Source organism: Cetobacterium sp. ZOR0034 (genome assembly GCF_000799075.1).
Taxonomy (GTDB): domain Bacteria; phylum Fusobacteriota; class Fusobacteriia; order Fusobacteriales; family Fusobacteriaceae; genus Cetobacterium_A.
Map to the genome: position 1 here is coordinate 1 of NZ_JTLI01000016.1, position 42,874 is coordinate 42,874.

The window sequence follows — 42,874 nt, forward strand, 5'->3', positions numbered from 1 at the left end:
ATACTTAATCGTATCTCCTGATTGAACTATCATACCTTCCTTATCCGATATCTTCGATACCACAACTTCTGGTTTAAGTATTGTTACTGTAGCTTGACTCTCGCTCGTTACTTCTTTATTTGGAATCGTTCCTACTATCGTGTTTTTTATTTGATCTGTATCTCCACTAAATGAGTATAATTTTATAGCTAAATTGTATTCTATCTCCAGACGCTCCCCTACATCTAACCTAGGAAGTTGATTCAAATCAGAAGATAGTTTAAATTCTCCAGAAGAATCATATATTAACTCTGTCGGGAATCCCTGGATAGAAGTTCCTATCCCCTCAGTTAATTGATTAAATTTTTTAGCTATAACATTCGTTGCTACATTATTTACTTTTGATAAATCTATTTTATCTGAAATCGTATATTTTGAGATATTATCTATTCCTAAAGGGTAACTACCTGAATTTTTTATAACTAATCTATAGCTCACCTCTTCCCCTTGAGAAAATATTTTTTCTCCATTTTCGCCTACAGTTCCGTTTAAAATATCCTTTCCTACCGCTAAATCTGGAATTAATTGTAAATAATTTCTAGCACCATCACCACTACTTGTTTGATTATCCAATGTTGTGAAATGTGTAGATACTGGATTAGAGGCTGTCAAATCTACTTTATATATTTTGTTTGTTCCCGATGGATTATAAAACATATTTGTTCCCGCCATGAAAATCGCAACTACAGTTCCTTGATCTGTTGCCAATCCTGTTGTCACTAAAGTAGGTTCTGTTAAAATAGTTCCACTTTTTTCATAATATTTTAAACTCCCATCATTTAAAATATAATAAAATCTTTCCTTTCCATCAATCTCCGTATAGCCCCAATCTGCAAATCGATTACTCTCTCTACTTCCAATAGGAGTAGCTATCCCCGTTCCGTTATCCAATATCGCTATTTTATATATGTTATTATCACCCGTAACATACATGTTTCCTTCTTTGTCAAAATCCCCTACAAATATAGATTCTCTTGAATTTATTCCTGTAATTGCTTCAACAGAAAATCCTACAGTAGTTCCTTCTCTTCCTATTTTTACTAATTTATACTCATGATTACTTCCAAAAGGTTTATTTATTCTTTGAATCCCATAAATATAATCATCTTTTGGATTATAACCAAAAGCATTGTTTGCATTTCCTCCAACCGTTAATGTTTTAGGTTCTATACTATTACTTCCTGTTACCAAATTTTTCTTATTAACTATAATATTTCCGGAATTAGACCCACTATCTTGAATTATAAAACCATCTGCCTCATTTGGATCGAAGCTACTTATTATAGCTCTAGTTTTATTAACCGCTGGTAAAATATTTATTTCAGAATCATTCAACTTTATTCCTTCAGGTATTGCAAAATTTAAAATACTTATTGTTACAAATAATATAAAAAATATGAACTGTTTTATAACTAACTTATGCTTTATTATCATACTTTTTGCCTCCCTCTTTAGAATTTACCTATAATGTTAATGAACCAACCTTTGGCATTATAATCTAAATCACTTAAATCATCATCAAACTTGGTAAAGTTGTATCCTGCTCCCACTTTTAAGTTTTGTTGTACTTCTTTATAAACACCCAAAATTGCTCCATGCTCATATGCCTCCTCTTCAATATCCCTTAATAAATGATATTCTGCAAAAGCATACCAACTTTTAATAACTTCATAGTTTAATCTAACTGCATACAGATCAAGTTTTGAATTATACCAATCTCCCTCTCCTCTTCCAGCACGAAATTCCTCTGTCCGAAACGCATATTTTCCACCAATATCAAGTTTTTGAGTTAATTCATATATACCTTCCAAAGACAAAATATGAGCTTTCGTATCATTCGTTGAATTAAACTGATTATTTATCCCTATATTTTCAACATATTCATATTTTCCTATCAAATTCAGCTTATCATTCCAAACAGGTCTATATCCAAGCCCTAATCCTGTTTCTATCGATCTATCATCTTTATTTTCTTTAGCATCTCTGTATAGATAATTAAATTCTCCAAATAAAGTATACTCATCATTTAATATCCATTTTCCTCTATTTATTGTGGCCCATCTATCAGCAGATATTCCAGCTCCTCTATCTTTTCCAAATTCTAATTTATTTCTCAACATCATGTCTCTAACATAATATCTGCTGTATATACTTAAAGATGTTCTAGACAAATTCCCACTATAAGTATCTATATCTCCATGTTGAATTAGAGTTCCCACTGTAATATCTTGTGAATATGTATAATCTATCCCATATGACTGTAAAAAACCTGTTCCAATACTATCTTTTAAAAATTGATTTTCATGATACATCGACGTTTTAGAATCATATAGATATTTTTGACCCAAAGTCAAAGTGTGCTCTTTTCCACTACTAGAACCAAACTCATTATTATTATCTAAAGCATATCCTGTATATAAACTGTAATTCTCTGTAAAATCATAAGTTCCTAAAATTTCCACACCATTCCCTTTATTTCCTGTGCTTGCTTCAGTATTCAAACGAAACTTATCTGTTAATCTCAATTTTGTCCCTAAAGTATATAGATTATTTACACCATACCCTTCGCTCCAGATATCAGTTTGAGCTATTCCGTATACACTTTTATTTGGTTCAAATTCATAGTCAGCTCTAACTCCTATAAGTAAAGCTTTCTCTATTAAATCATTTCCCGAAATAGTTCTATCTTTTTCTTGATTTTTTATATACTCTAACTCTGTAGATAATTTAAGTTTTTCATTATACTGATAAGAAGTAATCATGCTAGCTCTATCTTCTTCTGTCTCAATAAAACTTCTTGTTAAATAACTCGTATCCTTTTCTTTAAATTTACTTGCTCCAAATCCTGCTACCCATTTATTTGTTAATTGAAAACTACTTTCAAATCCGTAATCATCATGATTGCTGCTATTTGAAAACCCTGCAGATGAAAACCCTGCTTCTTTTTTGTGATACCAGAATGTTAATCCATCTCTTGGGTCAAATCTCATATCAATATCTTTAAGTGCAACTTCTCCAGATATTGAATATGCGTCTCCGGATATATTATTAAAATATTTCGTTGGATTACTTATAATCTCTTCATATTTCTCTCTATCTAAAAACGAATCATATCCTCCATTGTAAGAAAAATTATTTATAAGAGTTTGTGTTCCTTTTGAATGGGCATACTCAAATCTTATAAAAGTATTATCTGTTTTTCTTAATGTTAGATCAACTCCTTCTAATTCATAATCTTGAATTTCATCTCCTCTTGTCTCTGAAACCAATGTTCCTCCAATAGCTAAATTATCAGTTATCCATGTTTTCCCTCTTAATCCATAAGTAGATTTTGCAAAATCTGTATTACTTGAATAGAATTCATACTCTACAACCAAATTTATACTATCTCCAGAATACGGCAAATCTTTTATAATTCCATTCTCTGTGCTAGAAGCTATTGTTGGTAATGGATTTTTCAAAATAATTCTTCCTTGAAGATCATTCATACTATAATCTCTGCCTTCTTCTAAAACTATCTCTCTTAAAACTCTTCCTGTTCTTCCATCAGTCACTTGAACTTTTACTTTTGCACTTCCCGTAACTATATCTTGAAAACTTAAATAGTAAACACTTCCTCCTGTCCCTCTAAATTCATCTCTCGTATAAAGTGTCTCTGGTTCGCTTACAAAAATATTTCCAATTGTTCTAGAATCACCAAACTTTGTAGAGTCAAGACTATTATAAATACCTTGAGCTCCATATAGACTTCTATTGTAATCAGTATAATAATTGCCTGTAAAGCCAGTATTATAACTCCCCCATAAAAGACTAGATTGTTGTTTTTCTAATTTTATGTAAAACTTTCCTGTGCTATCTGTATCACTATAATAAGTTGATTCATCACCTAAATTAAATTCTATATCATCTCTTTCTAACTTTTCAAATAGATCCCTCGGTCTTCTTTTAGAAAAATCTTTAAAAATATACTTTGTCTCTTGTTCCCAAGTGTCTGCTTGAGCTGTTAATCTATAATCATCCCACACTTTTTTATAATAAAAGGCCAATCTTCCAGAAGAAAAAATATTTTCATCATATTTATAACTATCTTGAAGTATTGTATCACTTCCAGACACATAGTTTTGACCAACAAACAAGTCTGCCATTCCTACTGCAAATGTGTAATTATTAGGTAAATATATCTGCATGTCATAAATATATTGATTCTCTTTATTATCTGATAATAAAACCGGTATTGTTGCCTCTCCTGTATTTTTTGTATAATATTCAAATAAAAAATCACCCTTTGAATCTAAATTCACAACTTGATTATTTACAGAAATCTCTTTAACTCCTTGAATATCCTTTCCATAAACTCTAACCTTTGAACCTTTTAAATGAATATTTTTTATGGCTGTATTATCTTTTCCGTAAATACTATTAGCAACATCTATATTTTTATTAGAATCAATCGCTTTTACAAATTGAATTTCTTGTATTTCAGTTTGATTAAAACGCTCTCCTTCATCAAAAACTTTTAGTGTATAAAAATAGCGTTCCCCCTCTTTTATAGTTTCTTTTTTATAACTGAACAGTATTGGTTCATTTAACTTTATTTCTGTTCCTTCTATTTTTCCAATTGGATCTAAACGATATAAATCATCTTCTTCATATATCAATATCTCCCACCTTTTTATCTCTTCTTCATAATTTGTGTATATAAAAAAATCTATTTTTCCTAACTCTATATCTTGTTTATGATTTGCTTTTATTGATAGTTTTGAATCTACTGGAATTGGATCGATTATAGAATATATATACCCCCCATTATTTTTTAAAACCATTCTTCCTGGTGTAATCAATTCCTGCTCTTCATATTGTGATTCTAAGTCAAAATTCAGACTTTCATCTGTTGATATTTGATCTAAAACTATTATATTTTCTATTTTATTTTCTTGAGTGTAAGTATTTTGTATAACAGTCATAATTGCAAATAAAAAAAGTGTTTTTTCTAGATGTTTTTGATATCTCATACTATCATCCCCTTTTTTATTATTTATTTTCTATATATTCTTTTATTTATAGGCTATTCTCTGCACACATTTCCAATCTAAAAAATTTTAACTTCAAAAATAAAGAAACAAAAAATAAGTTTTTTATTTAAGATTAATTCAACTTTATTTCTGTCTAACTACTTGCATAAAAACTTCTGTAGTATTTCATTTTTTTCTGATATAATAAGCTTAAGGTCTTTTTTGGGGAGGAATTTCATGTTATTAAAACTATTTTTTAGTTTTATATTTATATATTTAAATATATTCGCTATTCAGTTTTCTACTGAAGAGATTAATTGGATTAAAAAAAATTATGACAAAACATTTAATGTCTATGTATATAATCCAAAACATATCTATCTTTATGAAAATGAAGATGGAAACTTAAGGGGAGTTTATATAAATTTTTTTGAAAATATTACAAATCAAACTGGTTTAAATTTTAATTTTAAATCTCTAGAAAAATCGGAAATGCAAGATATTTTAAACAATGGCAAGGGAGATGTCATATTCAATGCTAGCAAATCTAAAGAGCGAGAAAAGCATTACTCTTTTTTACCAACTCTGAATTCATACACCTTAGGATTATACTCTAAAAGCGATACTATAATTGATTTTCAGAATCTTGATAAATATAAAGTTGGTCTTATTCCCACAACGTCCGACTTTATCCTTCTAGACAAATTTTATCCAGATTTAAAAAATAAAGCTATATCTATTAACGATAAAGAAAACTTCGGATTTTGGGCTCTTGAAAGTGGCTTAGTTGATGCTGTTGTCGGAAAAAGTAGTAACGATATTTTAAAAAATTATCGTTTTACACCATTTGAAAATATTCCTTCAACCCACCTTTGGATGGCAATCAATAAAAATGAACCAATTTTAGAATCTATTATCTCTAAATTTAAAGTAGAATTTACCACTAAGTATGTTGCTAATGTATTAAAAAATGAAAGACCTATTTTCTATAAACAACTATTATCTAAAGAACTTATAATCAAAAGAGTACAAAGACGCTATTCTAGTTTAAAAGTTTTTATTCCAGAAGCAAAAGGAATGCTACCTCTTTTTTATAAAACAAAATCTGGATATAAAGGATATGTGATTGACAGACTAGAAGAACTCTCGAAACTCACTGAACTTCCTATAGTTTATACTCAAAATCCAAATGATGACTATGATATAAAAGCAATCGATTCAAAATTATTTGAAAATAATAGCAATGCTTACTTTATTCCATACTATAAAGTTCAAGTTGCTGCATTTTCTAATCGTAATCAAAATTTTCTTGATACTTATCAAAGTGCTGAAAATAAAAAGGTTGGTATTATCTCTTTTGAGAAAATAAATCCATATTTTTTAAATTTTCTTCCGAATTTTAAATTTTATAAAATATATCCTGATACTGATTCAGCTCTAGATGCTATTTTAAAAAATGAAATTGATTATGTTTATGCTGATTTTAAAATTATGTCTATGGCCATCGGAAATAGATATTTAGATGATAAAGTTCAAGTTGCTGGTTTTTTAGGAAATAGTCCTAAAATTGGATTTGGTATCAAAAAAGATCCTGATTTAGCTAAATTAGTTGATAAAATTTTCCCAAATCATCTAGCTGAGATTCAGATTCTCCAAACTGAACTAACAGTTCCTAAAAGATTATCACCAAATTATCAGTATCTACTTTTTGTTTTTAGTAGTATGAGTCTACTTATTGCAACTCTTTTCTATCTTTTAAGAAAAGCTACTATAGCTTCAAAAAAAGAAAAACGTATCACTAAAGCTCTTGTTGAAAGTTTTGAAGCTGCAAATGAGCTCAATGATGAAGATACAGGAAACCATATTTTAAGAGTCAACCTATACTCAAAATTTTTAGCTGAAAAGCTAAAATGTTCAAATAAATTTATTAAAGAGATTGGAGAATACGCATCTTTACATGATGTTGGAAAAATAGCAATCTCTGATATGATATTAAAAAAACCTGCTAAATTGACAGAAGAAGAGTTCAACGAGATGAAAAAACATGTTATCTTTGGAAAAGAACTTGTTCAAAAGATGCAACTTGGACCTATTGCTGAAAATATAGCTCTTTACCATCATGAAAAATGGAATGGAAAAGGCTATTGGTTTGGATTAAGTGGGGATGCTATCCCTTTAGAAGCTAGAATTGTTGCTTTAGCTGATGTATATGATGCTCTTCGCCAAAAAAGAGTGTATAAAGATGGATTCACTCATGATGTTGCTGTTGAAATAATAAAAAAAGAACGTGGTGAACATTTCGACCCCGCTCTTGTTGATATTTTCTTAATTCATCATAAAGAGTTTGATAAAATCTTTATCTCTCATTAAGTTTTTGAAAAACTATACTCCAACCTACACTATCTTCTTTTAAATTGTAAGGTTGAAAACCAAAATTCTGATAGATTTTTATAGCTACATAGCTACAAGTTTGTGTGGAGAGGTATAATCCCTCTCCCATTTTTTTATCTTTAAATATACTTAACAACTTTGATACAAGAGCTTTTGCTAACCCTTTTCCACCATGCTTTGGATCGATAGCTATCCAGTGTAAACGATACTCTCTTTTTTTATCATTTTGAAAATGTTTTCCTTCCCAGATAGCTCCAGTTCCTACAATTTCACCATTAGGACTCTCTATAAAAATCATTAACTCTTCTAACAACTTTTCTTTTTTTAAAAAGACATCCTCAAAATAGTTTTCTCCCTCTTCTCTTTCTAGAATATGACCTGAATTTAACTGAATATCTACCCATTTATCTTTTAAACCAGAACTATATGCTACAAATTTATATCCCTCTAAAAGCTCAATCTCTTTAAATTCTAAATTATCTTTTACCATCAAAAGATGGATATTTTCAACACTTCTATCCATTTTTTTCTCCTTTTTTCAAGAAATACAACATAAATATTGTTGAAGCAACACCTATGAAAAGAGCACTTAAAAATCCTATCTTATTGTCTATCAGAGGAAGTATAATCATTCCTCCATGGGGTACCATCGACTCAACTTTTAAAACTGTCGCTGCTGCAGCTCCTATAGCAGCTCCTATTACTGTAGTTGGAAGAACAGCTATATCTCTTGTCAAAAATAGCAAGGCACCCTCTGTAATTCCAAGTATTCCTAAAAGTATCGAAATCAATCCAGCTTCTCTTTCTGTTTTAGAAAATCTATTTTTTAATACAAATTGTGATATTCCAAGAGCTAAAGGTGGGGTTGATATTGCGACTGCTATGGCTCCCATTGCATCTCCCCTACCATATTCCAAGGTGTTTGTAGCATAGACATATGCAACTTTATTAATTGGTCCTCCTAAGTCTACACCAATCAATCCTCCTAAAACAAAATTTAAAAATATATTATTTTTATCATCTAAACTATTTAGGTATTGTGCTAAGCCATCTAATATATGCTTCATCGGTTCTTGAAAAATATAATGTAGTCCCAATCCAACAAATAAAGTTGATAAAATCGGAATAATAACAATATACATTATCGAAGACATCTCAATTGAAGTCTCTATCTTTTTCAATCCATTTATAAAATACCCTAAAAGTATTCCTACAAAAATTCCCCCAAACATTCCAAGACCAATAGTTCCTGATAGATATCCCAATATCATCCCAGGTATAAAGCCGACGCTTCCAGAGATCTCCTTTGCTATACTTCCACCTAAAAGTGGTGGCACCATAAGAAAGCTATAATCACTGAGTTGCTTTATAAATTGATTATTGCTATAAAGTGAAATAACTGACAATATCCCACCTATTATAAATATAGGAATAATCTGAATAATACTTTTTAACACTCTTTTTCTCATAAAAAACTCCCACGTACTTTTTCTTAAATAGTATCATGGGAGCTAGATTTCATCAATATTTTGTTAATTTACTTTTTTATTTTTTTAAGAATATTTACCATTATCGCACTAACAAGTGATCCTACAACTATTGCAACTATAAACATAAGTTTATTCTCAACCACTGGTAATACGATTGGTCCTCCATGAGGTGCATGATCTGCTACTTTTCCTATTGCAGCTATAACTGCTCCAACTCCACTTCCAACCATTATTGATGGAATAACTCTAAACGGATCTGCTGCTGCAAACGGAATAGCTCCCTCTGTAATTCCAATAAGTCCCATTGCAAATGCTGCTTTTCCAGCTTCTCTCTCTCCACTCTCATAATTTTTTGGAGCCATCATTGTAGCTATTCCCATACTTATTGGTGGAATACAGATTGCAACTGCTATTGGTCCCATAACTGTTGGTACACCTTGAGTTATCATAGCTGATCCAAATAGGAAAGCAACTTTATTTATCGGTCCACCCATATCAAACGAAATCATACATCCTAAAATCAGTGCTAAGAAAATAGAACCTGATTCCATACCCTTTAATACATCTGTTAACATATTCATAAATCCACTTATAGGTGCACCTATAAAGTACATAATAACTCCAACTAAAGATGTTGAAACCAATGGTATAACAAATATAGGCATAATCGGTTTTAATCCCTCTGGAACATTCCAAGATTTAACCCACTTAGCTATATAACCTGCAGCAAAACCGGCAACCATACCACCTAAGAATCCTGCACCAACACTATTTGCTAACGCACCTCCAACTAAACCTGGAGCAAGTCCTGGTCTATCGGCTATACTCATAGCTATGTATCCTGCAAGAATTGGAATCATAAGTCCAAATGCTGCTGCTCCTAAATCCAACATAGATTTAAAGAACGGATTACTTACATCTGCACCTGACCCAGCTTTAATTCCTGATAATGCTATTGAAAGAGCTATTAAAACTCCACCACATACAACCAAAGGAAGCATATGAGAAACACCATTCATAAGATGTTTATAAATTCCAGTTTTTTCCTTTTTATCTCCCTGCTTATCTTTATTTGAATTTGAAGAAGCCACATAGATATCTCCCTCTCCATTTAAAGTTTTCTCAATTAACTCTTTTGGAACTCTTATAGCTTGCTTTACAGGAACTTGTATTACTCTTTTTCCAGCAAATCTATCCATATCTATAGTTTTATCCGCTGCTACGATAACTCCAGTTGCTCTTTTTATATCCTCAGCTGTAAGTTCATTTTTAACTCCTACGCTTCCATTTGTTTCAACCTTTATCTCTACACCAAGCTCTTTCCCTTTATTTACTAAAGAATCTGCTGCCATATATGTATGAGCTATTCCTACTGGACAAGCTGTAACTGCTACTACAAATCCAGCTCTTTTATCCACTACTTTTTCCTCTACCTTTTTCTCCTCATTTAAAATAGCTAATACCTCATCCTCCGTTTTAGCTAACTCTAATCTTTCTCTTAACTCATCATCCAATAATTTATTTGTAAGTTTAGATAGTGTTTCTATATGAGAATCTGTTGCATCCTCTGGTGCTGCAATCATAAAGAATAGTTTTGATGGTTCTCCATCTAACGAATCAAAGTCAACACCCTCTGATCTTCCAAAAGCTACTGCTGGTTTTCTAACAGCTTTAGTTTTCCCATGTGGAATAGCTATTCCCTCTTCCAATCCAGTTGATGATGTTGCCTCTCTTTGTTTTACAACTTTTAGAAACTCATCTTTATTTTCTAATGCTCCACCTTCATTTAGAACCTCTACAAGTTCTGATAATATTTCATCTTTTGTCTTACCAGTTAGCTTTAATTTCATATACTTTTTTTCTAACATCTCTCTCACTCCCTCTGGTTTTTATCTTATGCTCTAACTATACTTTAAACCTTTTTTTCTGTCAAATTTGCTATTTTTGCTTTTTTGTTTCGTCTATTTCATATTTTTATATTTTTTATTATCTATTTTTATAATTTTGTTTCGTCTATTTCTATGATAAAATATAAAAAAATAATTAAAAAAAATTCTATTGAGGTGAAAAAATATGAGCTCTCAAATTTTAAATCAGGATATAACTATAGATAAACGTACTTCTAAACTTGAAAACAGTATCTTTCTAACAATTTTAAAAAAAATAGAGCAATTAAAAAAAGATGATGTTGAACTTAAAACCGATTTTCTTTTAACTGCTGATGACTTTAAAAAATTAAGCGATGATGATATTCAAATCGGATTAAAAGGGTTGATGGAAAAATATATAGGCTACTCTTACTGTGATGCCGAGAACAGATACACTCGTGTATTTTTCCCCTATGTAAGCTTTTTCTCTGAAACTAATGGTAAATTCAATATCACTGTTCCACCAATGATTATAAATGCTTTTAAAAAAAACAGTGTTGAGTGTTCAATCTCTTTAAGAACTTTTTTCTACTTCAGAAAAAGATCTTCTCATAATTTTTTTAATCTTGTTTTGAAGAATAACTCTGAAAACATTAGTTTAACTCTGACGATTGAGGAGTTAAAAGAACTCTTCAATATAAAAGATGAAGCTTATGATCGTTTTTTTGATTTTGAGAAAGCTCTTTTAAAGCCATTACTTCAAAGCATCAATAGTCACTCTAACTACACCCTAATCTATAATAAAATCAAGAAAGGGGATGCTAAAAACAACAAAGTTACAGCTATAGAGTTTCTCTTAAAAAATAATGCTCTTATTCAAAAGAGTGCTGAGACAAACTACTTGATTCAGCTTGTCAAAAATAATATTGAGGATTATAAAAACGTTTGGGAATCTATAAATAGTTGTATAAATGATATCGGATTTATTCAATGTAAAAGAGCTATTTTATTTTTAAAGGAGAATAATTTGACTCTTTCAGATGCCGAGCTTATAAACTACCTAAAAAGAAAAGGTGAAAATATCGAAGAGATTCTTCAACTTAATAATCACACTCTTATTAAAGAAAAAATCTCACTATATAAAGATATCTCTACTTTTACAAAAACTATATACAATATAATGATTGGATATAATTTTTATTACTCACTTAATTTTAAGTTTCTAAAGGATATAAAAGAGTTTCAAGAGGGCGATACATTCTTCTATAGAGATGAGAACTACATTGTTTTTGGAACCTATCTTGAAAATCGTGGAAGCTTTAAAATTTTCCAACCACAATAAAAAAAGCGTATCAGATTTCATCTATCTCTGATACGCTTCATACCTTTTAAAGAATTGAGAATATGCTATCTAATGAAGATATCCCTTCATACCCCATAACTAGAACAATAATAACACCAAATATCGTCAAAACTCTTGAGTGCCTATAATTCCCTACTATCTCCTTTTTCCTAGAAGCAAGTAGTGTAATACCTAAAGTTATTGGCAGAATAAGTCCATTCAATGCACCTGCTAAAACTAGAAGTGATACTGGCTTTCCAATTCCTGCCATAACAATTGTTGAAAGCAGAATAAACCCTATTATAAATCTCTTTTCATATTTTAAAACAAAGGGAAAAAGAGTTTTCAAAAATGAGATTGATGTATAAGCCGCACCTACAATTGTTCCTAAAGATGAAGCTAAAATCACAACTCCAAATATCTTATAGCCGATATAACCCGCTCCCTGCATAAAAGCTGAAGCTGGAGGATTATCTGGATTAAGTTTTGCACCAGAAGATACAACTCCTAAAACCGCCAAGAAAAGTGCTATTCTTATAATCGAAGCTATACTTACACCTATAAATAAACTTTTATTTATATTTTTCAAGTTTTCTTCACCTTTAATATTCGCATCTAAAAGTCTATGTCCTCCAGCAAATATTATATAACCTCCTATTGTTCCTCCAAGAAGTGTCAGCAGTGAGAAACTCAAATCACTATAACTCTCTGGAAATATTGCACTATAAGCGGCCTCTGTAACAGGTGGTTTACTCTCTAAAGCCACATACGATATCACCAAAATCATCAAAACCCCAAGTACCTTTGTAAATTTATCAATAAACTTTCCTGCGTCCTTAGAGATAAAAATCATAGCTCCTATCCCTCCAGCAAGCAGAGCTGAATATGTTAAATCAAATCCAAATAATACATTTAAACCTAATGCTGCTCCTCCAACATTTCCTATATTGAAAGCAAATCCACCAAGAGCAACTAAAACAGCAATCAAATACCCTAACCCTGGAACAATTTTATTTGCTAAATCCTGCCCTCTCATCCCTGATACTCCAATAACTCTTGAGATATTTAGTTGAACCACCAGTGTTATCAAAATAGATAATAAAATAGAGAATGCAAAATTAGCTTTAAATTGCTCTGTAAAAATTGATGCTTGAGTCAAAAAGCCAGGTCCTACCGCAGATGTCGCCATTAAAAAAGCGGCACCTAAGACAGCACCACCACTCTTTGAACTCATATTGTTTTTCATAAAAAAAATCCCTCCGTTGTACTTATAAAATAAATAATGCTCAGACATTATATACCTTTATTAGTACTTTTACTAGAGGGAATTTTATTTTTTTATTACAAAATATTTTACATATATCTAAGCTTTAGATATATACCAGCAATTACAAGAGTTTGTACAGCTATAAGTGCTCCAAATTTTAAGAATTGTACGAAATCTATTTTACAACCAGATTTCCCTGCTACTCCTACAGCTACAACGTTTGTTGCTGAACCTAGTATCGAGATGTTTCCACCTAAACATGATCCAAATGATAGTGCCCACCAAAGAGCATCAGTATGAACACCATTAAATGTAGGTGCCATAACATCTATAATCTTTGAAACTGTCGCTGCATTTGCTACGTTACCTATAATTGATGTAAATAGTGCTGATAGAGTCATTATAGAGTAAGTTGCAAATTGGAAGTTTCCTTTTGTAAGTTTTATCATCTCTTCACCAATCACATCTATAACATGGATTTTTTCTATTCCAAGAACCATCATAAATAGTCCTATGAAGAAGAACAGTGTATCCCACTCAACATGTTTAAATACATCTGCAGGTTTTCTCTTAGCTATTGTTACAAGAAGTATTGCTCCACTTAAAGAGATTATTGCAAGCCCTTTATTTATAAAGTTGTTTAATACAAATCCAAGAATAACCAACGAGAATATAATCCCAGCTTCTTTTAATAACTTTTTATCTTTTAAAGTTCTGCTTGGATTCATCTCCATGATTCTAGCTTTTAGCTCTGTTGAAACATGGAAATCTTTTCCGTAGATAAAGTATACATTCACTAGTAAAACTACCATAGATATTATAGCTACTGGTGATGTATTGAATAGAAACTCATTGAACCCAAGACCACTCTCATGCCCGATGATCAGTTGAGTTGGATCTCCAATCAGTGTTGCATTTCCACCTATATTCGCAGCCATAATCTCTGTTATTACAAATGGGAATGGATTTAATTTTAACTCTCCCGCAAGTAAAATCGATATAGGCGCCATTAACAATATCGTTGTAACGTTATCTAAAAACGCCGAACATATAGCTGTTACTATCGCTAAAAATACTATCAGAAGGAATGGTTCCCCTCTAACAAATTTAGCTAACGTAATTGCAAACCATTGGAAAACACCAGTTTCTGATATCAAATGAACTATAATCATCATACCTATCAATAGGAATAAAATCTCTAATCTACTTGCTATTGCATGTAGTGCTTCCTCTTCATTAAATAAACCAACCATAGACATAGCTAAACCACCAATCATAGTTGCCCATGCCCCTGGGACTTTCTCTGTTATTATACAGTAGAACACTGCAATAAATATAGAGAGTCCTAATACTAAGCTTAACATAAACTCACTTCCTTTTATATATGTAATATTTTTCTTATAATATCCGACCTTAGAATAATTCCAAGATACCTTCCATTTTCAATAACATATATTCTAGTAACTCCACGATTCATAAATAGATATGAAACCTCCATTAAAGATGCTTCTTTATCTACTGTTACAACTCCATCTTGTCTATAAAGTTCTTCTATCGTAGTTGTTTTCTCATTTATTAGGTAGTTCTCAAAAGGTTCTCCAACAGTCATAAAGTTTAAATCATTTAAAATTGTTGTATACTTTGGCATTCCAAAGGCGATAAGCTCTCTTTCAGTTATCTCTCCTAAGAACTTGTTATTTTTATCCACAACAGGAATTCCACTTACCTTTTCCATAACTATTCTCTTTGCTATATCCTCTAGTGTATTAGTTACACTTGCAGGTCCTGGAGTATTTGTCATCAAATCTTCAGCTGTTATGTTGTGATCTATCTCTATATTTTCAGCTTTTAATATCTTTATTGTTTGAACAGGATCTTTTCCTGCTATTATTTTATCTAAAACATCTCTATTTTTTATAGCTAATTTAGAGATTCCTGACATTATTTTTAATATTTTTTTACTTTTTAATACATCAGCAAGTACAAGGATAACTATTTTTAATTCCTCTTCTTTATTATCTAAAGTTTTTACTTTAATAGGTTTTTCTGGGAAACCAATTGCTACTAATATATCATCATAGTGCTCTAACCTCGCGTGTGGGATAGCTACTCCATACCCTAAGTATGTTGATGCTTCTTCCTCTCTCTTCAAAACAGCCTTTTTCATAATCTCTTTTTCAAGTTTTAACACTTTGTTGTTTTCAACTAATTGATTCAACATATTCTCTACCAACTCGTTTATATTACTCCCTTTTATGTTGGGAATAATTACCTTTTCTGATAGATAGCTAGACAGCTTCATTTGAACACCTCCGTTATTTTTACACTACTTTGTTTTTTGTTCATTTTTAGTATAGCACATTTTTACAAAAAGTAAAGTCTTTTTGAACCGCGAGTCAAATTTGTAGATAAAAACTAAAAAACCTTCTTCAGATTAATCTAAAGAAGGTTTGTCTACAAATATATACCTTATATATTTTAATTTCCTTTTAAATTTTTATTATAATTTTTCTTCAAATTCATCCTTTGTTATAGGTTTACTAAATATATAACCCTGTCCTATCCTTACATTAGAACTAGCTAGGAATAGTAATTGTGCTTCAGTTTCAATTCCCTCTGCAACAATCATAACATTTAAATCCTTCACAAGACCTATAAGTGCACTATAGATATTAGAAGCTACTAAGTTATCCTTTGTTCCTATGGCATCTAGTATACCTTTATCAAATTTTACAACTTCAAGTGGTAAAAGTGGAAGTAAACTAACTGTGGAATGCCCTGCTGTGAAATCATCCATAGCGAGAGATAATCCGAGTCTTTTTAATTCATCTATCTTCAATAGTGTAGTTTTTAAATTTGTTGAGAAAATCGATTCTGTTATTTCAACTTCTAACCATTTTCCTAAAACATCATTTTTTTCTAACAGCTCTTTTATCTTTTGAACAACATCGTCTCTTTCTAAAGTATTCATAGAAAGATTGAATGACAACTTAAACTCATCATCAACTAACTCATTCTCTTTTAAATCCCTAATAAACTTTATAGTCTCATCAGCTATTTTATAATCCACTAAATGAATCAGATTTATCTCCTCAGCTATTGGAATAAACTCAGCTGGTGATATAAATCCTAGCTCTTTATCAGACCATCTAGCTAAGCTTTCTCCACCAATAACTCTCTTTGTTTTTATATCAAACTTTGGTTGATACACAGCATAAAGTCCTGATAAATCTTTATTTCTTAAAAGAGATTTTATCGAATACTCTCTCTTCTTTATTTTTAAAAGCTCCTCTGTTGCTTCTAAATAATAAGTTCCATTTCTTTTCTTTGCTTCCTCCATAGCCATATAAGCATGTTTAAAAGCATTTTCTAAATCCTCTGTTCCACTCTTTTTATAGTAACCTATACTCAAATCTAATTGATATGCTAACTTCAAAGCTTTCAATTCCTCTTTTAAAGAGTTTAATCTCTCTATTAAAAACTCCTCTTGAACAAATACATCAAACTCATCTCCAGAAACTCTATAGATATACTGCTCTGGGAATATTTTTTTTAAACACTGTCCTACAGCTTTTAAAAGATAATCTCCAGATGCTTGACCATATTTGTCATTTATCTCTTTAAAGTTATCAATATCCATAGTTATTGCATATCCTTTTAAAATTTTTCTCTTTGAAATAAAATTCAAAAACTCCGTTCTATTTGGCAGTCCTGTAATTAAATCTTTTTTTAACTCTCTTGTCACTTTATAGTTTGAAAGAATCTTATAGATAGAAGCCATTCCAAGTAAGCATGAGATTCCTAGCAAAATATACAATATTTTGTTTGTCATTTGAAACTTCTGATATTCATTAAAAGCTTCCTGCTTTTTTATTATATTCGCTTCCTCTTCTAATTTTTTTAGATTTAATCCATTCTTTATCCCCTTATTTAAAATGTTTGTTAACATCGCATCCTCTTCATGAAGAGCTAAGGAGATTGGTATTTTTACAAATTCATCAACTCTGAACTTGCTCGTATCCATTTTATTTATATCAAATTGTAGCGCTGTGTTTATCTCATGTCTATTTAAAGCTTTTTCTAATTGATCATAATTTCCATACAGCTTTATATCCCCATTTGAATAGAAATCCCTTGCAAACGTCTCTTCTACAGATCCTTTTACAACGCCTACTTTAGTATTATGAGTATAAAAGCTCGATATTTTATACAAAGTTGGAGTATATATCGCCTTTGTAAATATTAATTTCTTATTCCACTCTTTATTCTCTGGAAGAGGAACAATTCTTATTTTTTTATTTAAAAAATCTGCATAAGTATTGTTCCAATTATTATTTTTGTCATTTATTATTTTAAATTTTATACCTGTTCTTTTTGATAAGTTTTCAATAAAGAATGGTATAACACCAATAAATTTATTCAAACCTTTAGAGTAATAGCTCAAAGTATGATTTGAATCTAAAGCTATTGAGATTTGTGATAATCCTTGAAGATAAACCTTCTCCTCATCTGTCAAAGAGGACATAAATTTATTTTGATATGTTATATGTGTTCTTCTTTCTAAATGTCTATTTATTTTACCTTGGTACTTTTCTAAAAGAGCATTATTTATAATCTCTATTAAATCTCCTAGCTCTTTTTTGAGTGCTATTGACACATCTGGAAGATAACCAACTTTTATGCTTTCATCCCAACTCAAGACATTATATTTAGATGTTAAAAAAATCTTATCTTTTCTTTCGTAACTATCTTTAACTTCTATAATCTTTGCATCTATATCATTATATTTTAAAAATTTTTCTAAATACTCAATATAAAGAGAGCTTTCTGTTGCATATATCTCTTTTCCATTTAAAGATTCTAAATTATTTGGATCAAATTTCCCCTTACTTGAAGATGAAATATATATTAAATCGTCATATATAGGTAAACTGAAAACAGAACTTTCTTTTCTCTGCTCGTTTTGAGTCATTGTTCCCATGATATCAATCTCTTTATTTTTATAAAGTGTGATTACCTCATTCCAATCGCTCTTTATTACTCTGATATTCAAATTTAGATAATCTACTAACATCTCTTCAATTATACTATTCAAAGACTCTCCATCAATCATAGTATTATCAAAATCTGATGATTTTAATCCTAAAACCAACTGACGCCCTTTATAACTCTCTAATATCTTTTCCTCTTTAGTATTTTTTGGTATGTAGTTAGCAGAAAATATAATCTGAGTTAATAAAAGAAAATACAATACAAAAACCTTTCGCATTCATCCTCCCGCTCTTTTTATAATGACTTATATTATATCAAATTTTATACGGCCGGTCAAATTAATACTACTGTTTTTGTATGTTTCTTTCACTACCAGCTTCCGCCTCCGCCTCCACCAGCTCCACCACCAGAAGAGCCTCCACCCATAGATGAACCTCCCCCTCCAAAGTTAGTCGGTGCCTTCGGTGAAGATAACATACTTTCATTCAAAGCTCCCATAGAGTTATTTATTCCTCTCATGAACGCTGTCATAACAAATACATTTCCAACACTATTTCCTCCATACCACTGTGGTGGTGGAACTTGTAAATCCTTGAATTTATCAGCCCATACATCACTCACACCTAAAACTATTGTATAGGGAAGTATGTTGTAGAAATATCCAGGATTTTCATCTATAAGCATCTCTAATTTTCTTTTTTCAGCTGTTTCTAAGAATCTTTTAAACCCTTGAACACGTCCTAAAATCTCTCTACCATACTCCGTTCTCTTTTTTATCTTCGCACTGATTCCAACTGTTACTAGAATTGATATCCCAGCTAGAATCACTGTCATTCCCAACTCTAATATATCTCTAATATTGAAGTAGTTAACATATATAATAGTAGCAACAATAACTAAAAGTATTGACGCTCTGACGCTATCCCCAATCCTTAAAGACTTTGAATCATATAAAGTTTTTTTATTCATAATCAAATCAATCTCTAAAACTTCACTCGCTTTCTCCATATGCTTATAAAATCTATTTTTCAAACTTGATATTTTAACTTTTCCATCTAAATTTTTAAAGCTTTCTAAAGCTCTAAACATATAGTTTTCAAACTCTTTTGAAATATCATTTCCAGATTTTAAAAACTCTATTTCGAAATCATCTTTTGAGAAAAGTCCACTGCTTTTTATCTCATTTAATTTTAGATAACCCTTATCAGCCCAATAGAAAATTAAACTTGTTAAATCTTTGCTATGAACTACACCATCTATATAATATCCTACCTCTGTTGGAGTAAGATTATCCGGTGGATAAAACTCCACAGTTGGAATAACCTGCTTTTCATCTCTAAACTTCTTCCAAACTATAAAAGCTATTGCTGGAATAGCTATATAAACTATATACAGCAAAGTTTTTAAAAGATAGTATATACTTTTCTCTGCACTAAAATCAAAGTATCCCTCTGGAAGCGGTAAAGCTATGGTTACACTCTCTTTCGGTCCTAAAGGTTGAACTGTATACCCCGAGATTGTATTTCCCGTCACGCTCCATTTTACGCCTTCATTGTTCGTACTACCACGAACACCTGAAGTGAAGTTAATTTTACTTTTATCAAATGATTTTGGAAGTGTTATCGTAAACTCTAATTTTTCTATAGTAGTATCCCAATCGTTTCCAATTAGATTATAATAAACCTCATCATATGAGCTCTCTCTATCCCATCCTAAATCATGATTGAATTTGATGAGATAATTTTTTATTCCTGTCACATAAAGATTTGGATTTCCCATTCTCAAATATATGTAATCTCCCTCATCTTTAGCTGAAGTTTGAACATTCGTCTGAACATTCCTAACTTTTATATCTCGACCATTAAACACCTCAGGAATAACTCTATATATCCCTCTTCGTGGCTCTTTAAAATCTACAGTTATATTTTCTGAAACCTGATATATATTTTTCTCATCTATAGTTATATCTACTCGATAGTTATCTATAACATATCCTGAATCTGCAAATATGTTACTAGCTAAAGAAACTAAGAGTAGAAATAAACTAAAACTGTACCTTAACATTTTGTCTTTCCTCTTCATTTTCAACTTTGAAGAATGGATATTTTTTGAATCCAAAGTTATTTGCAACTATTAAGCTTGGGAAAGTCTCACACATAGTATTATAAACTCTTACACTTCCATTGTAATATTTTCTAGCTTGAAGAATATCCTCTTCAATTTTTACAAGTTCATCTTGGAGTTTCATAAAGTTTTGATTTGCTTTTAACTCTGGATATGCCTCAGTTATAGAGAATAATCTACCTAAAGCTCCCGTAATCATATTTTCATTTTCTATTTTCTCCTCTGTTGTCGTTGCACTCATATATCTATTTCTAGCTGCTATAATTCTTTCTAAAGCTCCACCTTCATAATCTTTATAACCTTTTACTGTCTCAACTAAGTTTGGAATCAGATCATATCTTTTCTTCAAATACGCATCGATTGTTGAAAACGCCTCATCCACAAAGTTTCTCTCTTTAACAAGCTTATTGTAGATTCCTACACCATAAGCTACTAATAATGCTAGTAACACTAAAACAACTATTAAAATCATATAAATCCTCCTCTAAATCTTTATTTACTTCTTTGTCTATTATACAATATCTTGGTTAAAAATCCTCAAAAAAAAGAGGCAAAGATATCTCTTTTCCTCTCATTTTTATAGATATATATAGATTTATTTTTCTAATTGCTTTTTCACATAGTTTGGCAGTGCGAATGCCGCTCTTTGGATATCTGTGTTATAGTAGTTTGTCTCTAATCCTAAAGCGTTCCATGCACTCTCATTACAATCTGACACTGGGTCATACTTTTTAGAAGCAAATCCAAATAGCCAATGCCCCGAAGCGTAAGTTGGTTGATGGAATTGGTATACCTTTGCAATTGGGAAGATATTTTTTATCTTCTCATGAGCTTTTTTCATCTCAGTAGCATATCTTTCATAGTATGGTGATTCGTGTTGATTTACTAAAATCCCATCCTCTTTTAAAACTCTAAAACAGTTCTTGTAGAACTCAGTTGTAAACAATCCCTCTCCTACTGAGATAGGGTCTGTTGAGTCAACCAAAATAAGATCGTAAGCCTCACTCTCACACTCCTCAACGAACTTTAATCCATCGTCAAAAATAAGAGTTACTCTCTCATCCTCTAATCTATCCGAAGTAAACGGTAGATACTTTTGAGACAGTCTCACAACTCTCTCATCAATCTCGACCATATCGATTTTTTCAATAGAGTTGTATCTTGTAAGTTCTCTTACAGTTCCTCCATCTCCTCCACCGATAACTAAAACTCTCTTTATATTTAAATTCGTACACATAGGAACGTGAGCTATCATCTCGTGATATATAAACTCATCTTTCTCTGTTATCATAATCATTCCATCTAATGTAAAGAATCTTCCATACTCATCTGATGTAAAGAAATCTATCTTTTGAAAAGGTGTCTCTTCTGAATATAGATGCTCTTTAACCTTTATAGAAAACTTTGTATTTTCTGACCACTTCTCTGTAAACCATAAATCTAACATCTTTTTACTCCTCCTCAGGTTTGAAGGTAATTTTTCCTAACTCTTTTGTCGAATAGTTTCTGATTTTATCTACCATTCCTCTAGGTACCTCTATCGATTCACTTCTATCTGATTTAAATACATCCTCTAAGAATTTAAAGGCTGTCCATGGATCTATTTTATCCCCACATGTAAACACATCTACTGCTGCATATCCATACTCTGGCCATGTGTGTATCGCAAGGTGTGATTCCGATATTATTACCGCTCCTGATACTCCATATGGATTAAAGTGATGAAATACTGACTCTACTATAGTGGCATTAGCTATTCTTGCCGCCTCATTCATGTGCTTATCCACAAGAACTGGATCCTTTAGTATCTCCTCATCACAGTTGTAAAATTCAATTAATATGTGTCTTCCAAGTGTTTCTAATTTCAATTTTTCCTCCCCGATTTCAGTTTTTTAACAAACTTTTTACATTATTTTAACAAAAAATTAAATTCAATTCTTAAAATATTAAACTTTTGTTTAAAAAAATATATTTGAAATTTAATATTTTTAACTTTTACAATATAATATTAAATTTTTAGATTTTTGTCAATTGATTTTTTCTAGAAAAGAGAATATACTATAATTATCGATAATTTAAGGAGAGATTTAGATGGAAATCGGAAAAAAATTAAAAAGACTAAGACAGGAGAAATACCTTACTCAGGATGAATTAGCTAGCCGTTGCGAACTTTCAAAAGGTTTTATATCTCAAGTAGAAAGAGACCTTACATCTCCATCTATCGCAAATTTAGGAGATATCCTTGAGGGTCTTGGAACAAATTTAAAAGATTTCTTTAGTGATGACGGTGAAGAAAAAATCGTCTTTGATGAAAATGACGCTTTTGAAGTCATCGATTCAAAATTAAAGTACAAAGTTGAGTGGATTATTCCGAATGCTCAAAAAAATCAGATGGAACCTATTCTTTTAACTATTGAAGAGGGTGGGAGATATAAAGAGGAGATTGCTCACGATGGACAGGAGTTTGGATATATTCTAGAGGGAGAGATAAATATCCATTTAGGCGATAAAATTTTTAAAGCTAAAAAAGGAGAATCTTTTTATTATAGCTCTGGAAAAAACCACTACCTTTCTAACTGTGGAAAAGGAATCGCTAAAGTTCTGTGGGTTTCAAATCCACCATCATTTTAAAAGATATAGAGTCAATCTGTATCTTTTTTTATTTCTAAATATGAACTTTTTTACCCATTTTTTTTCATTCATCATGAAATTTTTCGTATTTTCTAGTTGTCTCTTTTATGCTACTATACTAACAGTATTAGTATTACTAAAAAGGGGGCGGGAATACTATGAATTCTACAAATGTAAATATTTTAAAACTTTTATCTCAAGGGAGTTTTTCTCCAGAATCATTGGCTTTATATGTCAATGTTGAAAAAAACTCTATTCAAAAAAATATTGTACAGATCAATGAATTTCTAAAAGACAACTCTTTTGACTGTATTAAAGTAAAGGATTCTGAATTTTCTTTAACATTGAGTATTAAACAGTGGGAAAATATATTTTCAAGAAAGGATTTTATCACTTCTAATGAGATTTCAGATTATCTTTTTATTAAATTTATACACAATAAATTTATAAACTTAGAGGTTGAAAAAGAGATTTTAGATCTTTCTAGAAGCTCTATTGTTAGATACTTCAAAGATATCAAAAAGATATTAGATTCGACTGGTACTACATATACATACCAAAGCGGTAAAGGAGTTAGAATCACTCACGTTTCAGAGGAGTGCAAGTATGTTTTCTGCAAGAAGCTTGTAAAATTCTTCATCAACGGAGATTTTACCCTAAAAAAAGATTCGCTTTTAGCTTCAGTTTTAGTTGAATATAACTTTATGAAACTTTTTGAAAAATTATATACTACATTAAAAAAAGCTGAGATTTCTAGCACTAATTTTATAATTTCATTCCTTTCAACACTTTTTGTGTTGAACAAAACTCTTGGTGGCTTTGATTTAAAAGTACCTAATTTAGATTATTCAAAATATAAAGATTTGAAAGATTTTATATCTCTAACAATGAAAGAGTATGATAAAAGTTTTCAAGAACAAACCTTCATTTTTATGGTCAATATAAAAAACAATCTCTCTTTCTTCGAAAAAGAGATTGGAAATAAAGGAGATATTCTTATATCGAAAATAAAAGAAAGATTAAATTTTTCAAAATTAGATTCAGATTTAGAAACAATTCTTCTAAGAAAAATCTGTATCTCATTTTTTAAATATGAAAACAAAATACTTAAAGTAAAAAATATTCCTATTGACCAGTCAGATGAGAAATTAATCGATATTTTAGATGATATTTTAAAAGAATTAAATTTCAAACTATTTTTCCATGATAAAATCTCAATTGTGAGCATTTTAAAAAAGATTATAATTGAACATAATAAAGAGTTAGTAAAGGATGTCCTTTTACTATTTAATGAGATTACAATATCCGATGATCACTACTTAAAAGATAATTTAAAAGTAAAAGCTCCTGATATAAATTTTCATATCGAGCCTGCATTCCTCTATAAATTGAATACAACTTTGTATAACCATAAGTATAATCTGGTTTTAAGTGATGAAAGTTATATCTACCAAAATATTAAACTTTTAGATTCATATAACTATCTAAATATACTTAATCTTGTTAACAACCATATCTTAGAGGAAGTTTTAAAAGGTCTTAACTTATAATTAAGACCTTTTTTTGATTTATTCCTTTTTTCATGTTATAATATTGCCCAATGAAATAATAATTTTAAGGAGCAGTTTGCTATGAAAATAAATATTAATACAAACCACATAAGAATCTGTAAATTATTAGAATATACGTCATACAAAACGACAGATTTTATCGCAGAGTTTTTGAAAATGGATAAACAAAATGTTAATCTTTATATAAAACAAATCTACTCCTTCACAGATTCAGAAGAGTCCAAACCTACAATCCAATCTATGATTAACTGTATTTGTAAAAATACAACTCTTCTAGGTGATTTGAAAAAGGAGCAACGTTTTACAAAAGAGAATAGAGTTCTTTATATAATTTTAATTCTTTTAAGAGATAGATACATAAATTTAAATAGTCTTTCTAGCTTGTTAGAGGTTTCAAGAAGGGTTATCGGAACTGACTTGGCTTTCGCTAAAGAAGCTCTTAGCATCTATGATTTAGATATCAATAGCTCAAATGCGAAGGGGATATCTATTTCGGGAAGTGAAAAAAACTTAAAGCTTGCTAGTTTATCATATCTTTATAAACTATTTGTTGAGTTTGAAGAACTTCCAACTATAATTACAAAAGATTATCTTGATTTTTTTGATGAACAATTTCATATGAAATTGAATAAAGATGTCGATACCTTTATAAATGAGTATAGCTTTGATTATTTTTCACAAAACAAAAATCTTCTAAAAGCTTTCTTTATAATCTATGGTAATTTAGCGGATCCAGATGAACCTACAATAGACTCTTTGAGTTTCAATGAGTTCAAAATATATTTTAAAGATTTTATAGGAAATCAGAAACTGAAATCTTGCTATAGTTTTTTTAAAATCTCTTTTATGGGCAAGATACTTTTAAAAAACTTAAACATATTTTTAGATACTTTAAAATTCTGTGATGGTGGTTTATACGAAAGGAGAAATTCACTTTCAAAAGAGATTAACACTGTAAAAGCGATGGTTTTTAAAAATCTATCTCTACTGATAACAAAAACAAACTTCTTGGAGAAATTTGTCAACAAAGTGAGCTTAGCTCATGACAAAAGTATTCCTTTAAAAATATGTGACTTAGAGTTTTTACGATTCAATCTACCTGAAGAGGATAGATTAAAATGTCTTCAACTTTTCTTTACTCTAAGAAAAATCTATCAAAATATACAATTTTCAAATGTTATCTTTTTATATATGTGGAGTTCCCACGAGGAAAGTTTAAGTAGCGTTAAAAATACACTTGTTGTTTTTGACCGTATTCCAACATTCCTCTTCCCAATTATAAAAAATAGATTTCTTCTAAAAGAAAATATGAATATTTTGAATTTTATAAAAGCAGATGAATTAGAAAACTATCTTTCTAACTCTGATATAAACTGTGTTATAACTTTTGAAAAACTGAATTCCGATAAAGAGTATCCTTTTATCAAAGCGTATACTCTTCCAATTTTATAAAATAAAAAACTCCTTTATTTTTGAAGGAGTTTTTATATTTTTACAATTTTTATAAATTTAATTTTACTGTATAAATCTTTTCCTATCTTTGTAGGATGAATTTTGAATACTCTTTTGTCATCAAAAGTTCCAAACTTTTGTATAAGTTTTTCCTCTTCTAACTTCTTTAAACATAATGACACAGATCCTTTTGATAACTGCATTCTTTTTGTCAACTCACATAATGTAATTCCTGGAGTTTCGTTTATCGTAAATAGTATCTCCTCTTGAGTATAATTGATATGATACTTCTTTAATTCATTTTTAATCTCCATCTTTTTACACATAGTAACACCCCTAATATTAAAAGTTTTTGACTCTATAAAACAGTTGTATTTTTATAAAAAAAAATACACCTATATTATGAGTTGTTCATAACTAAGTGCAACTGGCTGCCATTTTAAAGGCCCTATAGCTTTGCGTCATAGAGTTTCCTCTACTTTGCCGTATTTATCTTTCGGTATTATTATAACTCATTTAGGATATTTTTGCAACAATATTTCACCCTAAATACAGACAGGATGGATATTAACCACCCTGTCTACTGTATATATTATTAGGATTAGGCAACTTTTTTACAAACATCTTCATAAATTTTATAAATCTATTTGGACATCAAAATTAATGTTTTACATTGAATTATAATAACATATTTATATAGTTAATTATATAATCCATTTTTTATTTTTTTGAATGCAAATTTGACATGTTGAATGTCTTTTATTTTCCTGTAAAAATACAAAAAAGACGATTCTAAATCGAATCGCCTTTCCTCTTTTGAACTATATTATTTTATTAATCCCATTAATCTTGGTAATGCAGTTGAAAGTTCTGGAATATAAACTACTAGTAGTAATACAAATATTATTACCGCATAATATTTTATCATCTCTTTCATAACATCTTCCATCTTTAATTTTGCTACCTTTACCCCTACGAACAGTGTATTTCCTACTGGTGGAGTTATATTTCCTATACAAAGGTTAAATACTATTATGATACCGAATTGAACTGGTGTCATTCCAAACGTTTTAACTATTGGAAGGAATATAGGCGTGAATATAAGTATTGCTGGAGTTACATCCATAAATGTCCCTACGAATAGAAGTAATACATTCATAAGTAGAAGAATTATATATTTATTGTCTGTAATTCCTAAAATTAGATTAGAGATTGCTTGAGGTACTCCTGTGAAAGCCATTACCCATGACATAATTGTTGAAACTCCGATTAGGAAAACAATTATTCCTGTCATCTTTGCACTCTCTTCAAATATAGTCACTAACTGCTTTAAATTGATACTTCTATAGAAGAACATAGATAACAGTAAACTATATACAACTGCAACTATCGATCCCTCTGTAGGAGTGAATATACCTTGAATAATTCCACCTATAACAATAACTATTAAAGCTAATGATGGAATTGCATCTATAAACGTCGCTAAAACTACTGCTAGCTTTGTTGATGACTTACCTTTCATTCCTCTTCCCTTAGCTAAGAAGAACGTTAAAATCATACAACCAAGACCCCATAGAACACCTGGAATATATCCAGCCATAAATAGAGCTGCAACCGAAGTTCCTCCACTTACTAAAGAGTAAACTATCAGTGAGTTTGAAGGCGGTATTAATAACCCTGTAGGAGCTGTAGCTATATTTACTGTAGCACCTAATTTAGGATCATATCCCTCTTCCTCTTCCATAGGTAGTAAGATTCCACCCATAGCAGCACAAGCTGCAACTGAAGATCCAGAGATAGCTCCAAACATCATATTTGCAAGTATATTTGTTTGCATAAGTGATCCTGGAACTCTTCCAGTTAATGACTGTGCAAACGCAACTAGTTTCTTAGCTATTCCACCTTGATTCATAATGTTTCCAGCTAAGATAAAGAAAGGAATCGCTATCAATGTAAAGTTAGATATTCCAGAAAATATTCTCTGTGCTCCTGTAATAAGTGTATTATCAAAAGCTAGTGATGGTAAAATAGCAAGTATAGATGAGATACCTATACTTATAGCTATTGGGAATCCTAAAATTAGTGTAACTATCAGAACACTAAACATAATTAGAGCTGTTGTTAAAACCATTCTACTTTTCCTCCTTTAAATGTTCTAAGATATCTTTTATATTTAGTAGAGAATACATACAAATAATCAATCCACAAATTGGAAGAACAGCGTATATATATCCCATAGATATTCTTAGAGCTGGAGTTGTTTGAGTCATAGTAAGAGATGTTATTGAAGACCCTCCTCTTACTAAAACTCCTAATGAGAATAGAAATATTGCAGCTTCACTGAAAACTCCAAGTAACCCTTGAGTTTTGTGAGTCAATCTATCTATAAAGAAAACCATTCTCATATGATCTCTTTTTCCAAAGATATACGACGCTGCTAGCATCGCCATCCATGCGAAAGAGTATGATATAAGTTCCTCTGAAACTGTACTTGGTGATCTAAAAATATATCTCGATGAAATTTGATAAGTTCCTATCACTGTCATAAACATAAATAGTGCTACACAAGCTCCTAAGATAACTCTATCTAAAATTTTTCTAGTATTATTCATTCTCTTTTCCTCCTATCATAGACTTTCCAATCTCTTGAATTTGATTGTATATAGGTTCTAATTTAGGACTAGATTTTAACACCTCTTGATGAAGTGGTAAAACTCTCTCTTGGAATGCTAATACATCAGGATGGAAGAACTGTACGTTCATCTCCTTTGCTCCTTCGATAGATTTCTCTACATATGCTCCCCAAGCTTCTCTTTGAACTTGAGATATGATTTGGAATCCTTTATCAAAAATCTCTCTCTCCTCTTTTGAAAGAGAACTTAAAAACTTTTCATTTCCTATAACAATATCTGGTACCATTTGGTGCATGTTATAAGAGTAATATTTTGCTACCTCTCCATGCTTATTACTTGTTAAAGCTGGCTCATTGTTTTCTGCTCCATCAATAACACTTTGCTGAAGAGCTGTATAAACTTCTCCAAACCCCATTGGAGTTGCTGATCCACCAAATAGTTGCATCATTCTAATATTAGAAGCACTTTGTTGAACTCTAATTTTCATACCTTTTAAATCATCAGGTGTAAGAATAGGCTTCTTCACCGTGTAGAAGTTTCTTGTTCCTGCATCTAGCCAAGCTACCGCTTCAAATCCAGATTTCTTTGTAGATTTAAATATAGGTTCTATAATATCTTTATTGTCCATAACAGCGTGGTAATGTTCTGTACTGCTGAAAAGATATGGTAAGTTAAAGATTTGATATATATCATCAAAACTCTCTAATATAGCATTACTTGCAACTGTAAAATTAATAGCCCCTGTCTGAGTTAGCTCAACTGTATTTACCTGTGAACCTAACAGTTCATTTGGAAATATTTGAACATCATACTTATCACCTAAGTGCTCTTCAATATATTTCTCAAAAGCAAGTAGTCCTGTATTTGTTGGATAATCTGCAGCTTGGTTGTGGGAAATTCTTATGATCTCTTTTCCATCTCCTTGATTACAAGATGTGAAAAGAGCTGCCATAGCAAGCACCATAGTTCCCGTTAAAACCTTTTTCATTACTTTCATCTTTCTAAACTCCCTTTACTTTAAATTACTTTGATTATAGATACTTGTGTAAAGTGTTTCTAACTGCATCCTCCCCAGATAACATTTCCACAAAGTAATTCTCTATTAATTCTGAAAGACCAACCTCTTCTAAATTTACTCCAAATATTCTTTCATTTGTAAGTACATTTTTCAGTTGTCCAGTATAAGTTTCTGGTTTTCCAAACTCGATTCCACTTAATTCATTTTTAAGCATCTCTAACATTGGATCGCTACTAATTGATCTTTCTAATCCTTTATCATCTACCCCTAAAAGATATCTAAACCATCCAGCTAAAACTAGCGGGATATATTTTAATGATTTAACATCTAAAGTTTCGTCAGCCATATATGACTTTATAGTCTCTCCAAATCTGATAGCTATCTTTTGAGAAGTATCTGTAGCTATTCTTTCTGGTTGATCTGGAATATATGGGTTTAAGAATCTTTCGTTTATAACCTCATCTATGAAGGCTTTTGGATCGATTATTCCTGGGCTTTCAACAACTGCTAAAGCTTCGTTATAACCAACCTCTTTTATTAATCTGTTTAAATCCTCATCACTTGCAGTATCGTAGATTGATTTCTTATTTAGAATACATCCGAATATTGCTAGTGTTGTATGTAGTGGGTTTAAACAAGTTGTAACTTTCATTTTCTCTGTCTTTTCAACAGTTTCTCTATCTGTTAAGAACACTCCTGCTTCTTCTAGCTTTGGTCTTCCATTAGGGAACTTATCCTCAACTATGAAGTACTCAGGAATCTCAGCATTAACAAAAGGAGCTACGAAACTATTTCTATTTGTGATAACTGGTGACATATCTTCAAACCCTAGGTTCTCAAGAGCTACTTTTACCTCTTCAGCTGGTCTTGGAGTTATCTTATCTATCATAGTTACAGGATAAGCAACCTTAGATTCATCTTTTAAGTAAGTTAAGAACTCAGTCTCAATTCCACCGTTAGTGTTCCAAGCTGTAGCTATCTCTAAAACAGCTTCTCTTATCTTGTCTCCGTTTCCAGAGCAGTTATCCATACTAACTAAACTTATTGGAGCTCCATTAGTTTTGAATCTTGAATAAAGTAATCTTGTAATTAAAGTCATCACATGTTTTGGAGAGTGGAATCCATTTTTGAAATCTTCTAAAATAACACCGAAGTAGTTTCCTGCTGGGTCCTTTAAGTTATATCCTTTTTCAGTTATTGTGAAACTTACCATTTGTAATGATGGATTGTTTACAATAGCCTCTAAAGCTGCGAAGTTTTGAGTTGTAGCTTCTATTGACTCTACAATACTTCCTAAAATCTCATTTTTGAAATCTCCATTTTTGTTTAACGTCGTTAAGATAGTTAAGTTATCAAATGGTGTATAAGCTTTCTCGATAATCTCTGTATCGAAACTTTCTGCTACAATAATCCCTGTATTCTCTAGATTTTTTTCAATTAAAACTTGTGCTACTTTCCCCATGTATGCTCTAAAGATGTTTCCAGCACCAAAGTGTAACCACTTTGGAGTTTTTAATGTGTCCTCTTTTACTTTTTCAATATCATATTTTGGTACGATTACCCCTAATGAACCATCTATGTTTTTTATATCCTTTAAGTTTAATTTCATGTCATATCTCCTTTTGTTAATAAATGTTACTTTAACTTAGAAAGAGTTTCCCAGATTCCAGTGATATAACTTGCTCCAAGAGCTCTGTCATATAATCCGTATCCTGGTTTTCCTGTTTCTCCCCAAATCATTCTTCCGTGATCTGGTCTTAAATATCCTGTGAAGTTGTTCTTATGAAGTGCTTTCATAATATCAACGATGTCTAATGATCCACATCCTGAGTAGTGAGCTGACTCTTCGAAGCTTACACCATCTTCAAGAAGCTTTACGTTTCTTACATGCATGAAGTGAATTCTTCCCATTGCACTGTACTTATCTACTAATTTCTCCATGTTGTTGAAGTTAGCACATCCTAAAGACCCTGTACAAAGAGTTAATCCGTTGTTTTTGCTATCTACGATGTTTAATAATCTATCGATGCTCTCCTCAGAAGTTATGATTCTTGGAAGACCGAAGATTGGCCAAGGTGGATCGTCCGGGTGGATACCCATATCAACATCCGCTTCCTCAGCAACTGGAATGATCTCTTTTAAGAAGTACTCTAGGTTAGCCCATAACCCTTCTGTTCCGATACTCTTATATCCAGCGAATAGCTCAGCTAATTGCTCTTTTGTGTAACTTGAATCCCATCCAGGTAAAGATAGGTTGCTGTTTAATGGATCTAATGCATCAACTTGGTCCTTGTAATAAACAAGAGTTGTTGATCCATCCTCTAACTCTTTATCTAACTGTGATCTAGTCCAGTCAAATACTGGCATAAAGTTGTAGCATATAACTTTAACTCCAGCAGCTCCTAAGTTTCTTATGTTTTGCTTATAGTTTTCGATTAACTCATCTCTTCTTCCGATACCTAATTTGATATCCTCATGAACAGGAACGCTCTCTATAACATCAAACTTTAATCCAGCTTTCTCAACTGTTTCCTTTAAAGCTAATATTTTCTCCATTGGCCAAACCTCTCCAACTGGAACGTCGTATATAGCTGTTACGATGCTATCCATTGTAGGGATTTGCTTTATATATTCCAGTTTAACTGGATCGTTTTCTCCATACCATCTAAATGATAATTTCACTTTTGCCTCCTTAAAATATCTATATATTAATTAAATTTCTAACTTAAAATAGTTCTTTGCATTGATGAAGCATATCTCTTCTATCATAGCTTTTAAAATCTCCTCATCATATGGAACCTCTCCATCCTCTACCCAAGTTCCTACAAGGTTACAAAGTATTCTTCTGAAATACTCATGTCTTGTATAAGATAGGAAACTTCTTGAGTCTGTTAGCATTCCTACAAATCTTCTTAAAAGTCCAAGTTGAGATAGAGCTGTCATTTGACGAATCATTCCATCCTTTTGGTCATTAAACCACCATCCAGATCCGAATTGAATCTTTCCTGGAGTATCACTATTTTGGAAGTTTCCAATCATCGTTCCAAGAACTTCATTATCCTTTGGATTTAAACAGTAAAGAATTGTCTTTGGAAGCTCTCCATTTACATCTAAGCTGTTTAATAACTTTGATAGTACCTCTCCATAGTTATTATCTGCTATTGAATCAAACCCTACGTCTGCTCCTAATCTCTTGAACATTCTTTCGTTGTTGTTTCTAAGAGCACCCATATGTAGTTGCATTCCTAAATCATTTTTGTAGTAGATTTTTCCAAGTGCTAGGAATATCTCAGTTTTATAGATATCCGCTTCCTCTTTAGTTAGCTTTTCATCAGCTAATCTCTTCTTGAAAATCTCTTCGATTTTATTTTCTGTATCTCTAGTGAAGAATGGTGCTTCTAAGCTGTGGTCTGTTACTAGACATCCATTAGCCTTAAAGTATTCTACTCTAGTTTCTAACACTGCTACTAATTTTTTGAAAGAGTCTATCTTTTCATTTGATACACTCTCTAATTTGCTAAGCCAAATTAGGTAATCCTCTTTCTCTAGGTAGATAGCCTTATCAGGTCTAAACGTTGGAAGAACTTTAACTTTGAAGTTCTCATCTTTTAAAATCTCTTGGTGGTACTCTAATGTATCGATTGGATCATCAGTTGTACAAAGAGCTTTTACGTTTGATCTTTCAATCAATTTTTTTGCTCTGAACTCCTCTGTTTTTAAAAGTTCATTTGCTTTGTTCCAGATAATCTCTGCTGTCTTTCTATTTAAAACTTCCTCTATTCCGAAGTATCTTTTTAACTCTAGGTGTGACCAGTGGAAAAGTGGATTTCCATAAGCATACTCCATCGTCTCTGCAAAAGCTAAGAACTTCTCAAAGTCAGTTGCATCTCCTGTTATATACTTTTCATCTATTCCATTACTTCTCATAGCTCTCCACTTGTAGTGGTCTCCATATAACCAGATCTGTGTTATATTTTCATAGCTTTTATTTTCTGCTATCTCCTTTGGATTAAGGTGACAGTGATAATCAAATATTGGCATTTTCTCTGCGTATTCATATAACTTTTTACTAACATCGCTTTTTAATAAAAAGTCTGAGTCCATAAATTTTCTCATCCGCAACTCCTTTTAAACTTTTGTATTAGTTGTATGCAAGTATGATAACTAGTTTTTTTTATTTTGTCAACAAAAACTTTTGTTCTAATTCCAAACTTTACTGTTCGTTTTAAAATAAAAGACACCTAAAAACTCAGATTTTTCAATCAAATTTCAGGTGTCTTTAATTATTTATTTTTTTTATTTTTTACTTATCACAAAAATATTCTGGATATTTTTGCTCATATTTTTTTATCATATCTTTATAGTTTAAAAGATGTTTCTCAACTGAGCACTCTATCTTCTCTATATTTTTTGATTTGATTAACTCTACAATATCTATATGCTGGTCTAAAGTTGCTTTAATGTTTGTCTTCTCTAAAGCATCTAAAAGTCTAAGTCTATCATAGTGTGTCGAAAGTCTCTTTATGGCTTTCCAACTATTCTTTTTATTGTAGTGGTCAAACAGAATATAATGAAACTCATTATCTAATGTAAAGAACTCATGAAGATCCTCATTAAAATTTAGAACTATCTTTTGATACTCTATATTTTTCTCTAACTTACTTATCAATTCATCTACATTTTTATCTTGGCAAGCCATTTTCAAAATTCTACTCTCACATGTCTCTCTTACAAATATCGCTTCGCCAACCAAATTCAGATTGATCTTTGATACGAACGATCCCTTCTGTGGGAAAACCTCTAAAAGCTTCTCCTCTATCAATTGAACTATCGCTTCTCTAAGGGGTGTTCTACTAACATTTAAAACCTTACTTAACTCTATCTCTCCTATAGACTCTCCAGGTTTTAAGTTTAAATTCATTATGTTCTCTCTAAGGACTCTATATATATACTGCCTAGTATTCTCCTTTGATTTTTTTATAACTCCTTCTAATGCCATTTTCTCTTTCTCCCGTCATCTATATTTTCATAATATTATAACAGGAATCTTTGATGTATGCTAGTCATATAATAAAATATAATTAACCTTGTGAAAAAATTAATTCCACAGATGAAATAATTTTTTTGACTTACTACGATTCTAAAGTTATAATGTTAAGAGAAGTATATTGAAGAGGTGATGCTTAATGAATAACACAGCTGCTAATATTTTAAAGATTCTATCTCAGAGCGAGATGTCAATAGAAGATATGCACCTGTATTTAAGAGTAGAAAAAAGTTCAATTTTGAAAACGATTACGCAAATTAACGATTTTTTAGTTTCACTTAACTTACCCATAATAGAGAAAGAGGATACAACTTTTACACTCCCTTTATCTAAAGATCAGTGGCGAACTCTCTTTAAAAATTTTAATATTTTAACGTCTGAAGAGAAAATCGATTACCTTTATATCAAATTTATCGCTTACGGTTTTCTTAACTTAGAGAAAGAAGCAGAGTTTCTAGATATCTCTAGAAGTACTATTCTTAGATGTTTTCAAACTGTAAAAGAGGAGTTCTCTAAAAATGGATCTAACTATGAATACCTACATGGAAAAGGTCTATCATTGACAGAGTTAAGTAATCTAGATAAACATCTTTTTTATAAAAAGGTCATGAAGCTATTTATTGAAGAGGATATTCTCGTTCCTCCTCTTAAAACTTTACTAAAAAGTATAAAAAAATTCGATACTAAAGTTAGATTGAGTCAACTTTATCCTATACTTAAACACGTAAAAATATCTATCAACTATTTTTTACTATCATTTATTTGCTCTTTAGAAGTTTGCACAGACCTATTCGATGGTTTAAACTTCCAAAAAGATAGATATAGAGGAACAAAAGAGTTTAAAGAACTGACTGCACTAATCAACAAGTATGGAAAAGATTTTACTCCTAAGTACAAAGAGGAACTAGCCTTTTTCCTAAGTGCTTTAAATAACAACGATAATATTTTAGAAGACAATCTAAGAGATAAAACTCTAGACTTTATGAGTGATTTAAAAGAGCAATTTGGAATTAAATTCTTAAATCCTGATTTAGAAAAAATGCTTTTTAGCAAACTTTATCTTTCTTTCTTTAAATTTGAAAACAAAATCTTAAAACTTAAAAGTGTGAGATTTGACAAAACACAAAAAATTATTTTACATAAATTAGAAACTATACTTTCTGAGCACTCTTGTGATTTATATCTAATAGATAAGTTTGCAATTATTTTTGTTCTTCGAAGAGCATTGATAGAGGAAAATTTTACAAATATAAAAAATGTACTACTTCTTTTTAATGAAGTAAGTGCTAGCGATCACAACGTGTTCAAAAAAACATTAGCAAAATTAGTTCCTCATGTCAATTTTGAACTAGAAGCAACTTTTTTCCATAAAAAAAATATTATAGCAAAGTATGAGAAATACGACCTTATTATCAGTGATGAAAAGATTAACTCTGATGTTATAGTTATTGATTTTTACAACAGTTCTAAGGTTCATGACATCATAGAAAAAAAAGCTTTCGAAATAGGAGTTAATAAACTCAATGCTATTAATACAGCTACAAAATATTTATAAATAAAAAACTCCTTAAAAATCTAAGGAGTTTTTTCTAATTTACTTCAATAACTCTATCTCTTCTATACTTAATCCTGTTATACCTGATATTATTTCAAAGCTCAATCCATTTTTAAGAGCTGTTTTAGCTATTTCTAATTTCGCCACCTTCTCTCCTTCGGCTCTACCTCTAACTACGCCTTTATCTTCGGCTTCTAAAAGAGCATTCATTCTTTCACTCATAGCATTTTGACGCAGTCTATAATACTCCGCTTCTTTCGGGTCTCTACTCATTCTTGCTAATTCTATTTTAGCTTCGTGAAGCTCTACTACCCTACTCTCTAACTCTATTATTTTTTCATCATTTGGATCATTTATAAATCCTGTCCAAACACTCAAAAGATCGTCTGGATCTATCTCTTTCATTTTAGGTAACTCTATAAAATGAAGCTCTATAACATCTGTTAACACATCATTATTTTTATCATTTTTCAAAACATACTTATTATGGTAATTTTCTTCTGCCAGTAAATTAAAATCCAACACATTTACACACACTGTTCTTGGAAGTTCACTGTATCTACTCTTTCCACCGTACTCTCCTGAAAAAGCTTTTGACCAATAGTAAAGACTACGTTTTATCATATTTTTTTCATCAGCTCTTTGCATCTCAATGTTTATTATCTCACCTTTATCTGTTTTAGCTAAAATATCCAACCTTGAAAAACTATCCTCTATATACTCTTTTGTCAATTCACTATTTTTTATTTGAGCACTCACTATTGGACTCTCTGGTTTAATGCAAGCATTCAAAAAAGATATCAATATTTTGGGATGCTTCTCTGATCCAAACAAATTCTTAAATATATAATCTACCTTCGGTTTGAATAAAACTGTACACATACTATCACATCCTTTTTTTAATATATTATACCATATTCTAAAGATCTCATCAAAAAAGAGATGATCTAAAATTCTATATTTATAAGTAAAAAATAACAAAAATGAGAGTCATTATCTGGCTCTCATTTTTCATTTTTCACTCTAATTTACATTATATTTCTTTTTCAGGTTCTCAATCGTTCCATCTTTTATAAGCTCTAAAAGAGCTGCATTTATTTTGTCATAATCCTTATCATCTTTTGATAGAGCAATAGCTTTTGGTTCCCCCTCCAAAACACCAACTAAAGATAGTTCTGAGTTATTTTTTACATACTCATAAGCCACGCTTTCATCTAAAACAATCCCATCGATCTGATTATTTTTTAGTGCTAATAGTGCCGATGTATTATTTTGATATGGAACTACTGTTGTTCCTGCTATCGATTTTGCTGTAGCCTCTTTTGTTGTTCCTAACTCTGCTCCATACTTTTTATTTTCTAAGTCGTCCATACCCTTGATTGGAGCAGTCTTATTTGTTATAATTGCCACATTTGATGTCAAATAGGGATCTGTGAAATGAACCATCTTAGCTCTTTCTGGAGTTATACTCATTCCAGCTATAACGACATCTATCTTTCCAGTTTGAAGTGCTGATATAAGTCCACCAAACTCCATGTTTGCCCACTTATATTGATAACCCAACTTCTGAAATATAGCTTCTATTATATCTGGGTCTAATCCCACAATTTTCCCGTTTTCTAAATACTCAAACGGAGGATATTCAGCATTCGTTCCTATAACGAAAACTCTCTCAGTCTTTGCTGTTTCTTTTTTTCCTCCACAACTAAACATAATAAGTCCAATCAATACTAAAAAAATCCCCTTCATAACCTTTTTCATTTTTAAAATTTTCATAGTGACCTCCTAAAGAATTTAAAATAGCGGTATAATTCCACCTTGATACTTTTCTAATATGAACGTTCTAACCCTGTCACTCCTTAGAACTTTCATTAGAATTGCTATCTCCTCTTTATTTTCGTCACCCTTTCTAACCGCTACCACATTCCCGTAAGCACTCTCCGTTCCCTCTACGATAAGAGAGTCCTCTTGAGGTGAAAGCCCTGCATCTAAAGCGTAGTTGCAATTGATGATAGCTAAATCTACATCATCTAAAGCTCTTGGTAGCTGAGCTGCTTGCAGCGAAACAATCTTTAATTTTTTTGGATTTTCTACAATATCAAACTCAGTAGCCATTAAATCCGTCGGATCAGATAACTTGATCACTCCTTTGTTATGAAGTAAAATCAGTGCTCTTCCTCCATTTGTTGGATCATTTGGTATAGCTACTTTATCCCCTGTTTTCAGTTCTTCTACTGATTTGTACTTTTTCGAATACCCTCCTAGTGGTGGTACATAGATATCCTCTAAAGGTACTAAATCCAATTTTTTCTCTTTCATAAAGTTAGCTAAATAGGGTTTGTGTTGGAAGAAGTTAGCGTCTAAAGATCCATCTGCCAAGGCTAAATTTGGCATTATATAATCCGTAAACTCTACAATCTCTATATCTAATCCCTCTTTTGCTAAATCCCCCTTTATTTCATTTAGTATCTCCCCCGCTGGAATTGGAGTAGCTCCAATTTTAAACACATCTTTTCCCAAAGCTAAATTTGAAACTAAACAAAATAGTAATAGTGCTCTTTTCATGAAACCGCCCCCTCAATCAATGTTTAGAAAATGATAATCATTTTCTGCTCTTTTGTCAATCTTTTTTTCATTTTATTTTTTAAAAAAAATATTTTTTTATTTTTTCTTTTACATATGCCAAGTTTTGTGATATAACTATCTAAATTTTATTTTTATTTTTTGGGGAGGTAATAGTTATGATTTTAACAGATGTATATATGGAAAGTTCTATTTGGAAGAGCCTTGCTGAAGAGATTAAAGATTATAAAAACATCTTAGTTATCCACGGTACTAAATCTTTAGAAGCTGTAAAACAAGATTTATTCAAAATTTTATCAAACAAAGATTTTAGCTTTTTTCATTATGGCGATGAGTGCTCTTACTCTTTTCTAGACTATAATTTACATGATCTAGAAAAGAACAACTACGACCTTATCATTGGAATCGGAGGTGGAAAGGCTATCGATCTTTCAAAACTTTTGATGGATAAGCTAGATATTCCTCTTTTCACAGTTCCAACAATCGCTTCTACTTGTGCTGCAGTATCATATATCTCTGTGATGTATCATGAGAATCACGTTTTCCAAGAGTTATATTTCTTGAAAAGACCACCTCACAAAACATTTATAAATCTTGAAACTATTTTAAATGCGCCAAAGAGATATCTATGGGCAGGGATTGGAGACACTCTTGCCAAGTACTACGAGATGAATATGAAGGCCGAGGGACAAAGACTTAACTTCAATACAACTATGGGTGAAAAACTCTCTCTTCTTTGTAAAGAATCTATGCTCAATTACGGTGCCTCTGCTCTTTTAGCCACAGAGGTCACTCAGGATTTTGAAGAGGTCGCTGGAGTTATTCTAGTTACAACAGGTATAGTTTCAAACCTTATCGATTTTAAATACAATGGAGCTTTGGCTCACTCTATATTTGATTCTCTCACTCAGATTAAAAGAGTCGAAGAGGAACATCTTCACGGTGAGGTTGTAGCCTTTGGAATTTTGGTTCAATTGGAACTAGAAAAAAAATTCGACGAATTGGAAAGATTAAAAACATTCTATAAAAATATAAAACTTCCAACTGATTTAAATGAAGTTGTTATCAGAGAGGAGTATTTAGAGAAAAAAGAGCTTGTCATTGGAAAAATCTTAGATTCAGCTGCTTACTCTGATATCCCTTTAAATTTCACTAGAGATGAGTTTATTGCTATTTTAGAAAAAAATATATAAGGAGAAAACATATGAGTGGAGATAAATTTTTAGCAAAGAGATTTCAAAATAAACAGGAAACAACTTTCAAATCTATCGACGGACCTGAAAAAGCAAAAATTATCAATTTAGGAATTGGTGACTTAGATGTGCATACTCATGAAATTGTTATAAATGCAGCTTTTAAAGATACTCTAAACGGTCATACTCACTACACAGACCCACTTGGAGATTTAGAGCTTCGAAATGAGATTATAAAATATCATAGAGATGAATTCACTAACTACAACATAGCTCAGGATGAGATTATCGTTTTATCTGGAGCTTGCCACGGAATGTATCTAGCTCTTCAAGCCACTTTAAATCCTGAGGATGAAGTTATCATCTTAGCTCCTTTCTTCCCTGTATATATGGATCAGATTGAAGAGGCAAAAGGGATTCCTGTGATTGTTCACACAACTATTGAGAATAGCTATCAAATTGTTAAATCAGATTTAGAAAAAGCTATAACACCTAAAACAAAAGGAATTATTATAAATACGCCCTCAAATCCAACTGGCGTTTGTTACTCAAAAGAGAGCTTAGAGATTGTTGCTAATCTTGCAAAAAAATATGACCTTTTAATCTATGCAGATGATATCTATGATTTTTATGATTATTCAAACTCATTCCTTCCTATAGCTAGTTTAGATGGGATGAGTGAAAGAACAATTTCAATCTGTAGCTTCTCTAAGAACTTTGCTATGACTGGTTGGAGAGTTGGTTACAATATAGGACCGAGTGCTATCATAGATACAATTAGAAAACTAAATGAGGTTATTGTCTATAGCGCATCCTCTGTTTCTCAAAGAGCTGCCCTTGCCGCTCTTCAAAATAGAGACCTTATTAAAGAGAGTGTTGTTCCTCTATATAGAGATAGAGTTCAATACTCACTAGATAGAATCAATAACATAAAAGGATTAAAGGCCTTCCCACCAGAGGGTGGAATCTACATCTTTGTGGATATAAGTGAAACTAATATGAACTCAATCGAGTACTCTAACTACCTTTTCGAAAATCTAGGAATCAAAGTTATCCCTGGAAAACCATTTGGTGATGATAAAGCAGTTAGAATAGCTTGTTCAAACCCTTTAGAGACTTTAAAAGAGGCGTTTGATCGAATAGAGTCCATCTCTTAATCTATTTGAAAAACAATACCTTTTTCTCTAAATTTTTTATAGATGCTTTTGACTTTTTGAAAAAGATAATGTATAATTTGTACATAAACGAATATAAGCTAATGTTGATTTAAACATTGTAGGAAGAGTTGGAAGTCGGAAACCAACTCTTTTCTATTTTTTGGAATTATGATATAATTTTACTTGTGGTTACTTACCTCTGAAAGGGGGTGTTTAAATCAAATGTTAAAACTTATATTCGTATGGATACTTTTTCTTTTACTAGTTGAAAAAGTGTACTAAGTAACCACTGAACCAAGTGCCGACTCACTTGGTTTTTTATTTTATTAAATAATCTATTTGAAAAACGATACCTTTTTTTCGTAATAAATTTCAATGTGCTGATTATCACTTTATATGGTATAATTTCACCGTAAAATTATACAATCAGGAGGGAAAAATTATGAAAAAAGTTATTCTTGGTATTTTAGCTCTTTCTTTATCTTCTATGGCTATAGCTAACGATAAAGTTGGAGTTGGATTAGGTGCTGGAGTTTCTAATAGCATCTTTAAGGGAGCTGACGACAAAGCTTACCCTGTACCACTTTTAGATATCAACTACGGTAACTTCTATGCAAAGGGTATCACAGTTGGGTACACTTTCTTTAGAGGAGAGGACCTATCATTATCAGCTTACTTAGATCCTATGGCTGGATTTGCCATTGAAGCTGAGGATATGGGTGCTGGATACAGAAATATCGACGATAGAGATACTCAAGCTATGGTTGGATTAAGAGCTGACCTTAACACTGGAATCGCTGGTATCAGAACTGGAGCAACTGTTCAATTTGGTGAGCACGGTTCAGAAGCTAAAATCAGTGCATTCAAAGCATACCCAATGGGAGAGAAGTTAGTTTTAGTTCCAAGTATCCATATGAAAGGATTCTCTGGAGACTATGCTGATTACTACTTCGGTGTTACATCTGAAGAGGCTGGAAGAAATAGATTCGATGGTTTAAGAGAGTACAAAGCTGATACAGCTTTCTCTTACGGAGCTACTTTAACAGCTGAATACAAGATGAGCGAAAAGCTTTCTCTTATCGGTATCGTAGGAGTTGAAAAGTTCTCTGATGAGATTACTGACTCTCCAATCGTTAATGACGAAGCAATTGTTTTAGCAAGTATTGGAGCTAAATACTTCTTCTAATTCAATTTAAAAAATGATAAAAGGGTGTCACAACTAAAGTGTGACACCCTTTTCTATTAATCCTTATATTTTGGTTTTACTTTATTTAGAATACTCCTCTAAGTATCCTAAAATTTTCTTTTTCACCCTTTGAATAGCATTATCTATTTTTTTAGGTGGCTCATTTAAAAGCTCTGCAATCTCAATATACTTATATTGCTTATATATATAGTAAAACACCTTTTTCTCTAAAGGAGTTAGATTTTGATTTAGAAAATCTCCAAGTAGATTTACTAGCTCTTTTCCTATCAGTATCTCCTCAGGTGAATAGTAGTTTAATGATG

General features: G+C 31.2%; 34 protein-coding genes and 1 riboswitch. Of the genes, 9 read left to right on the plus strand and 25 right to left on the minus strand.

Annotated features, from left to right (window positions below):
* Both L992_RS04865 and L992_RS04870 read right to left on the minus strand, forming a co-directional pair.
* Positions 1 to 1,473 (minus strand): hypothetical protein (locus L992_RS04865; RefSeq protein WP_047394679.1); only part of this gene is annotated, 1,473 nt, incomplete at its 3' end.
* 17 nt (positions 1,474 to 1,490) lie between these two features.
* Positions 1,491 to 5,051: a hypothetical protein gene (locus L992_RS04870; RefSeq protein ID WP_047394681.1), complete on the minus strand. Its 3,561-nt coding sequence runs from the start codon at positions 5,049 to 5,051 to the stop codon at positions 1,491 to 1,493.
* A 237-nt stretch (positions 5,052 to 5,288) separates the two neighbouring features.
* On the opposite strand from L992_RS04870, the gene L992_RS04875 reads away from it, so the two are divergent.
* On the plus strand, positions 5,289 to 7,421 hold the full coding sequence (locus tag L992_RS04875) for an HD domain-containing phosphohydrolase (protein ID WP_047394684.1): 2,133 nt from the start codon (positions 5,289 to 5,291) through the stop codon (positions 7,419 to 7,421).
* Here L992_RS04875 and L992_RS04880 read toward each other — a convergent pair.
* From L992_RS04880 to L992_RS04890, 3 genes are all read right to left on the minus strand, one after another.
* Positions 7,408 to 7,965, minus strand: a complete 558-nt coding sequence (locus L992_RS04880) for an N-acetyltransferase (protein ID WP_047394687.1) — start codon at positions 7,963 to 7,965, stop codon at positions 7,408 to 7,410. The genes L992_RS04875 and L992_RS04880 overlap by 14 nt on opposite strands.
* Complete coding sequence (locus L992_RS04885; protein ID WP_047394689.1) at positions 7,958 to 8,911, minus strand: PTS fructose transporter subunit IIC; 954 nt, start codon at positions 8,909 to 8,911, stop codon at positions 7,958 to 7,960. The genes L992_RS04880 and L992_RS04885 overlap by 8 nt, the downstream gene beginning before the upstream one ends.
* 68 nt (positions 8,912 to 8,979) lie before the next feature.
* Complete coding sequence (locus tag L992_RS04890) at positions 8,980 to 10,800, minus strand: fructose-specific PTS transporter subunit EIIC (RefSeq protein ID WP_047394692.1); 1,821 nt, start codon at positions 10,798 to 10,800, stop codon at positions 8,980 to 8,982.
* Positions 10,801 to 11,005: 205 nt separating this feature from the next.
* On the opposite strand from L992_RS04890, the gene L992_RS04895 reads away from it, so the two are divergent.
* A complete protein-coding gene (locus L992_RS04895; protein ID WP_047394695.1) occupies positions 11,006 to 12,142 on the plus strand; it encodes a replication initiation protein in 1,137 nt (378 codons plus the stop codon).
* 46 nt (positions 12,143 to 12,188) lie between these two features.
* Here L992_RS04895 and L992_RS04900 read toward each other — a convergent pair whose 3' ends face one another.
* The 8 genes from L992_RS04900 to speD form a co-directional block, all read right to left on the minus strand.
* Entirely contained in the window at positions 12,189 to 13,388 is a 1,200-nt protein-coding gene (locus L992_RS04900; RefSeq protein ID WP_231549758.1) for an NRAMP family divalent metal transporter, read from the minus strand.
* A 107-nt stretch (positions 13,389 to 13,495) separates the two neighbouring features.
* On the minus strand, positions 13,496 to 14,773 hold the full coding sequence (locus L992_RS04905; RefSeq protein ID WP_047394697.1) for an ArsB/NhaD family transporter: 1,278 nt from the start codon (positions 14,771 to 14,773) through the stop codon (positions 13,496 to 13,498).
* Positions 14,774 to 14,787: 14 nt separating this feature from the next.
* Complete coding sequence (locus L992_RS04910) at positions 14,788 to 15,711, minus strand: PTS sugar transporter subunit IIA (protein ID WP_047384890.1); 924 nt, start codon at positions 15,709 to 15,711, stop codon at positions 14,788 to 14,790.
* Positions 15,712 to 15,909: 198 nt separating this feature from the next.
* Positions 15,910 to 18,678, minus strand: a complete 2,769-nt coding sequence (locus L992_RS04915) for an EAL domain-containing protein (protein WP_047394700.1) — start codon at positions 18,676 to 18,678, stop codon at positions 15,910 to 15,912.
* A 92-nt stretch (positions 18,679 to 18,770) separates the two neighbouring features.
* Positions 18,771 to 20,465, minus strand: a complete 1,695-nt coding sequence (locus L992_RS04920; RefSeq protein ID WP_047394704.1) for a DUF2207 domain-containing protein — start codon at positions 20,463 to 20,465, stop codon at positions 18,771 to 18,773.
* Entirely contained in the window at positions 20,446 to 20,997 is a 552-nt protein-coding gene (locus tag L992_RS04925) for a LemA family protein (RefSeq protein ID WP_047384885.1), read from the minus strand. The genes L992_RS04920 and L992_RS04925 overlap by 20 nt, the downstream gene beginning before the upstream one ends.
* A gap of 123 nt (positions 20,998 to 21,120) precedes the next feature.
* The gene (gene speE / locus L992_RS04930; RefSeq protein WP_047394707.1) at positions 21,121 to 21,972 is read right to left on the minus strand and encodes a polyamine aminopropyltransferase; all 852 of its coding nucleotides are present in this window, start codon (positions 21,970 to 21,972) and stop codon (positions 21,121 to 21,123) included.
* 4 nt (positions 21,973 to 21,976) lie between these two features.
* Entirely contained in the window at positions 21,977 to 22,393 is a 417-nt protein-coding gene (speD, locus tag L992_RS04935; RefSeq protein WP_047384882.1) for an adenosylmethionine decarboxylase, read from the minus strand.
* A gap of 223 nt (positions 22,394 to 22,616) precedes the next feature.
* Here speD and L992_RS04940 point away from each other — a divergent pair, with 223 nt between their 5' ends.
* The 3 genes from L992_RS04940 (at position 22,617) to L992_RS04950 (ending at position 26,179) form a co-directional block, all read left to right on the plus strand.
* Positions 22,617 to 23,156, plus strand: coding sequence for a helix-turn-helix domain-containing protein (locus L992_RS04940; RefSeq protein WP_047384880.1), 540 nt, complete (start codon positions 22,617 to 22,619; stop codon positions 23,154 to 23,156).
* A gap of 158 nt (positions 23,157 to 23,314) precedes the next feature.
* The gene (locus L992_RS04945) at positions 23,315 to 24,706 is read left to right on the plus strand and encodes a hypothetical protein (RefSeq protein ID WP_047394711.1); all 1,392 of its coding nucleotides are present in this window, start codon (positions 23,315 to 23,317) and stop codon (positions 24,704 to 24,706) included.
* Positions 24,707 to 24,787: 81 nt separating this feature from the next.
* The gene (locus tag L992_RS04950; RefSeq protein WP_047394713.1) at positions 24,788 to 26,179 is read left to right on the plus strand and encodes an HTH domain-containing protein; all 1,392 of its coding nucleotides are present in this window, start codon (positions 24,788 to 24,790) and stop codon (positions 26,177 to 26,179) included.
* 32 nt (positions 26,180 to 26,211) lie between these two features.
* On the opposite strand, the gene L992_RS04955 is transcribed toward L992_RS04950, so the two are convergent.
* The 8 genes from L992_RS04955 to L992_RS04990 form a co-directional block, all read right to left on the minus strand.
* A complete protein-coding gene (locus L992_RS04955) occupies positions 26,212 to 26,505 on the minus strand; it encodes a MarR family transcriptional regulator (RefSeq protein WP_047394716.1) in 294 nt (97 codons plus the stop codon).
* Positions 26,506 to 26,598: 93 nt separating this feature from the next.
* Positions 26,599 to 26,674: riboswitch (cyclic di-GMP riboswitch) on the minus strand.
* Positions 26,675 to 27,005: 331 nt separating this feature from the next.
* Positions 27,006 to 28,310 carry a TRAP transporter large permease gene (locus tag L992_RS04960; RefSeq protein ID WP_047394719.1) on the minus strand — a complete coding sequence of 435 codons (1,305 nt, stop codon included), beginning with the start codon at positions 28,308 to 28,310 and terminating at the stop codon, positions 27,006 to 27,008.
* A 1-nt stretch (position 28,311) separates the two neighbouring features.
* Entirely contained in the window at positions 28,312 to 28,791 is a 480-nt protein-coding gene (locus tag L992_RS04965) for a TRAP transporter small permease (RefSeq protein WP_047394721.1), read from the minus strand.
* The gene (locus L992_RS04970) at positions 28,784 to 29,809 is read right to left on the minus strand and encodes a TRAP transporter substrate-binding protein (RefSeq protein ID WP_081982710.1); all 1,026 of its coding nucleotides are present in this window, start codon (positions 29,807 to 29,809) and stop codon (positions 28,784 to 28,786) included. The genes L992_RS04965 and L992_RS04970 overlap by 8 nt, the downstream gene beginning before the upstream one ends.
* Before the next feature lie 34 nt (positions 29,810 to 29,843).
* Positions 29,844 to 31,439, minus strand: a complete 1,596-nt coding sequence (locus L992_RS04975; RefSeq protein WP_047394723.1) for a mannitol dehydrogenase family protein — start codon at positions 31,437 to 31,439, stop codon at positions 29,844 to 29,846.
* A gap of 26 nt (positions 31,440 to 31,465) precedes the next feature.
* A complete protein-coding gene (uxuA, locus tag L992_RS04980; protein WP_047384863.1) occupies positions 31,466 to 32,512 on the minus strand; it encodes a mannonate dehydratase in 1,047 nt (348 codons plus the stop codon).
* Between the two features lie 30 nt (positions 32,513 to 32,542).
* Positions 32,543 to 33,946, minus strand: coding sequence for a glucuronate isomerase (gene uxaC, locus L992_RS04985; RefSeq protein WP_047394724.1), 1,404 nt, complete (start codon positions 33,944 to 33,946; stop codon positions 32,543 to 32,545).
* Between the two features lie 187 nt (positions 33,947 to 34,133).
* The gene (locus L992_RS04990; RefSeq protein ID WP_047384858.1) at positions 34,134 to 34,829 is read right to left on the minus strand and encodes a GntR family transcriptional regulator; all 696 of its coding nucleotides are present in this window, start codon (positions 34,827 to 34,829) and stop codon (positions 34,134 to 34,136) included.
* Between the two features lie 187 nt (positions 34,830 to 35,016).
* Here L992_RS04990 and L992_RS04995 point away from each other — a divergent pair, with 187 nt between their 5' ends.
* A complete protein-coding gene (locus tag L992_RS04995) occupies positions 35,017 to 36,432 on the plus strand; it encodes a hypothetical protein (RefSeq protein ID WP_047384853.1) in 1,416 nt (471 codons plus the stop codon).
* 39 nt (positions 36,433 to 36,471) lie between these two features.
* Here the strand turns inward: L992_RS04995 and L992_RS05000 are convergent, their stop codons facing one another.
* The 3 genes from L992_RS05000 to L992_RS05010 all read right to left on the minus strand — a co-directional run bounded on the left by L992_RS05000 (position 36,472) and on the right by L992_RS05010 (position 38,997).
* Positions 36,472 to 37,314, minus strand: a complete 843-nt coding sequence (locus L992_RS05000) for an Rpn family recombination-promoting nuclease/putative transposase (RefSeq protein WP_047394726.1) — start codon at positions 37,312 to 37,314, stop codon at positions 36,472 to 36,474.
* Positions 37,315 to 37,455: 141 nt separating this feature from the next.
* Positions 37,456 to 38,208 (minus strand): transporter substrate-binding domain-containing protein, encoded by a 753-nt coding sequence (locus L992_RS05005; RefSeq protein WP_231549759.1) that lies wholly within the window; start codon positions 38,206 to 38,208, stop codon positions 37,456 to 37,458.
* A gap of 18 nt (positions 38,209 to 38,226) precedes the next feature.
* A complete protein-coding gene (locus tag L992_RS05010) occupies positions 38,227 to 38,997 on the minus strand; it encodes a MetQ/NlpA family ABC transporter substrate-binding protein (RefSeq protein ID WP_047394728.1) in 771 nt (256 codons plus the stop codon).
* Between the two features lie 176 nt (positions 38,998 to 39,173).
* Between L992_RS05010 and L992_RS05015 the strand changes: the two genes are divergently transcribed.
* From L992_RS05015 to L992_RS05025, 3 genes are all read left to right on the plus strand, one after another.
* Positions 39,174 to 40,208 (plus strand): iron-containing alcohol dehydrogenase, encoded by a 1,035-nt coding sequence (locus tag L992_RS05015; RefSeq protein ID WP_052193906.1) that lies wholly within the window; start codon positions 39,174 to 39,176, stop codon positions 40,206 to 40,208.
* A gap of 11 nt (positions 40,209 to 40,219) precedes the next feature.
* Positions 40,220 to 41,365 (plus strand): aminotransferase class I/II-fold pyridoxal phosphate-dependent enzyme, encoded by a 1,146-nt coding sequence (locus L992_RS05020; protein ID WP_047394730.1) that lies wholly within the window; start codon positions 40,220 to 40,222, stop codon positions 41,363 to 41,365.
* Between the two features lie 442 nt (positions 41,366 to 41,807).
* Positions 41,808 to 42,551 (plus strand): MipA/OmpV family protein, encoded by a 744-nt coding sequence (locus L992_RS05025; RefSeq protein WP_047384845.1) that lies wholly within the window; start codon positions 41,808 to 41,810, stop codon positions 42,549 to 42,551.
* Positions 42,552 to 42,632: 81 nt separating this feature from the next.
* Here L992_RS05025 and L992_RS05030 read toward each other — a convergent pair.
* Positions 42,633 to 42,874: sigma factor-like helix-turn-helix DNA-binding protein (locus L992_RS05030; RefSeq protein ID WP_047394734.1), on the minus strand; the 242-nt coding region annotated here is incomplete at its 5' end.

Excerpts from the sequence above, each read along its gene's own strand:
- L992_RS04870 (WP_047394681.1), bottom strand. The coding sequence starts at position 5,051 with ATGAGATATCAAAAACATCTAGAAAAAACACTTTTTTTATTTGCAATT.
- L992_RS04875 (WP_047394684.1), top strand. The coding sequence starts at position 5,289 with ATGTTATTAAAACTATTTTTTAGTTTTATATTTATATATTTAAATATA.
- L992_RS04880 (WP_047394687.1), bottom strand. The coding sequence starts at position 7,965 with ATGGATAGAAGTGTTGAAAATATCCATCTTTTGATGGTAAAAGATAAT.
- L992_RS04885 (WP_047394689.1), bottom strand. The coding sequence starts at position 8,911 with ATGAGAAAAAGAGTGTTAAAAAGTATTATTCAGATTATTCCTATATTT.
- L992_RS04890 (WP_047394692.1), bottom strand. The coding sequence starts at position 10,800 with ATGTTAGAAAAAAAGTATATGAAATTAAAGCTAACTGGTAAGACAAAA.
- L992_RS04895 (WP_047394695.1), top strand. The coding sequence starts at position 11,006 with ATGAGCTCTCAAATTTTAAATCAGGATATAACTATAGATAAACGTACT.
- L992_RS04900 (WP_231549758.1), bottom strand. The coding sequence starts at position 13,388 with ATGAAAAACAATATGAGTTCAAAGAGTGGTGGTGCTGTCTTAGGTGCC.
- L992_RS04905 (WP_047394697.1), bottom strand. The coding sequence starts at position 14,773 with ATGTTAAGCTTAGTATTAGGACTCTCTATATTTATTGCAGTGTTCTAC.
- L992_RS04910 (WP_047384890.1), bottom strand. The coding sequence starts at position 15,711 with ATGAAGCTGTCTAGCTATCTATCAGAAAAGGTAATTATTCCCAACATA.
- L992_RS04915 (WP_047394700.1), bottom strand. The coding sequence starts at position 18,678 with ATGCGAAAGGTTTTTGTATTGTATTTTCTTTTATTAACTCAGATTATA.
- L992_RS04920 (WP_047394704.1), bottom strand. The coding sequence starts at position 20,465 with ATGTTAAGGTACAGTTTTAGTTTATTTCTACTCTTAGTTTCTTTAGCT.
- L992_RS04925 (WP_047384885.1), bottom strand. The coding sequence starts at position 20,997 with ATGATTTTAATAGTTGTTTTAGTGTTACTAGCATTATTAGTAGCTTAT.
- speE (WP_047394707.1), bottom strand. The coding sequence starts at position 21,972 with ATGTTAGATTTATGGTTTACAGAGAAGTGGTCAGAAAATACAAAGTTT.
- L992_RS04940 (WP_047384880.1), top strand. The coding sequence starts at position 22,617 with ATGGAAATCGGAAAAAAATTAAAAAGACTAAGACAGGAGAAATACCTT.
- L992_RS04945 (WP_047394711.1), top strand. The coding sequence starts at position 23,315 with ATGAATTCTACAAATGTAAATATTTTAAAACTTTTATCTCAAGGGAGT.
- L992_RS04950 (WP_047394713.1), top strand. The coding sequence starts at position 24,788 with ATGAAAATAAATATTAATACAAACCACATAAGAATCTGTAAATTATTA.
- L992_RS04955 (WP_047394716.1), bottom strand. The coding sequence starts at position 26,505 with ATGTGTAAAAAGATGGAGATTAAAAATGAATTAAAGAAGTATCATATC.
- L992_RS04960 (WP_047394719.1), bottom strand. The coding sequence starts at position 28,310 with ATGGTTTTAACAACAGCTCTAATTATGTTTAGTGTTCTGATAGTTACA.
- L992_RS04965 (WP_047394721.1), bottom strand. The coding sequence starts at position 28,791 with ATGAATAATACTAGAAAAATTTTAGATAGAGTTATCTTAGGAGCTTGT.
- L992_RS04970 (WP_081982710.1), bottom strand. The coding sequence starts at position 29,809 with ATGAAAGTAATGAAAAAGGTTTTAACGGGAACTATGGTGCTTGCTATG.
- L992_RS04975 (WP_047394723.1), bottom strand. The coding sequence starts at position 31,439 with ATGAAATTAAACTTAAAGGATATAAAAAACATAGATGGTTCATTAGGG.
- uxaC (WP_047394724.1), bottom strand. The coding sequence starts at position 33,946 with ATGAGAAAATTTATGGACTCAGACTTTTTATTAAAAAGCGATGTTAGT.
- L992_RS04990 (WP_047384858.1), bottom strand. The coding sequence starts at position 34,829 with ATGGCATTAGAAGGAGTTATAAAAAAATCAAAGGAGAATACTAGGCAG.
- L992_RS04995 (WP_047384853.1), top strand. The coding sequence starts at position 35,017 with ATGAATAACACAGCTGCTAATATTTTAAAGATTCTATCTCAGAGCGAG.
- L992_RS05000 (WP_047394726.1), bottom strand. The coding sequence starts at position 37,314 with ATGTGTACAGTTTTATTCAAACCGAAGGTAGATTATATATTTAAGAAT.
- L992_RS05005 (WP_231549759.1), bottom strand. The coding sequence starts at position 38,208 with ATGAAAATTTTAAAAATGAAAAAGGTTATGAAGGGGATTTTTTTAGTA.
- L992_RS05010 (WP_047394728.1), bottom strand. The coding sequence starts at position 38,997 with ATGAAAAGAGCACTATTACTATTTTGTTTAGTTTCAAATTTAGCTTTG.
- L992_RS05015 (WP_052193906.1), top strand. The coding sequence starts at position 39,174 with ATGATTTTAACAGATGTATATATGGAAAGTTCTATTTGGAAGAGCCTT.
- L992_RS05020 (WP_047394730.1), top strand. The coding sequence starts at position 40,220 with ATGAGTGGAGATAAATTTTTAGCAAAGAGATTTCAAAATAAACAGGAA.
- L992_RS05025 (WP_047384845.1), top strand. The coding sequence starts at position 41,808 with ATGAAAAAAGTTATTCTTGGTATTTTAGCTCTTTCTTTATCTTCTATG.